General features: G+C 58.8%; 49 protein-coding genes (2 of these 49 only partly in view). 38 read left to right on the top strand and 11 right to left on the bottom strand.

The window, feature by feature from the left end; all coding sequences use genetic code 11:
- Window positions 1-184, bottom strand: the 5' end (the start) of a protein-coding gene (locus tag AF70_RS19595; RefSeq protein WP_028940787.1) for a HAMP domain-containing sensor histidine kinase. The gene continues 1,157 nt to the left of window position 1, outside the view; the window shows 184 of its 1,341 coding nt (coding positions 1-184); it begins with the start codon at window positions 182-184; its stop codon lies beyond the left edge, outside the window.
- Window positions 181-840: a response regulator transcription factor gene (locus tag AF70_RS19590; protein ID WP_018927959.1), complete on the bottom strand. Its 660-nt coding sequence runs from the start codon at window positions 838-840 to the stop codon at window positions 181-183. Before AF70_RS19590 ends, AF70_RS19595 begins: the two co-directional genes overlap by 4 nt.
- A 162-nt stretch (window positions 841-1,002) precedes the next feature.
- Here AF70_RS19590 and AF70_RS19585 point away from each other — a divergent pair, with 162 nt between their 5' ends.
- The 4 genes from AF70_RS19585 to AF70_RS19570 all read left to right on the top strand — a co-directional run bounded on the left by AF70_RS19585 (window position 1,003) and on the right by AF70_RS19570 (window position 6,057).
- Window positions 1,003-1,473, top strand: a complete 471-nt coding sequence (locus AF70_RS19585; RefSeq protein ID WP_019578656.1) for a DUF2271 domain-containing protein — start codon at window positions 1,003-1,005, stop codon at window positions 1,471-1,473.
- Window positions 1,474-1,497: 24 nt separating this feature from the next.
- Window positions 1,498-3,675 carry a PepSY domain-containing protein gene (locus AF70_RS19580; protein WP_028940788.1) on the top strand — a complete coding sequence of 726 codons (2,178 nt, stop codon included), beginning with the start codon at window positions 1,498-1,500 and terminating at the stop codon, window positions 3,673-3,675.
- Window positions 3,665-4,630, top strand: a complete 966-nt coding sequence (locus AF70_RS19575) for an FAD:protein FMN transferase (protein ID WP_028940789.1) — start codon at window positions 3,665-3,667, stop codon at window positions 4,628-4,630. The genes AF70_RS19580 and AF70_RS19575 overlap by 11 nt, the downstream gene beginning before the upstream one ends.
- A gap of 386 nt (window positions 4,631-5,016) precedes the next feature.
- Window positions 5,017-6,057, top strand: a complete 1,041-nt coding sequence (locus AF70_RS19570; protein ID WP_028940790.1) for an ABC transporter substrate-binding protein — start codon at window positions 5,017-5,019, stop codon at window positions 6,055-6,057.
- Window positions 6,058-6,239: 182 nt separating this feature from the next.
- Here the strand turns inward: AF70_RS19570 and AF70_RS19565 are convergent, their stop codons facing one another.
- Window positions 6,240-7,112 carry a DNA/RNA non-specific endonuclease gene (locus AF70_RS19565; RefSeq protein ID WP_028940791.1) on the bottom strand — a complete coding sequence of 291 codons (873 nt, stop codon included), beginning with the start codon at window positions 7,110-7,112 and terminating at the stop codon, window positions 6,240-6,242.
- 370 nt (window positions 7,113-7,482) lie between these two features.
- Here AF70_RS19565 and AF70_RS19560 point away from each other — a divergent pair, with 370 nt between their 5' ends.
- Window positions 7,483-8,103 carry a glutathione S-transferase family protein gene (locus tag AF70_RS19560; protein ID WP_028940792.1) on the top strand — a complete coding sequence of 207 codons (621 nt, stop codon included), beginning with the start codon at window positions 7,483-7,485 and terminating at the stop codon, window positions 8,101-8,103.
- A 117-nt stretch (window positions 8,104-8,220) separates the two neighbouring features.
- On the opposite strand, the gene AF70_RS19555 is transcribed toward AF70_RS19560, so the two are convergent.
- Window positions 8,221-8,817: a TetR/AcrR family transcriptional regulator gene (locus tag AF70_RS19555; protein ID WP_018927951.1), complete on the bottom strand. Its 597-nt coding sequence runs from the start codon at window positions 8,815-8,817 to the stop codon at window positions 8,221-8,223.
- Between the two features lie 527 nt (window positions 8,818-9,344).
- Between AF70_RS19555 and AF70_RS19550 the strand changes: the two genes are divergently transcribed.
- The 8 genes from AF70_RS19550 (at window position 9,345) to AF70_RS19515 (ending at window position 20,350) form a co-directional block, all read left to right on the top strand.
- Window positions 9,345-10,358, top strand: coding sequence for an SDR family oxidoreductase (locus AF70_RS19550; RefSeq protein WP_018927950.1), 1,014 nt, complete (start codon window positions 9,345-9,347; stop codon window positions 10,356-10,358).
- An 80-nt stretch (window positions 10,359-10,438) separates the two neighbouring features.
- Window positions 10,439-11,959 (top strand): class I adenylate-forming enzyme family protein, encoded by a 1,521-nt coding sequence (locus AF70_RS19545; protein WP_028940793.1) that lies wholly within the window; start codon window positions 10,439-10,441, stop codon window positions 11,957-11,959.
- Window positions 11,949-12,560, top strand: a complete 612-nt coding sequence (locus AF70_RS19540; RefSeq protein ID WP_019578645.1) for an HAD-IB family hydrolase — start codon at window positions 11,949-11,951, stop codon at window positions 12,558-12,560. Before AF70_RS19545 ends, AF70_RS19540 begins: the two co-directional genes overlap by 11 nt.
- A gap of 3 nt (window positions 12,561-12,563) precedes the next feature.
- On the top strand, window positions 12,564-14,327 hold the full coding sequence (locus tag AF70_RS19535) for an FAD-dependent monooxygenase (protein WP_019578644.1): 1,764 nt from the start codon (window positions 12,564-12,566) through the stop codon (window positions 14,325-14,327).
- 118 nt (window positions 14,328-14,445) lie between these two features.
- Window positions 14,446-15,531, top strand: coding sequence for an acyl carrier protein (locus AF70_RS19530; protein ID WP_028940794.1), 1,086 nt, complete (start codon window positions 14,446-14,448; stop codon window positions 15,529-15,531).
- Between the two features lie 83 nt (window positions 15,532-15,614).
- Window positions 15,615-19,025, top strand: a complete 3,411-nt coding sequence (locus AF70_RS19525; protein ID WP_028940795.1) for a beta-ketoacyl synthase N-terminal-like domain-containing protein — start codon at window positions 15,615-15,617, stop codon at window positions 19,023-19,025.
- Window positions 19,026-19,084: 59 nt separating this feature from the next.
- Window positions 19,085-19,561, top strand: a complete 477-nt coding sequence (locus AF70_RS29875; RefSeq protein ID WP_019578642.1) for a polyketide cyclase — start codon at window positions 19,085-19,087, stop codon at window positions 19,559-19,561.
- A 90-nt stretch (window positions 19,562-19,651) separates the two neighbouring features.
- The gene (locus AF70_RS19515; RefSeq protein ID WP_026331611.1) at window positions 19,652-20,350 is read left to right on the top strand and encodes an outer membrane protein; all 699 of its coding nucleotides are present in this window, start codon (window positions 19,652-19,654) and stop codon (window positions 20,348-20,350) included.
- A gap of 196 nt (window positions 20,351-20,546) precedes the next feature.
- On the opposite strand, the gene AF70_RS19510 is transcribed toward AF70_RS19515, so the two are convergent.
- Entirely contained in the window at window positions 20,547-21,323 is a 777-nt protein-coding gene (locus tag AF70_RS19510; protein WP_028940796.1) for an alpha/beta fold hydrolase, read from the bottom strand.
- 610 nt (window positions 21,324-21,933) lie between these two features.
- Here AF70_RS19510 and bcsQ point away from each other — a divergent pair.
- The 10 genes from bcsQ to AF70_RS19460 all read left to right on the top strand — a co-directional run bounded on the left by bcsQ (window position 21,934) and on the right by AF70_RS19460 (window position 39,240).
- Window positions 21,934-23,019: a cellulose biosynthesis protein BcsQ gene (bcsQ, locus tag AF70_RS19505; protein ID WP_028940798.1), complete on the top strand. Its 1,086-nt coding sequence runs from the start codon at window positions 21,934-21,936 to the stop codon at window positions 23,017-23,019.
- Entirely contained in the window at window positions 23,016-25,247 is a 2,232-nt protein-coding gene (gene bcsA, locus AF70_RS19500; protein WP_028940799.1) for a UDP-forming cellulose synthase catalytic subunit, read from the top strand. The genes bcsQ and bcsA overlap by 4 nt, the downstream gene beginning before the upstream one ends.
- Complete coding sequence (gene bcsB / locus AF70_RS19495) at window positions 25,244-27,547, top strand: cellulose biosynthesis cyclic di-GMP-binding regulatory protein BcsB (RefSeq protein WP_256677942.1); 2,304 nt, start codon at window positions 25,244-25,246, stop codon at window positions 27,545-27,547. Before bcsA ends, bcsB begins: the two co-directional genes overlap by 4 nt.
- Window positions 27,548-27,554: 7 nt before the next feature.
- Window positions 27,555-28,796 (top strand): cellulose synthase complex periplasmic endoglucanase BcsZ, encoded by a 1,242-nt coding sequence (gene bcsZ / locus AF70_RS19490; protein WP_032831144.1) that lies wholly within the window; start codon window positions 27,555-27,557, stop codon window positions 28,794-28,796.
- A complete protein-coding gene (locus AF70_RS19485) occupies window positions 28,772-32,632 on the top strand; it encodes a cellulose biosynthesis protein BcsC (protein WP_028940802.1) in 3,861 nt (1,286 codons plus the stop codon). The genes bcsZ and AF70_RS19485 overlap by 25 nt, the downstream gene beginning before the upstream one ends.
- A 17-nt stretch (window positions 32,633-32,649) precedes the next feature.
- Window positions 32,650-33,318, top strand: coding sequence for an SGNH/GDSL hydrolase family protein (locus AF70_RS19480; protein ID WP_026286561.1), 669 nt, complete (start codon window positions 32,650-32,652; stop codon window positions 33,316-33,318).
- Entirely contained in the window at window positions 33,315-33,989 is a 675-nt protein-coding gene (locus AF70_RS19475) for an alginate O-acetyltransferase AlgF (RefSeq protein ID WP_032831146.1), read from the top strand. The genes AF70_RS19480 and AF70_RS19475 overlap by 4 nt, the downstream gene beginning before the upstream one ends.
- An 18-nt stretch (window positions 33,990-34,007) precedes the next feature.
- Complete coding sequence (locus tag AF70_RS19470; RefSeq protein ID WP_028940804.1) at window positions 34,008-35,417, top strand: MBOAT family protein; 1,410 nt, start codon at window positions 34,008-34,010, stop codon at window positions 35,415-35,417.
- A complete protein-coding gene (locus AF70_RS19465) occupies window positions 35,417-36,571 on the top strand; it encodes a cell division protein FtsQ (protein ID WP_028940805.1) in 1,155 nt (384 codons plus the stop codon). The genes AF70_RS19470 and AF70_RS19465 overlap by 1 nt, the downstream gene beginning before the upstream one ends.
- A 245-nt stretch (window positions 36,572-36,816) precedes the next feature.
- Entirely contained in the window at window positions 36,817-39,240 is a 2,424-nt protein-coding gene (locus AF70_RS19460; protein WP_028940806.1) for a glucose/quinate/shikimate family membrane-bound PQQ-dependent dehydrogenase, read from the top strand.
- 60 nt (window positions 39,241-39,300) lie between these two features.
- Here the strand turns inward: AF70_RS19460 and pcaG are convergent, their stop codons facing one another.
- The 5 genes from pcaG to hpaA all read right to left on the bottom strand — a co-directional run bounded on the left by pcaG (window position 39,301) and on the right by hpaA (window position 43,328).
- On the bottom strand, window positions 39,301-39,906 hold the full coding sequence (gene pcaG / locus AF70_RS19455) for a protocatechuate 3,4-dioxygenase subunit alpha (RefSeq protein WP_028940807.1): 606 nt from the start codon (window positions 39,904-39,906) through the stop codon (window positions 39,301-39,303).
- Between the two features lie 11 nt (window positions 39,907-39,917).
- Entirely contained in the window at window positions 39,918-40,637 is a 720-nt protein-coding gene (gene pcaH / locus AF70_RS19450; RefSeq protein ID WP_028940808.1) for a protocatechuate 3,4-dioxygenase subunit beta, read from the bottom strand.
- A 103-nt stretch (window positions 40,638-40,740) separates the two neighbouring features.
- Window positions 40,741-41,670 carry a pca operon transcription factor PcaQ gene (pcaQ, locus tag AF70_RS19445; RefSeq protein ID WP_028940809.1) on the bottom strand — a complete coding sequence of 310 codons (930 nt, stop codon included), beginning with the start codon at window positions 41,668-41,670 and terminating at the stop codon, window positions 40,741-40,743.
- Window positions 41,671-41,815: 145 nt separating this feature from the next.
- Window positions 41,816-42,238, bottom strand: coding sequence for a homoprotocatechuate degradation operon regulator HpaR (hpaR, locus tag AF70_RS19440; RefSeq protein ID WP_026286558.1), 423 nt, complete (start codon window positions 42,236-42,238; stop codon window positions 41,816-41,818).
- A 187-nt stretch (window positions 42,239-42,425) separates the two neighbouring features.
- Window positions 42,426-43,328 (bottom strand): 4-hydroxyphenylacetate catabolism regulatory protein HpaA, encoded by a 903-nt coding sequence (gene hpaA, locus AF70_RS19435; RefSeq protein ID WP_028940810.1) that lies wholly within the window; start codon window positions 43,326-43,328, stop codon window positions 42,426-42,428.
- A gap of 190 nt (window positions 43,329-43,518) precedes the next feature.
- Here hpaA and AF70_RS19430 point away from each other — a divergent pair, with 190 nt between their 5' ends.
- The 9 genes from AF70_RS19430 to AF70_RS19390 all read left to right on the top strand — a co-directional run bounded on the left by AF70_RS19430 (window position 43,519) and on the right by AF70_RS19390 (window position 52,443).
- Window positions 43,519-44,175 carry a fumarylacetoacetate hydrolase family protein gene (locus tag AF70_RS19430; protein ID WP_028940811.1) on the top strand — a complete coding sequence of 219 codons (657 nt, stop codon included), beginning with the start codon at window positions 43,519-43,521 and terminating at the stop codon, window positions 44,173-44,175.
- 11 nt (window positions 44,176-44,186) lie between these two features.
- Window positions 44,187-44,957, top strand: coding sequence for a fumarylacetoacetate hydrolase family protein (locus tag AF70_RS19425; protein WP_018927923.1), 771 nt, complete (start codon window positions 44,187-44,189; stop codon window positions 44,955-44,957).
- A gap of 5 nt (window positions 44,958-44,962) precedes the next feature.
- Window positions 44,963-46,423 (top strand): 5-carboxymethyl-2-hydroxymuconate semialdehyde dehydrogenase, encoded by a 1,461-nt coding sequence (hpaE, locus tag AF70_RS19420; protein ID WP_028940812.1) that lies wholly within the window; start codon window positions 44,963-44,965, stop codon window positions 46,421-46,423.
- Between the two features lie 108 nt (window positions 46,424-46,531).
- A complete protein-coding gene (gene hpaD / locus AF70_RS19415; RefSeq protein ID WP_018927921.1) occupies window positions 46,532-47,389 on the top strand; it encodes a 3,4-dihydroxyphenylacetate 2,3-dioxygenase in 858 nt (285 codons plus the stop codon).
- 201 nt (window positions 47,390-47,590) lie between these two features.
- Window positions 47,591-47,983, top strand: a complete 393-nt coding sequence (locus AF70_RS19410; protein ID WP_018927920.1) for a 5-carboxymethyl-2-hydroxymuconate isomerase — start codon at window positions 47,591-47,593, stop codon at window positions 47,981-47,983.
- A 49-nt stretch (window positions 47,984-48,032) separates the two neighbouring features.
- Window positions 48,033-49,337 carry an MFS transporter gene (locus AF70_RS19405; protein ID WP_018927919.1) on the top strand — a complete coding sequence of 435 codons (1,305 nt, stop codon included), beginning with the start codon at window positions 48,033-48,035 and terminating at the stop codon, window positions 49,335-49,337.
- 12 nt (window positions 49,338-49,349) lie between these two features.
- A complete protein-coding gene (gene hpaH, locus AF70_RS19400) occupies window positions 49,350-50,153 on the top strand; it encodes a 2-oxo-hept-4-ene-1,7-dioate hydratase (RefSeq protein WP_028940813.1) in 804 nt (267 codons plus the stop codon).
- 18 nt (window positions 50,154-50,171) lie between these two features.
- Complete coding sequence (gene hpaI / locus AF70_RS19395) at window positions 50,172-50,972, top strand: 4-hydroxy-2-oxoheptanedioate aldolase (RefSeq protein WP_028940814.1); 801 nt, start codon at window positions 50,172-50,174, stop codon at window positions 50,970-50,972.
- A gap of 16 nt (window positions 50,973-50,988) precedes the next feature.
- Window positions 50,989-52,443, top strand: coding sequence for an NAD-dependent succinate-semialdehyde dehydrogenase (locus AF70_RS19390; protein ID WP_018927916.1), 1,455 nt, complete (start codon window positions 50,989-50,991; stop codon window positions 52,441-52,443).
- 155 nt (window positions 52,444-52,598) lie between these two features.
- Here AF70_RS19390 and hpaR (AF70_RS19385) read toward each other — a convergent pair whose 3' ends face one another.
- Window positions 52,599-53,021: a homoprotocatechuate degradation operon regulator HpaR gene (hpaR, locus tag AF70_RS19385; protein WP_026286557.1), complete on the bottom strand. Its 423-nt coding sequence runs from the start codon at window positions 53,019-53,021 to the stop codon at window positions 52,599-52,601.
- Window positions 53,022-53,253: 232 nt separating this feature from the next.
- Here hpaR (AF70_RS19385) and AF70_RS19380 point away from each other — a divergent pair, with 232 nt between their 5' ends.
- The 6 genes from AF70_RS19380 to AF70_RS19355 form a co-directional block, all read left to right on the top strand.
- On the top strand, window positions 53,254-54,552 hold the full coding sequence (locus AF70_RS19380) for an FAD-binding oxidoreductase (RefSeq protein ID WP_018927914.1): 1,299 nt from the start codon (window positions 53,254-53,256) through the stop codon (window positions 54,550-54,552).
- Window positions 54,553-54,605: 53 nt separating this feature from the next.
- Window positions 54,606-54,971: a cupin domain-containing protein gene (locus AF70_RS19375; RefSeq protein WP_018927913.1), complete on the top strand. Its 366-nt coding sequence runs from the start codon at window positions 54,606-54,608 to the stop codon at window positions 54,969-54,971.
- Window positions 54,972-55,023: 52 nt separating this feature from the next.
- Entirely contained in the window at window positions 55,024-55,689 is a 666-nt protein-coding gene (locus tag AF70_RS19370) for a LuxR C-terminal-related transcriptional regulator (protein ID WP_028940815.1), read from the top strand.
- Window positions 55,690-55,782: 93 nt separating this feature from the next.
- Window positions 55,783-56,604 (top strand): molybdenum cofactor biosynthesis F family protein, encoded by an 822-nt coding sequence (locus AF70_RS19365; RefSeq protein WP_028940816.1) that lies wholly within the window; start codon window positions 55,783-55,785, stop codon window positions 56,602-56,604.
- Window positions 56,597-57,397: an SDR family NAD(P)-dependent oxidoreductase gene (locus tag AF70_RS19360; RefSeq protein WP_018927910.1), complete on the top strand. Its 801-nt coding sequence runs from the start codon at window positions 56,597-56,599 to the stop codon at window positions 57,395-57,397. The genes AF70_RS19365 and AF70_RS19360 overlap by 8 nt, the downstream gene beginning before the upstream one ends.
- Window positions 57,390-57,671, top strand: partial view of an SDR family oxidoreductase gene (locus AF70_RS19355; RefSeq protein WP_028940817.1) — the start only. The gene runs 501 nt beyond the window's last position; the window shows 282 of its 783 coding nt (coding positions 1-282); its start codon is at window positions 57,390-57,392; the stop codon falls past the right edge of the window. Before AF70_RS19360 ends, AF70_RS19355 begins: the two co-directional genes overlap by 8 nt.

The following is a 57,671-nucleotide window of genomic DNA, read 5'->3' as shown; positions in this document are numbered from 1 at the left end:
TGCTGATTTCCAGTACGACCAGGGGCAGCATGCGTTGCGCCGTCTCTTCCAGCGCGCTGTCGAATGCCTCATTCAACTCATGTTGCACCACCAGCCATGCGCCGACGGTCGCCCCCAGCCAAAGCAAGGTCATGCCCAGGGTCAAGCCTAGGCCGAGACGTTTTTGCAGGCTGGACGACTTCATGCGGACGTCAACCGGTAGCCCATGCCGCGCACGGTTTCAATCAGGTCGCGCCCGAGTTTCTTACGCAATCGGCTGATATAGACCTCGATTGTGTTGCTCTCGATTTCGGCACCGAAAGCGTACAACCGTTCTTCGAGCTGCGCCTTGGACAGCAGTGCGCTGGGGCGCTGGACAAATGCCTCGAACAGCGCCCACTCCCGCGCCGTGAGGTCCACAGTCGCACCGGCCCGCTGCACCGTACGGGCACTCATATCGATCTGCAATTCGCCGAGTTTGATCTGCGGGTTGGGGTTGCCACTATAGCGGCGAGCCACTGCAGCCACACGGGCCGATAGTTCAAACAGGTCGAACGGTTTGACCAGATAATCATCGGCCCCGGCATTGAGGCCGGCGATACGATCGGATATCTGATCCTGGGCGGTCAGGATGATCACCGGCGTTGCATCCCCTGCGGAACGCTGCTGACGCAAAAAATCCAGCCCGCCACCGTCCGGCAACATCAGGTCAAGCAGGATCAGGTCGTAAGGGGTAGTGCGCACACTGTTGCGCGCATGCTCCAGGCGCTGCACCCAATCGACGGCGTGGCCGTCATCGGCGATCTGTTCGCGCACCGCCTCCCCCAACCCCGGTGCGTCCTCGACCAATAAAACCCGCATCTGGCACCTCCTTGATGGTTATCGTGCAGCACCTTAATCGTCTTACCTGACGTGAATCTGAAGATTCAGGTGAGTTCATCTATCGATGATTTTTACTGCGCTTCAGGTTGCTGTCAGCAAGCAAGTCCAGGATCTGGACCCAACGATCAAAAGGACAATCCCATGAAAAAAATTATCGCTGCATCCTGCCTCGCCGGCGCCGTTGCCCTGCCAGGGCTGGTCCAGGCCCGTGAAGTGACCTTGACCACTCAGCTCAAGGACTACAGCGGCAATGATGCGTATCTGGCGATCTACGTCACCAACGCCACTGGCCAATACCAGAAAACCCTCTGGGTGGCCGGCAAGAAGGCCAAGTATTACAAGCATCTGGCCGACTGGGCCCGTGGAAGCGGGATGAACCCGAGCGAGTTTGACGGGGTCAGCGGCGCCAGCGTCGGCAGTGGGCGCACCCTCAAAGTCAGTGTCGAACTGGCAGACACCCTGATCGATGCCGGCTATCAAATCCGCATCGACAGCGCCGTCGAGGACAAACGTGATGCCCGCGCCGATGTCAGCGTGCCCCTGACGTCCAAGGGCACAGGCAAGCCGGCGACCGGCAGCGCCTACGTCGAGTCCTTTACTTACGATCTGTAGCACTGGCCATTCTGGAGGCTGAACATGCTTCGCCAGTTCCATTCCCTGCCCGGCCTGATCGCCGCCCTGCTGGTCATGCTGTTGGCCATCAGCGGCGCGATTCTATCAGTCGACCCCGCCCTGGAACGCCTGCACACCACGTCCACCGCTGCCGGGCAAGTCAACGTCAGTCAACTCGCCGGGCGCATAGCCAGCCATTTCCAGGGCGTGGAACAGATCCAGCGCACAGCGTCCGGGACGGTCATTGTCTACTACAACCAGGACGGTCAGGCCGGGGCCGAAAAGGTCGATCCACTGACCGGTCAAGGCCTCACACCTTACGAGCCATCCGCCTTCTCGCGCTGGATGAAAGACCTGCACCGCTCGCTGTTCCTTGGCACACCTGGCCACGGGGTGTCTGGAGTCGGCGCGCTGTTGATGCTGATGCTGTCGGTGTCTGGTGCGCTGTTGCTGGCCCGGCGGCTGGGCGGCTGGCGCAACCTGTTGCAGCCATTGCGAGGTTCCTTCAGCCAGCGCTGGCATGCTGAAGTCGGACGCCTGGCATTGCTTGGGCTGCTGTCGGCACTGAGCGGGCTCTATATGTGCGCCACGACTTTCGGCTTTATCGCTGACGGCAGTCAGAATGAGCCCACCTTCCCCGCCCACGTCAGCGCCGGCCCGGCCTTGCCGGTGGCGAACCTGAAAGCCTTGCAGGCCACTGACCTGAATGACCTGCGCGAGCTGGTCTACCCGAACCCCAATAACCCGCAAGACGTGTTTTCCCTGCGCACGGCCCAGGGCGACGGTTACGTGGACCAGACCAGCGGCACTTTGCTGTCCTATCAAGCCCACGATTCGATGCGCAACGTCTACGAATTGATTTATCAATTGCACACCGGTGAAGGCCTCTGGTGGCTTGGTCTGCCGCTGGGGCTCTGTGCCCTCTGCGTGCCGTTGATGAGCGTGACCGGCATCCTGCTGTGGTGGCGCCGCCGCAAGGCCGCTCCGAACATCCGTGAAAACTGCACCGCGCAATCCGCCGACAGCGTGATTCTGGTCGGCAGTGAAAACAACAGCACCTGGGGCTTTGCCAACACCTTGCATGACGCCTTGCACCAGGCTGGACACCGGGTACATAGCGCGGCGATGAATCAATACACCAGCGAATACGGCAATGCCCAACGCATGTTCATCCTCACCGCGACCCACGGCGACGGCGATGCCCCGGCCTCGGCTTCGCAGTTCCTGGCACGGTTGACCAGGGTCGGCCTCAAACCCGGCCTGCCGTTTGCCGTGCTGGGCCTGGGTGATCGGCAGTTTGCGCAGTTCTGTCAGTACGCCCATCAGGTGCAGGACGCGATGTTACAGGCCGGTGGCTCACCGCTGCTGGAGCTGGAAACCGTCAACCGCCAGTCCGCACAGGAATTTGCTCGCTGGGGCCGCGCACTGGGAAAAGTACTGGGGCAGGACCTGACGCTGGTCCACACCCCAGAGCAGCCACGTACCCATCAACTGATTCTGATGGAGCGCATTGCCTACGGCGAACAGGTGAATGCGCCGACTCACGTACTACGCTTCAAGGCAACCAGCGAGCTGCCGGAGTTTCTGGCCGGTGACTTGGCAGGGATTCTGCCCCCTGGTAGCGCGATCCCGCGGTTCTACTCGCTGGCCAGCAGTTCGCAGGACGGTGTGCTGGAAATCTGCGTACGTAAACACGAAGGTGGTGTGTGCTCGCAATTCCTTCACAACCTGGACCTCGGTGCGTCGATCGAAGCTTTTATCCAGCCCAACCCACAATTTCGTCCGGCGTCGGGCGCGCATCCGGTGATCCTGATCGGCGCCGGAACCGGCATAGGTCCCTTGACCGGTTTTATTCGCAACAACAAGGCCCGACACCCCATGCACTTGTATTGGGGCGGGCGTAACCCGGCTTCGGATTTTCTCTATGAATCAGAGCTCAAACGTTACCTGGCGGACCAGCGCCTCACGGCATTGCGTGCCGCCTTCTCCCAGGTCATGGATGGCAGTTACGTGCAAGACCGGTTGATCAGCGATGCGCTGGTCTTGCGCCGGTTGATTGAGAAAGGCGCCCAAGTGTTGGTGTGTGGCGGTCGCGAGATGGCTAAGGGCGTGATGCAGGCCCTGGATGAAGTGCTGGCGCCGATCAACCTGAGTGTGCTGACCCTCAAGGCACAAGGACGCTACCGTGAAGATGTCTACTGACTTACAACGCTACAGCCTGAATGGCGAGACCATGGGCACCCGTTACACCGCCCTGTTCTATGCGCAAGCCGGGATCAATACCGACAACATCGACCATAGCCTGGCACGCGCCGTGGCCCGGGTGGACCAGCAAATGTCCACCTGGAAACCCGACTCCGATCTCAACCGCCTCAACGCCGCCCCCGAGCAGGAGTGGGTGCCGGTACCCAAGGAACTGGCCATGGTGCTGTCTGCCGCGCTGCGTGTCAGTCAGCAATCCGGCGGCGCCTTCGACATCGCAGTCGGCGATCTGGTGAATGCCTGGGGGTTCGGCCCCGGCGAACAGACCGTCACGGAGCAGATGCTCGACACGCTGCCGCCGCAAGCTCGCCTGTCCGCCAGTGCGGCGCTGAGCGTTGACCCGCAACGTAATCAAGTGCGCAAACGCGCGCCGCTGAACCTCGACCTGAACGGTATCGCCAAGGGTTTTGCTGTCGATGAGCTGGCCCGCTGTCTGGAGAGTTTTGGCATCACTCGTTATCTGGTCGGCATCGATGGCGAGATGCGCGCCCGCGGCGTCAAACCTGATGCTCAACCCTGGGTCGTAGCCATTGAAAAACCCTGCCGGGGTGTGCGCGAAGTCATGGGTGTGATGGAACTCAGCGACGCTGCCATCGCCACGTCCGGAGACTACCGACACTGGGTCGATGTGAGGGGGCAGTCCTATGCCCACACCATGAACCCGACCACCGGCGCACCACTGTGCAACGCACTCGCAGCCGTCACAGTGGTGGCGGCCTCATGCATACTCGCCGACGCCTGGGCCACGGCGCTGATGGTGCTGGGCGAAACCGAAGGCCCACGCCTGGCACAAGAGCGCGGGATGGACGCGTTGTTCGTGCTGCGCGACGGTGAACAGTTCAAAGAAATATCCATCGTCGGCGGCCAGTTGCAGGCGCAGATTGAAATGCGCTGAAGGACCATTCGAAATCAGTACGAATCAAACCGCCAGATGAAACATGACGCCCTGGGCGGCCACGCCCAGTTCGAGCCTTTATTGGTAACAGGTCGGTAGAAGACCCAGTGACCGGTTGATCCGCTTCATCTGAATACAACCCGGATCAGCATTGCACTGCTGAAGAGCTTTTTTATAGCTCCCAAGCATATTTTTAATAATTTTCCTCTTCCGATTGATGCCGCACTATCAAACCGCACTGAGCACCTCTGGTCCGGCTTTCCCGGATGAAAGCTTTTTTCATAACGATGCCGGCCCCAAGAGCCCGGCACGGTGGAACTTTATCGGCCTCTGGCCAGCACTGCCCGGCTTTACACCATTCTAAAAACCAGCTGTGGGAGCGTTCCATGTCTTTATCCTTACGTACCTGTGTTCCTATTTCTCTGGCCCTGTTGTGCACCGGCGTGCTCGCCGAGCCCCAGGCCCTGACCGTCATTTCGTTCGGCGGCGCCACCAAGCAGGCCCAGGACAAGGCCTATTTCCAGCCCTTCAATGCAAGCGGTGCGGGACATATCGTCGCCGGCGAATACAATGGCGAACTGTCGAAAATCAAGGCCATGGTCGATGTGGGCCATGCCACCTGGGATGTGGTCGAGGTGGAGAGTCCGGAACTGTTGCGTGGCTGTGATGCCGGCTTGTTCGAGCGACTGGACAAGGCCAGTTTTGGCGACCAGGCCCAGTTCGTACCGGGGACCTTGACCGAGTGTGGTGTGGCCACCTACGTCTGGTCGATGGTCATGGCCTTCAACAAGGACAAGCTGGCCAAGACCCCGACTTCCTGGGCGGACTTCTGGAACGTAACCGACTTTCCGGGCAAGCGCGGCCTGCGCAAAGGCGCCAAGTACACCCTGGAAATCGCTCTGCTGGCCGATGGCGTCAAGCCTGACCAGCTCTACAAAGTGCTGGGCACCCCCGAGGGCGTGAACCGAGCCTTCGCCAAGCTCGACAAGATCAAGTCGAGCATCCAGTGGTGGGAGGCCGGAGCCCAACCAGCGCAGTGGTTGATCGCCGGTGACGTGGTGATGAGTGCCGCCTACAACGGTCGTATCGCCTCGGCGCAAAAAGAAGGTATGAACCTGAGCATCGTCTGGCCCCAGAGCCTGTACGACCCGGAATACTGGGCCGTGGTCAAAGGGTCGCCGAACAAGGCGCTGGCCGAGCGTTTCATCGCGTTTGCCAGCCAGCCGCAAGCCCAAAAGGTTTTCTCGGAAAACATCCCTTACGGCCCCGTCCACCGCCAGGCCCTGGCGCTGCTGCCGGAGCCAGTACGCCAGCAATTGCCGACGGCCGAAGCCAACCTGGCCAAGGCCCGGTCGGTAGATGCGGAGTTCTGGGTGGACCACGGCGAGGAGTTGGAAGAACACTTCAACGCTTGGGCGGCGCGCTAGCCGCGACGCACTCTCTGTAGCAGCGGCCGAGCCTGCGAGGCTGCGTTCGGCTGCGAAGCAGTCGTGAATCCGGCTGACGCGGTCTGCCTGACGCACCGTAAGTTCTGGTTTTACGACCGCTGCGCAGCCGAACGCAGCCTCGCCCCGGCTCGACAGCTGCTACGGATTAATCCATCAAGCCATCAAGAGCGCCCCACGGAACCTGTGACCGGTAGATTTCCCAGCAAGTTGAGCCCGGTACTCTTCACGAAAGCGTCATAGTCCATCGGTTTCTCGATGCGAGTTTCAGCGTTGGGCAGTACGTAAGCCCAGGCACGCTTGGACGATGCGTCGTAAACCAGTTTGAACAGGCGGGTCGGCACCCAGACCTTGTTGTCGCCGACGGTGCCGTGGCCTGAATCAAAGAGCGGGCCGGTAAAGACAAAGACATTGCCATCGGCTCGTTTGGCAAACTTTCTGACATCGGACTCGACCTTACTCCAGATCTTCCGGTTGTTGGTTGGGTCTTGCGGCACCATGTTCGACAACGCAAAGGATTGGGCCATTGCATTGGGGTTCGGTGCATCGGCTGCCGGGGATTGATGGCCACGGTCCACGGCCGGATGTTGGCTACGGTAGTCGCTCAACTCTGCCCGCCCACTCTTGGGAATGCGTGGGTCCGGATAGAACTGGTTGGTGCGCTCCTCCCCTTTGGCATCCTGCAGCTGGGCGGCATTAAGGCGTTCGACCACTACCAGCGGTGTCTTGCTGGTTTGCGAGTACAGCACCGCGAAGTTGTCGGAACACAGGGCCAAGGGTTTCATTGTGGCAGGCACAGTGGCCATGCTGATCGGTTTCGCGGCCGGGAACAGATCTGTGCAGCTGTCAAACGATGCCTGTTTCTGTTTGTTTGAATAGAGCTCCAGCGCCGCGCTCTGGCTGATCGAGCCCGAGTGGGAGGTTTGTTGCTGATGCTGGGTGGGCGGCTTGATGAAATCCAGCAGACTGCGGGCTTGTGCCCCGGTCGAGAGCAAAACAAGGGCCGACAGCCCAACTGCAATTTTGCGTAGGTGCATGCTTTAAATCTTCGAATTGGATTGAGGGGTAAACGTACGGCGAGTCCCGATTTACGGAACCAGGTGAAGGCGGTTGCGGATTATATTGCGGTGAGCATGCTTTCACTGTCCTTGATCAAATTGCCGATGCGGATCCGGTCGGCGCCGGGCAGTACGACCGCTGACGGTCGCGCGGGGTTTATTGACCATCACAAGTCACATTAGTGCTGAGCAGCGTACACATTCTACTTGGCCATGCTCGTCGAATGGGCATACCTAAGCGGGCTGGTTAACTGGCGCGAAACGTTGTGCGTACTCCTTGTAGACAGGCGCGTATGCCGCTTTTCACTTAGCATCCAATAATCATCCATTCATTTTCAGGGAGTGTCTGATGAACCCGAAAATAGAGCTGTATGGCGCGCCTACTGGCAACAGTCTGAGGGCTGCAATAGCCTTGGAGGAAGCAGGTATCCCCTACACCGCACGAAGACTGAACTTGCAGGCAAATGAGCAACGCGACTTGTCGTACCTGGCGCTTAATCCGGCAGGAAAAGTCCCAACCCTGGTCGACCATTCATCGACACCCCCGCTGGTCATTAACCAATCGAACGCAATCATTCAGTTCGCTGATGCAAAAGCTCCGGGTCGGCTCGCACCAGCGCATCGTGGACCAAAACGCGACCGGGTGTTCGATCGTTATTTCTTTTTCGTAACGGACGTCATCGGGCCCAGTCATGCTGCATTTTCCCTGCGCCAGGCAGGATTTAATGATGCGGCCACAGTTATCGATCAACGCGTCATTGAACAACTCGTCTATTCAGAACGGTTTCTTACTGACGACTTTATGGCCGGAGATCAGTTCTCCATGGCGGACATCTCCGCTTTTACCATTGCGGCATCATTTCGTGATCGGCTGGATTGGGCAGTGCTTTCACGCTTATCACGCTGGTTCGACGCGATCGAAGCCAGGCCCGCCGTACAGCGAGGATTGAAAGTGTTCCAGAATCACTGAGCGCTACTGCGCAGACCTTATTGTGTGCGCTAAAGATGGGCATGGCAGCTCGCATCCTGCCCGAGGTCTGAGCCCCGGACATGCGAATATCGTATGTATCACAAGAATGGCAGCGTTCTATAAGGGCTCTGCTGTCTGGATAAGCGAGTTCAACACCAGTTTTATTTCAGAGGCCGGATCTTTATGCCCTTGCAGTATCAAACCTTCCGACAAAGCGGTGAAGGTCCTTGCAAGAGCGGCATTCGCCAAAGGAGGCTTCTTGCCTGCATGATTAAATATGATGGTAATCAACTTACCCAAGGCTTCACTATTTTCCTGATGCAGATCGTAGTAATGCGTTGAGAACTCTTCATCACGCAAGGCGATCAGTTGCAACTCAGCATCAAGAATCGCGCAACTGGTATTATTTTTAAGCGTGTCAATATAGGCATTCAATCCATGGGTCAGCTCTTCCGATGAATACCCTGAAGTCAGGGTGACACTCAATCGATCAATCTCAACCCCCTTGAATCTCTGAGTTAACTGCAGAAGCAAGTCCGACTTACTTGTAAAGTTTGAAAAGAAGGCCCCCTTCGAAAAACCGGCCTCCTCGGAAATAGCGTTGACACTGGTGGCGTGAAAACCTTTTCTCACCATAAGGTCAGTGGCGGTATCGAATAACTTATCCCTTGTTATTTGCTGACTTTCTTCTCGACCTAATCTCTTTTTAATCACGCCTTCGGCTCCTTTGGCCAAACAAATCTATTTGTAACTGGATGCAACGGATCTGCCACTCACTGCGCAAACCTGTTTTAACTATCATATCTTATACTAAGCCCTCTTAATCACTTTGCATTTAAACTTTTAAGGAGTGCCATGTAAATGCCATGTATTGGGCCCCGCACGTTCAGGCGCCTTGGTATCCAGCCTGACGCGCGCGCCCTGATGAATCGAGTCAACAAGGGTGTTTTTTGACTCCCCAGAAGGCAGGCGACGGACGGCAAAAATGTCTAGCGATGACCTCAATCCGCCCGATCCCGGTGAATGCCTGCTGTCGATAACGCTCTAAACCACAGGATTTTCGTGTTTCAGGTCGGGTTCAAGGACGTCGACCTTGTGGCGACTGTTAAATACCGCTTGATTTCCAGATACCGAATGGTTTTTACTTGCCGCCGTTGACGCCCCCCGCCTGATCAAAGCATCGAGCGCGGTGACATCAATCTCAATGCAGTAGCAGGTTACCCCACAGGAGCTGGATTTTAATGGAATATGCCTTTGTTACAGGCGCTACAGGCCTGCTCGGTAATAATGTGGTTCATGCGCTTTTAAAGCGAAACATCAAAGTAAAAGCGCTGGTCCGCTCCGTCGAAAAAGCCAAGAAGCAGTTCGGCAATCTGCCTGTCGAATTTGTCGAAGGCGACATGCTCAATGTCGACGCCTTCAGCCATGCCTTGCAAGGCTGTGATGCCTTGTTTCATACCGCCGCCTATTTCCGCGATAGTTACAAAGGCGGAAAGCACTGGCAGAAACTGTATGACACTAACGTGACCGGAACCGAGCGCCTGTTGCAGGCCGCTTATGCCGCAGGCATTCGTCGTGCAGTCCATACCTCCTCCATTGCCGTCTTGAAGGGCGATAAAGATCAGGTGATCGATGAAACAATGTCTCGCAGTGAATCGGAGGCTGACGATTACTACCTGAGTAAAATATTGTCTGAACAGAAAGTTCAGGAATTCCTGGCGCGGCATCCGGATATGTTCGTCGCCATGGTATTGCCTGGCTGGATGTTTGGCCCTGGGGACATCGGCCCGACCTCATCAGGACAGTTCCTGCTCGACTTTGTCGGACAGAAATTGCCCGGCGTACTGCCTGGAAGTTTTTCCGTTGTCGATGCCAGGGATGTAGCAGAGCATCAACTCGCGGCGATCACACGCGGCCGATCAGGAGAACGCTACCTGGCAGCCGGCAATCACATGGACATGAAAAGCATTTTCCAGGCGCTCTCCAGTGTCAGCGGCGTAAAAGCGCCGGAGCGCAAAGTGCCACTGTTCATGCTGCGTATAATTGCCTTGATCTATGAAGGTTATTACCGAATCACGAAAAAGCCGGTGCTCATCAGTACTTCCACTGTCAAACTCATGGAACAAGAGCAAGGGCGCACCCATTTCAGCCACAACAAAAGCCTAAAAGAATTGCAGTGCAAGTTCCGCCCCGTGACGGAAACATTGACCGATACCCTGGATTGGTATCGGAAAAATAACTACATTGATGCTTAATTGAAACAATTTATATATAGCCTGCCTCTGTAGTACTTTTTTGTCTGACCATAAATTCAAGGATTGAGAGAGGTTGGTAAATGAAAAGCCTTTCATCTAAAGAAGGTTTTCTGCATCGGTTCGTCGGTTTTTCAGAGTCGTTCCCTGAGCACATTGCCATCAGGAACCTGGACGCGGAAGAAGATACCGTCACTTACCGTGAGTTGCGTATAAAGGCTGAAGAGTGCAATGGCGCACTCTCAGCATTAAATGTATTGCCTGGCGACAAAGTAGCGCTCGTTCTACCCAATGGGGTGGAGTTCATCGCTTACTATTTGGCGATCATCGGTCGCGGTGCGGTTCCGGTCATTCTCAACTACAAACTGACGCCATTCGAAATGAACAGCGTCATCAGCATCGCCAGACCGACGCTGGTAGTGACCACCGAAACGCTGTTCGAGCAGCATAGCGAGACATTTCAGCCTGACTACGGCGTTAAGCACTCCTTGGTGTTGAACGCCGCAAGCGAGCCGTCATCGCCCCTGCCCGACAACGCAACGGCGGACTCTCGGCTTCCCCGACAGACCGAGCCCTTGTTACTGCCCGAAGGCAATCCGATTGTCTCGGTACAGTTCACCTACCGGGGCATCGGTAAACCGCTGGCCGTTTCTCACCGCTACCTTGATTTGACGCAATCGAGTGATGGCCTGCATGAGCAGTTTCATCTTCAAGGTGTCGGTTCCGTTCATCTGGTGACGCTGCCGCTGTATGCCATCTTCGGCCTGTCGGTGATGATGGTTTTCCCCTTGAGCGTGGGCGCCACACTGTTAATGACTAACACCCTGCTCAACAGGGATCTGGCAGAAGTCTTGTCCCAGCATAAGGTCACCTTTGCCTGCCTGGTACCCGACGTCATTCGCTACTTCAATACACGACTGACCAAACGCAAGGGCGCGCTGTTGCCGTTGCACCCTCACCTGATGATTTATTCGGGTGGCAGTCATTTACCCGCAGACGAAGCCGAGAAGCTGGGAAGGCTGCTGGGGTGCAATCCGGTGCTGCAAGGCTATGGATTGACCGAGAGCATGCCGGTGATTGTCCAGAGCTCGATTGGCAAGGTCCATCGCGGCGCCATGGGACAACCGATCAGAGGCGTAGAACTACGGGTCGTCGATGCCGAAGGGCGGGATGTCGCACCTGGACGCATTGGCGAACTGCTGATTCGCGGCTCGATGGTGATTGACGGCTATAACGATGCAGAGGACGCCAATGCCCGGTTCTTCCGTGATGGCTGGCTACACACGGGTGATCTGGTCTGGCGGGACGACGACGGGCATGTGTTCTTCTATTGCCAACGCCTGCGAATCTCGAAGATCAAAGCGCAAATGGTCGATCTGACTGAAATCGAATCCATTGCCCTGAAGCACCCGGATGTGGTGCGCGCGAAAGCTTACATCGTCCCGGACAACAAGGAAGTCAACGTACTGCACCTGTGCGTTGAAGGGGGCGGCGACCTGACCCAGAGCGCTGTCTCTACCCTGCTCTCGCGCTACCTCTCGGGCTTCAAGTTGCCCAAAACCATCGAGATCATCTCTCTCAAGGAAGAGATTCATGCAAGCTAATGGCACACAACCGGTACTGGCCGTGTTTGACTTTGACGGCACATTGACCGACAGACATACGTTCTGGCGCTACATGCGTTATATCGTGGGAACCCGAACGTTCTGGCTCAGGATCATTCCCCTGCTGCCCAAAATGCTCAGTGTAATCGTTGGCATCACGCCATTGATGCAAGCCCGACTGGCATTCATTGCCTGTTATCTGGGCGGTCTGTCCGTTGAGCAAGAACGCGAGCATGCCAAGTATTTCATCAGCGAGCTGCTACCGCTCTGGCTCAGGCCCGAGGCCCTGCGCCGGCTGCAATGGCATCAGTCCATGGGGCATGTCACTGCGCTGGTCAGCAACTCGCCGGAAAACTACCTGATTCCCTGGGGTCAGGCAGCGGGGTTTGACTATGTCTGCGGCACCCGCCTGGCGACTGCGAAGAACAAACTGACCGGCGGAATATCAGGTACCAACTGTGTTGAGAGAGAGAAAGTCACACGGCTCAAGGGCTGTCTGAGCAACCTTGATGACTTTTACATTTATGCCTACGGGGATTCATCCGGTGACGATGCCCTGCTCGGCATTGCCAACTCTCCCTTCTACAGAAACTGGTACTAACCGATGAACACTCTGAGCACTTTGGCCCCCAAACACTTCAGCCAACCCGGTAATACCCCGACAGTCATGATCGTAGGCGCCGGCCCGATTGGCCTGTCCCTGGCAATCATGCTGAAGAAGTGGGGCGTCTCTTTTCGCATTATTGAAAAGAATGCCGGTCCCTCGACCGCTACCAAAGCGATGGCCATCCATTCCAGAACCCTGGAAATTTTCCGAGATCTGGGAGTTGCCGATCAGGCCATCGGTGACGGATTCACTATCAACCAGTTTTCGGTGCAATCGAACGCCAAACGGGTGCTGAACTACAACTTCTCCTACCTGGACGCCACCTATCCCCTGCTCCTCAGCCTGCCACAGCCGCAGACAGAGAAGATTCTGCTTGAGCGACTGAACAAGTTGGGAGCAGATGTTGAATGGAATACCGAGCTGGTCGATATAGAAAACCAGCCGGGCTCGGTGCAGATGACGCTTCAGCATGCGGACGGCAGCGCCGAGTCCTTTTCCAGCCGCTGGGTGGTCGCGTGCGACGGTGCTCGCAGCAACATCAGAAAACGTCTTGATATGACCTTCGAAGGATCGTCCTACGACCGCTTCTTCATGCTCGCCGATGCCGATATCGAGTGGTCTGGAAGCAAGGACGAAGGCGCTTTCTTCCTGGGTGCACAGGACGGTTATGTCGCGGTCGCGCCGATCAGCGCTCAATCCCGTTATCGACTTTTCATCGAGATGCCCTACAACCTGCCACCAGAAGGTGAGCGCCCTTCCTTGAGCCTGGAGAACTTTCAGCGGTTGTGCGAAGGACGCGGGCAAAAGATGACGTTGTCCAATATTTCATCGACCACCATCGCCTCTTTCCAACATCGCCGCGTGCAGTCGTTGCAGCAAGGCTCTGTGTTTCTGGTAGGCGACTCGGCTCATATCGGCAGCCCGATCGGTGGCCAATGGATGAACCTGGGGGTTTCCGAGGCCTATAACCTGGCTTGGAAAATGGCCTATGTCGATCAGGGCCTGGCTGATCCATCGTTGCTGGAAAGCTACAACGAAGAGCGTTACCCGGTGGCCCTGGAAGTCGAGAACACGGCACATCGACTGACCGGACTGATTACCGTCAAGCATCGCGCCCTCGTTTGGCTGCGCGACAATGTTCTGCCACTGATAAGCAACCGGCGCAAGGTTCAGCGCAAACTGCCGTCGATGATTTCCGGTCATCAGTACCACTACGGCAAGAGTGATTACATCCAGGAATCGCTGACGAAAAAGCAGCGCATGAATTGGGATAAAAAAGGCAAGAAACCTGAATTCCAGACGTCGGTGCCTCGCGCCGGGCAACTGGCACCCGATGTCGAGTTGTGGCAACTGCAAGGTATGCCGCCAAAGCGCTTGATCGACTTGTTCCACGGAACGTTCACGCTGTTGATTTTCAGCGCAGCCGATCAGTTTTCCCCGTTGTTGCCGGGCTATTACTCGCTGGCCGAGTCGGTGGAGAAGGACTACCCGGGCATCAAGGCTTATTGTGTTATTGATGCCCTGAGCAGCGCCGAACTGCCTTCTTGGCACTCGACGTTGCTGGACCCCGATTGGCGTCTGCACAAGCGTTACCATGCCAAAGCGGGCACGTTGATGCTGATTCGTCCTGACGGCTACATCGCTTTCCAGGGAGCCGATGCAATAACGCTCTTCACTTATCTGAACGTAAGATCCGGGCTGCTCAAGGGAGCCAGAAAAACAACATCTTCCGAGATCGACGCAGTGGAACTCCAACTTTAAGTCGCTATATGGCTACTGCCAACTTGGTTCATTGATTCACACAAGGCCCAACCCTGGGCCAAGACTTGTTATTTCTTGTTTGTAGAAAATATATACCGACTTTGGTTAGGAGAACCTCATGCGCTTCCAACTCAACGATGTTGTGCAGGAATTCATCGTGTCCAATGGAAAAATAGCCAACAGCTATTTTTCTCTTTCAGAAAAAATCATTGATTCACTGTGCGAGTCCAATATCGCAAAAGAATCAATATTGATGCGTTTGCTGGAGCAGGCCGAATCCGTCACCGCGCATTACTTCAATGCTCACCAACAAGTCCTCGAGGGCGTTTATGCCAATGGGATTGAAGCCCCCGTCAATAAAAACCTTGCGGTGCTGGAGCCCGTACACTCGAACCCGGTAATACTGGAATCGACACCTGTAGTGGAACAAACGCCTGCACTCAACTACGGGCAATGGTTACGCGCCGAAATAAGTACGGTCACCGGATTCAAAAAGGAACAAATCGACTTCGATCAAAGTTTCGAAAGTCTGGGTATCGACTCTCTCGGCATGGTCGATATTTTCGAATCCCTGGCCCAGCACTTCCCGGAAAAGAAAGAGCTCACCTCGCAGCTCTTTGATGCCCCCACTCCTACCGCTTTGCTGGCGCGGCTTGAAGCCGATCCGCAGGCATCTGCCGTGGATGTCGAAGCATGGGTACTGGAACAACTGGCGAATATCACCGGTTTTACGGTTGACCAGATCGACCAAAAACAAAGCTATGAAAGCCTGGGGCTGGACTCCCTCGTGCAGCTGGACTTCCTGGAGTCGGTCGTCGCATTGTGGCCGCAACTCAAGGCCAACAGCACTGAGCTGGCCAACGCCAAGTATCCGCAGGCAACAATCGCCCTGATTAAAGCCGCCCTGGCCGCCCCCGAGTCAACATCAACACCCGCTACCGAAGTGCAAGCACCTGCCACAACGGACGCCCAAGGGCAGGCAAGCAACCTGCTTTTCAACTCCCTGTCACCCCTGATCCCGGACGCGCCACAGTCGATCGACATTGAGACGCCCTTTGCACAGTTGGGGCTCAATGGTTTTGCCCGAGAAGCACTCTGCCAATCAATGGCGCAACAGTGTTCTGCCAGCGAGTTTGCCGGTGAAGCACTGATGTCGCGTCGTACGCCGCAGGATGCCTTGTCGCTTCTGGCACGACTGAGCTGAAGCACTGAGCCGCTGTAAAAAATGGCATGGAATCCGGGTGATCGGACAGATCACCCAGCATTTTGGCAATCAGGAGACAGGGTATGAATGGCGCGGTAACAACAGAGGGCGACTTTTGCTTCAGCGCAATGGCCGGCGAGTTTCCCGGGGCACCGTCAACGGATGCGCTTTGGCACTTGCTGTCGGAAGGACAGATAGCGCCTATCAATTCGATGCTGACACGCTGGGAACTGGATAAGGCGTCAATCTATTCAGCAAAGACAGGTGAAAAGGATCGCGTTTACCTGGACAGTGCTTTTTGCCTGAAGGATGACGCTTCAATCCCTTCACGGCATGAAGGACGGCAGGTCGCCATCGGTAAGAAAGTACTGCAGACACTCCTCGCCCAGCTTGCCGGACAAGGCTCGACACTGATCAAGGAACGCACTGCATTGGTGGTCGCAACATCCTGGAGCGACGAGAGTTATTTCGTCACAGGCATGTCCGGAAAAACCGAAGCACCACAGGGCTACACGCCGGGTGAACAAGTGGCTGAACTGGCTGCGGCTTTTGCCTTCGGTGGCCCGGCGTTGTCCGTCGACACTGCCTGTAGTTCGTTTCCCTATGCAATCGACATGGCTCAGGCTCTGGTCAACAGCGGACAGGCGGATAACGCGATTGTCATGGCACTGAACACCGTGCTGCCACCGGCGCTGTTTCTGGGCTTCTCGCAGTTGACCGCCTTTTCCGCCCGGGCCCAAATGCAGGCGTTCGGTCAGGACGCTGACGGTATTGTGCCGGGCGAATGTGCAGTCGCCTTTTTGGTCGAACCGCTATCGCAGGCCCTGATTGCGCAGCGCCGCCCCCTGGGTGTTTTACGGGCATTGGGAATGTCCGCCGATGGCGCCGAAGGTTCGGTGTTTGCGCCTGGCAAACAGGCCCAGTACACGGCTTACCAGCGTGCCTATATCGGTCTGGATCCCAATGACGTGGACTACATCGAAACCCATGGCACCGGTACTCCGCTGGGTGATGCGACAGAGCTGGACTCGCTGAACAGCTTCTTCGCCCCCCATTGCACAGACGGCAAAAAAATCACCATCGGTTCGATCAAGTCCGTCATTGGCCACCCACTGGCCGCCGCTGGAGGCGCTTCGCTCGCCAAAGCGCTGATGATCTTGCGTCACAAAGGGATTCCACCTCAGCCCGACTACCGAACCAGCGCAAAAGTCGACGAGACCAGCCTGCGACTGGCCACAAAGCAGATACAGCCCCTCACGGACCGGCAATCGGCGATCCGTATAGGCATCTCGAGCTTTGGCTTTGGCGGCGCCAATGCGCATCTGGTGGTGGATGAATATATTCCCGATAACCGCCCTGCCGTCCCTCTAAGCGCCCCCGGCGTGTTGATGCTGGACCTCGCGATTGTCGAGGCTGAAGCAGCGATCGGCAGTCACGGTTCATTGCAGTCATTCAAGCAACAGCTCGATCGGCCGGCAGCGCCATCGGTCAGTTTCCCTTATGGGCGTTTCGTTGATTACTCCCCTGCCCCAGGTCAGCCGTTACTGGGCCAATTCCTGGCGCAGGATCGCGTCATTGATATCGACGGTTTCGGCATGGGCCCCAAACCTCTGGCCCATGTCGATCCGTTCAAGTTGTTGATCACCGATCGCGTCAATCATTTGCTGCGACGCCTGCCGGGTGTGGCCGGCTCACCCGGCACGGCGATGGTCATGTGCTGCAACATGGGTGGGGAACGCTTCAGCAATGCGTACAGCAGCGCTCACACCTTCTACTCCCAGGCTCAAGGCACGCCACCGGGCGTGGAAGTAGCGGACGTGGCAACCATGTTGCCGAACATGTTGTCTGGCTACCCGACGCAGATTTTTGACTTCAAGGGTTTCCATCAAACACTGGTCGGCACCCCGGGTCTGTTCTGGCAAACCTTGCTGGCATCGCAGCAATGGTTCAAGAACGGCATAACCACGCTGTTGCTCGGTGCAGGGCGCTTTATCAGCGGTGAAATCGAGATCGAACGTGCCCGGCATTCAGCGACGGTGCAAGGTGAAGGACTGGGGCTGATTGCGCTGCGTCCTTATCAACCAGAAGCCAGCGACAAACCTTTACTGGTGATCCGCGCAGCGGTCCTCGCCCATGCCGCGAACTCGCTGGAAGAGGCTTGCCAACTGCTGGGCAAAAAGCGCAGTCAATACCAGAACATTGAAGTCTGCGAGCTGCAACCTGATGCGACTCATGCCAGCGGATCCCTGCAAGAAATGACTGGCTTCCTGGCTGAAGCCAGTGGCGTCGAAACCCTGCTGGCGGTGATGTTGAGTGCATCGGCTCACACGGTGATCGAGGTTCGCGAAGCCGGCAAGGCAGTGATGTGGTTGTTTACTGAAAAGCTTCGGGAATGGAGCACGGTGGCCGAACCCGCTCCTGCCATCAAGCATCCCTTTACCCTGCGTTTTGCTCACTCGGCCCACCATGAACTGCAGCCGGTGATCCCGCCTGCCCGTCCTGTCAGCCTTGTCCGCGAACCACAAAACGACGGCGTCGATGTGTTGCAACTCAGCGACATGCTGACCAACACCCTGCTCTCAGGGCTGCGTGTCCGGGTTCGCGCCATGGAGAGTCTTTTCGCCCTGCACCGTGGCACTGAAGCCCAGCGCCCGGCGCACTGGCAACGTCGCCCGGAAAACGTCGTAATCACCAACGTCCAGCGCGGCCCCCAGTCACTGCGTGCCCAGCTCGTGGTGAATGAAGCGCACCCTTATTTCTTCGATCACCCTCTTGATCACATCCCCGGCATTTTATTGCTTGAGGGCGTGTTGCAATTGATTGAACTTGCCATGCCGCCACTGAGTGGACGGGTCGCCTATGTCAAAACCCTGAATATCAAGTTCCAGCAATACGTACAAAAGGAGGGTGTGATCGATCTGCATCTGGAACAGGGTAAAGACTCCCAGGTATTCAATGCCAAGGTCATGCAAGCCGGAAAGCTGATGTGCACCTGCGTCCTTGGGATGGCCTACAGCTCGGCGTTCGAGAAATCGCCCGCCGGCGAGTTCACGGCCACTCGCTGCCGCGACAAAGCCTTGCTGCACAAGGCCAGGGAAGAAAACGTCATCGTCAGTGACATGAGCGGCATCGCTCAGGGTTTGAGCGTGGACACGCTCAAACTGCCGGATGAGCACTTCTTCCAGGAGGGCGACCCCGAGCACTATTCGATGGTGTATTTCCTCGAAGTTGCCCGCCAGTGCTACATGCAGATTGCCCACAGCCATCTGCGGATTCCACTCAACACTCCGATGAACCTGCTGGCCTTGAGTTTCACCCTGGATCGGCCAATCCCCAGGAACAGTCCGCTGTCATTGGCACCGCAAGCGGGTTTTGACGCACAGCAGCCGTTCAAAACCAACCGCATCTATATCGACCTGTTCAACCGGGGCGAAAAAATCGGTCAAGCCAGCATTACAGCTCAAGTGCTGAGTCAATCCGCACCCGCTGCCTGAGGCACTCAATTGATCCCACTCTCCCGCATGACCGTGCCCCCAACAATCAAGGTGTCGCCGTGAACGATGTCAAAGTGCAAGTCATAGTCAAATCGCCGCGTGCTGAAATCTGGAATATCTGGAGCAATTTTTCAGAAGCGCCGCTATGGGATACCGACGTTCGCCAGTGTGAACTCAATGGCCCGTTTCAACCTGGAACGCGAGGCAAATGCGTCCTCAAAAATGGCCTGAACATGCCGCTGAAACTGGAAGCAGTGAAGCTGCATGAAAGCTATCGGAACACGGCAAGACTGCTTTGGATCGACCTTGAGTTCGATCACCAGATGCGCAGGCTTTCCCCGAATGAAACCCAGGTCATCCATAGCGCGAAGATCTCTGGCCCCTTGAGTTTTTTATACCGCGGGCTGCTACGCAAAATGCTCACCGCGGCAATGACCACCGCACTCCGCAACCTGTGCACGTTGGCTGAACAACGAGCGAATGCCATCAGTACCCCAGGGCTCGAAAAGCCTGGAAAGCATTTGCACCGTGTATGAAATATCCCGGGAGGGAGCGTGTTGAACGCTCGCNCCCNCCCCCCCCCCCCCCCCNCTTACTTATCGATAACGGCACACTTCGGACCGAGCATGAACCTATTTAAAAAACCTCAGTATCTCGTGATGGGCGTCATTGGCATGGGCCTTATTGCCCCTGAGTCCAGTTCCGCCGACACGCTCGGCCCCTATGTCAGTGTCATGGGTGGTCTGAACTGGGTGGCTGCGCAGGACCTTAACCAGAACAACCTCGACTTTGTCGAGATGGAATTCAACCAACCGTTACACTCCGGCTACGCCACCGGACTGGCACTGGGCTGGCGATTCCCCATCGGGCTCAGACCTGAAGTGGAACTCAGCTACCGCAAAAACACCCTGACCCAATTCAATAACCGGGTCTATGAAGGCGGCGGGAGCATCGACGGTAAAGGCGAAGAGGAAGCCACCAGCGTCATGGCCAACCTCTGGTATGACGTCTTGAACCTGCCAGCACCCTTCAGTCGGTTCACCCCTTACATCGGCGGCGGCCTGGGTTACACCACGCTGTCGGTCAGTGGCCTGGAAGCCGGCGGCGTCCAGTTCGGCGGCACTCATCGCGACACTGTATCGGCCTATCAACTCGGCGCCGGGGTAGGTTACGAACTCACCGAACAATGGTCCATGTCCCTGGATTATCGATACCTCAAGACTCGCGATGCGCACTTCGGTGACATTCAGGGCCTGCCCCAAGGCGATGTGCGTACTGACTACAGCGCCCAGTCATTAATGCTCGGCCTGCATTATTGGTTCTAAGGGTTAAACAGATCGGCGCCTTGCGAGGCGTCGCTACGGCAAGCCGGTGAAATGCTTCGGCGCAGAGGCTCACCGGCTGATCAACTTACTGACGACCACCCGTTCAAAAATCGATCAAGGCACAAATGAGTTCCTCACTTGATGCCTTGATTCGATACTTGACCCTCTGCCTACCTACACTTCACAAGCGCAGGAATCACATCGCCGCAGCCGCTTTTTCAATCAGCCGGGCTACCGGCTCCGGGTTTGAAACCATCACGACATGGGAAGCCCCTTTAACGACTTTCACCACCTTGGCCTCGGCTCGCTTGGCCATGAATTCCATGGCCTGCGGTGGAATGTTCTTGTCCTTGTCGCCATAGATGTACCAGGACGGAATGTGCTTCCAGGCGGGCGTACCTGACTGTTCGTTCAGCGCCGCTTCGGTGACCGGGCGCTGAGTCGCCGCCATCAATGCCGCCTGCGCGGCGGGGACGTCAGCGGCGAACTGATCGTGAAACTTGTCCTGCTTGATGTACAAATCCTTGCCGCCATCAGCCAGTGCGACAGGCGCTGCGAGGGTTGGGCCGAGGGTACTCCCCGGGAATTTTCCGGCTAGCCCGGCGACCGTTTCGCCCGCCTCGGGCGCGAAGGCGGCGACGTAAACAAGTGCCTTTACATTGGCATGGTCGTTGGCCGCTTCGCTGATGACGTTGCCACCGTAGGAGTGGCCGACCAGCACAACAGGCGACTTGATGCCATCGAGCAACGCAGAAACAGCAGCGCCATCGCTCTTCACACTGCGCAATGGATTGGCGGCGGCCACAACGGGGTAGCCATCTTTTTCGAGGATCTTCACCACGCCATTCCAACTCGAAGCATCGGCAAAGGCGCCGTGTACGAGGACGACAGTAGGCTTTTCAGTTTGCGCCGACGCGTTGGCGCCGATGATCAGGCTAACGGTGCAGGCCAGAGCGGCCATTACTTTTTTCATTGGAAACTCCTTGGGTGGTTGAACTATTGAGCGATGTCTCGATGGAGTTCATTTGACGCCGATCAGGTATCCCGGATGTGTCACCAACCGCCCATAAAAGAAACAGTCCGTATCGACATGCGGCCTGGATACACAGAGATACATTTGTGTCAGAAGTGGTGAAACTTGGCGAACATAAAAAAGAGACCGAAGTTTCTTTTTCTAATTCTCACAGGCTTCACCGTAAGCCAATAGAACAATAACTTTAGTGAAAAACGCGACTCACACTCCGCCCCATTGAAATCGAAGAGATTCCTTTTATCCCCGAAACAGGAATACTCGGAAATTACTCTTCCGATAAATGTATTTATTACCTGTTGCCGCACCACACCTCATTGGATAGTTATTATTTGGGCGCACTTTAACATTCGCACTCTCTACAAATATCACAACACACAAATAACACTTGGACAAACACCAACATGACTCGCTGACTTTTTATAACAATCATTGACACACCTACATGGAAACCCTAAATTAATGGCACTCTGCCAACGCCTAGACGACGCATCAACTTTGTTAAGTTAATGGAATGCTGAGTTTCTAAGTTATTTCATTCCTGGTACAACGCATGAAATATGTAGACGACATTACGAAACTCTTTACACGTTTTGGCGCCAATGCAGAGACTTACCAGGAAATACAACCGAACTATAAAGATTTCAAAGACGACCCGGTTATACCTGCGGTGGCTGAGCCAGAACCGCCGGTCGAGCCGGTGAAAAATACTGCCCCCTCGCCACCATCGCCCAAATCCCCTCCCCTGACCGAACCACCTGCGAGTTCCGCTACGGGTGACCGTCAGCGTTTGAGCGACCTGTTGCGTGAACTCAACCAGGTTCGCCGAGACGGTCTGCCAGAAACGATTCGCAAGCGGACCAAGGCGAAGGTCATTGCCATCGTTTCAGCGAATGGTGGGGTGGGTAAAAGCACCGTCACCGCTGGCCTCGCGAAAACACTGCGGCACCCTGGCGGGCGAGTCATCGCGATTGATCTGGACCCTCAGAACGCGCTGTCCAGCCACTTGGGTATCACCAGGCCGGCTCCCGGGCTGATCCAGCTCAAAGAACAGGACGCCGACTGGAGCGCTCATCGCCTGCCGGGCTTTAGCGACAGTGAGTGCCTGCCCTTCGGCACTGGCGAGCTGAACGAACGCCGCTTGCTCAGGCAGATGCTGCTTGAAGATGCTGACTGGTTGAATCAGCACCTTGCGTCGATGAACCTCAGCGAAAACGATACCGTGATCCTGGATACGCCTTCGGGTGCGACCGTCTATTCGCAACAGGCACTCGACGCCGCCGATCTGGTGCTGGTGATGACGGTGGCCGACGCGGCCTCCTACCTGGCACTGGACACCATGACCCAGTGGCTGGAAACCAGCCCGCGACGCGCACAGCGGCAGCGGTATGTGCTCAACCAACGGGATGACTCCCGTGCGTTCAGCAGGGACATGGGCGTGCTGTTTCAGCGACGGCTCGGCGCTAACCTGATCGGGACGATTCGCCTCGATCACCAGTTCAACGAGTCGCTGGCCTATGGTCGGGACCTGTTGCAGTACGCACCTGAGAGCATTGGCTGTCAGGACATTCTGTCGCTATCAGGCGCGGTCCATGCCCTGCTGTTCGCGGATGCTTCCAGCCAGCAGGGCACGCCATGACCGTCCAGCTGAATCAGCTACCTGCAAAGACCTGGTGGTTGCAGAAGCTGCTGGATAGCTTCCAGGATCGCTTTAGCCAATGGCCCCTGCGTTGGCGCCTGGGCCTGAAAATCTCAGGCGGGCTGATTGCAGCATTGTTGGTGCTGGGTATCCTCACTGCACCGCAGAATCTGTATTCCCAGGCCGCGTTTGCCACCGTCTGTTTTGCCGCCAGCCTGATCATCCGCAAGCAAACCGGGCGTCTGGCGATCCTGACCCTGATCACCCTCTCGCTGATCGCTTCGTTGCGTTACATGTACTGGCGCCTGTCCGATACCCTGGACTTCGACAACTGGCAGGATGCCGTATTTGGCTACGGGCTGGTGTTGGCCGAACTGTATGCCTTGCTCGTCCTGGTCTTCGGCTATGTACAGACCGCCTGGCCGTTGCAACGTAAACCGCAGTTTCTGCAGCAGCCACCCGCGCAATGGCCGACGGTGGATGTGTTCATTCCCACCTATAACGAAGCATTGGGTATCGTCAAACTGGTGGTACTCGCGGCTCAGGCCATTGACTGGCCCGAGGGCAAACTGCGGGTGCACGTGCTCGATGACGGACGGAGGGAGGAATTCAAGGCTTTCTGTCAGAAGATTGGTGTCAACTACATCACCCGCGACAACAATCAACATGCCAAGGCCGGCAACCTCAACGAGGCACTCAAAGTCACCGATGGCGAGTTCATTGCCGTATTCGACGCCGACCACGTGCCCACCCGCTCCTTCCTGCAAATCACCATGGGCTGGTTTTTAAAGGACCCGAATCTGGCGTTGCTGCAAACGCCGCACTTTTTCTACTCACCCGATCCGTTCGAAAAAAACCTCGATACCTTTCGCTCGGTACCCAATGAAGGTGAGCTGTTCTACGGCCTGGTGCAGGACGGCAACGACCTGTGGAACGCGGCATTTTTCTGTGGGTCCTGCGCGGTCATCCGGCGGACTCACTTGCTGGAAGTCGGCGGCATCGCCACCGAGACCGTGACCGAAGATGCGCACACGGCACTCAAGCTCAATCGCCGTGGTTTCAACACCGCGTATCTCGCCATTCCACAAGCGGCGGGACTGGCCACCGAAAGCCTTTCCCGACACATCAGCCAGCGCATACGCTGGGCGCGGGGCATGGTGCAGATTTTTCGGACCGACAATCCCTTGTTTGGCAAAGGACTGAACCTGGGGCAGCGCATCTGCTACCTCAACGCCATGATGCACTTTTTCTACAGCCTGCCCCGCCTGGTGTTCTTGACTGCACCATTGGCCTACCTGTTTTTCGACGCGCAGATTTTCCATGCCTCGGCGTTGATGGTCACGGTTTATGTACTGCCGCATATTTTCCATTCCAGCCTGACCAACTCCAGCATCCAGGGGCGCTTCCGCCATTCCTTCTGGAACGAAGTGTATGAGTCGGTGTTGGCCTGGCACATCATGCGCCCGGTACTCCTGGCCCTGATCAGCCCTTCGCTGGGCAAATTCAACGTAACCGACAAGGGCGGCACCGTCGAAAAGGACTATTTCAACTGGAAGCTCGCGCGGCCTTACATCGTCCTGCTGACCTTGAACATGATCGGTCTGGCGATCGGCGTGGTGAAACTGGTCGGGAGTGATTCGGCCGAAGTCACTACCCTGCTGATCAACCTGGTCTGGACCGTGTACAACATCATCATCGTCAGCACCGCCGTGGCGGTGGCCACTGAGTCCTCTCAGGTGCGCAACGAGCCCAGGGTGCCCGCGGATCTGCCCGTGCGCGTCTATCGCGAAGACGGCACATCGTTCGATTGCATAACCCGGGATTTCTCACAAAACGGCGTGGGCCTGGCACTGCCACCGCAAGTTCAGCTCAACGCCAAAGAGAAGCTGCGGCTGTGCATTCTGCGCACACCTCCCTCAAGCCTCTTTCCCGCAACAACGATCTTCAGCAACGACAACGTGGCAGGCGTGAAATTCGAGGGTTTGACCCTGCGCCAGCAAAGTGAACTGGTGCGACTGACCTTTTCACGGGCCGACACCTGGGCCAACACGTGGGGCAACGGCCGCCTCGACGCACCAATGTCAGCGTTGCGCGAGGTCAGCAGCATTGGCTTGCGCGCCATCCTGCGCTTGTTCGTTGCCACCCTAAAGGACAGCCAGGCGCTGCTGCGCAAACGCCCGGCCACTCCATCACCCATCGACCCCACCGCGGACACGCAACGATCTTGAAGCCTTCCACTCGCCGGACCTTTCCTCCTCGTCGCTCACTCATGCTGCTCGCCTGCTCACTAGTGGGCTGGAGCGACTGGGCGTTGAGTGCTACCACCCCAATCAGCGCCACAGAGCCGGCGGTGATGCCGGTCGCATCGTTGCCAGGGACCGATGCCCCGAGCAATAGCTATACCCGCACCCTCAAGGAGCTGGGCAAAAGCTATTCGATGAACCTTAAAGGCGTGGAGGCTACCGACAGTGTGAATTTCAATGTGCGCGCCGATGAAGTCGTCACGGCTGCGCAGGTCACGCTGCAGTACAGCTATTCACCGGCGCTGCTGGCCGATCTTTCGCAAATCAACGTGCTGATCAACGATCAAGTGGCCGCCAGCCTGCCCCTCCCGAAGGAAGAGGCCGGTAAATTGCAGACCCGGACCGTGCAGATTCCGCCGCAGACCATCACCGAATTCAACCGGCTCAGCCTGCAGTTCATCGGTCACTACACGATGCAATGTGAAGACCCTCTGCACTCCAGCCTGTGGGCCAAGATTGGCAACGAGAGCCAGCTGAGCCTCCAGGTGTCCTCGATTAAGCAGCCCAACGACCTGTCCGCTCTGCCTCTGCCCTTGTTCGATCGTCGAGACGCTTCGCCCCTGAAGCTGCCCTTCGTGTTCACTGCGCGCCCGGGCGGCCCTGAGCTTGAGGCCGCCGGTATCCTGTCGTCCTGGTTTGGCGCCCTGGCCAGCTACCGCGGCGCAACCTTCCCCGCCAGCCTCACCAGCCTGCCGGCCAAAGGCAACGCCGTGGTGTTTGTCAGCGGCAACGAATCAACGGCCTTGAGTGGCTTACCGATCAAAGAAGCCACGGGGCCGACATTGACACTCGTGAGCAACCCGAATGATGCTCAGGGCAAACTGTTGATCGTCTCCGGGCGCGATGGCGCCGACCTCAAGGTCGCCGCGACAGCACTGGCCCTCGGTGGCTCGGCTTTTTCCGGGCACAGCGTGGTGATCGACCGGATCGACTCGCTCAAGCCACGCCGACCGTACGACGCGCCTAACTGGCTGCCCTCCGACCGCCCGGTTCGCCTGGGTGAACTGGCGAACCCCGCAGAACTCAATGTGTCAGGTTACAACCCGGGACAAATGACGGTTGCGCTGCGCTTGCCACCCGACCTGTTTAACTGGCGTGAGCCCGGCGCACAACTTGACCTGAAATACCGCTATACGCCGCAGCCGGTCTCGACCAATTCCTCGTTGCTGGTCAACTTCAACGATACCTTCATCAAGTCGATCGATCTGCCTTCGATCGAGAAACTCGGCAACAGCGACAGCCTGCTGGCGATGCTCAAAACCGACGACAGCCTGGCCCGCACGTCGCGCATGCTATTGCCGCTCAATTCCGTAGCGCTGCAATCACGCCTGCAATTTCGCTTTATGTATGACTACATCAAACAGGGCGACTGCCGCGACATCATCATCGACAACATGCGCGGTGTGATCGACCCGGACTCGACCCTGGACCTCAGCCAATACGAACACTTCATGGCCATGCCCAACCTCGGGGTGTTCAAGGACAGCGGCTTCCCGTTCACCCGCATGGCCGACCTTTCTGAAACATCGGTGATCCTGCCCAACGAGCCAGGCCCGGCCGATCTGAGCGCCTATCTGACCGTGCTGGGCCGCTTCGGCGACTCCACCGGTTATCCGGCCACCGGCGTAAAGGTGGTCCACGCCGACCAGGTGGCCGAGCAACGCGACCGGGATTTGCTGGTGCTCGCCTCGGGCAACAATCAGCCGCTGCTGGAGCAATGGCAAAGCCTGCTGCCGGCCAAGGACGAAGCTGCTGCGCAGTACTTTGAACTGTCTGACCTGCCCTTGCGTCTGCGCAACTGGATCAGCCCGGATACGAAAACCAATCTGCGTGAAGCACGCAACAGCTTCAGGTTCAGTGCTGACGACGGCAGTGCTTATCTGACTGGATTCGAATCGCCGCTCAAGAGTGGGCGCAGTGTGGTGTTTATCGCCAGCGCAAGGCCCAACGGCTTGGCCGACGTGACCAACGCCCTGCTCAGCAGCGAAGAAAACGCCCACGAGTTGCAAGGCAGTCTGGTGGTGGTCAAGGGTAAGCATGTCAAATCGCTGGTCGCCGAACAGGACTACTACGTCGGGAGCCTGGGGCCATTGCGCTATCTGCAGTGGTACCTCTCGCAAAACGTATTGGCGCTCATGCTGTTCACGCTCCTCGGGGTCCTGTTGTTTGCTTCGATGACCTACCTGACCCTGCGCCTACGGGCCAAACGTCGTCTTGGTCAATAAGCCGCGCATGCCTGTGTCGTCCATGAGCAGCCCGAGAGTTTCACTTCGCCAATGCCTGCGCGATAACGCGCGCAGGTTGAGCGTTGTGCTTGCGCTCGCCCTGCCGGTGCCTGCGATAGCCGCTACAACTCCCTGTGAGTTGCCGGCCTGGCCACTGTGGCAAACCTATGCAACGCGCTTCGTCCAGGCCGACGGCCGGGTTCTGGAATCGAGCCTGGAGAACAATCACAGCACTTCTGAAGGGCAATCCTACGGCATGCTCTTCGCACTGATCGGCAACGATCAGCCACGCTTTGACAAACTCTGGCGCTGGACATCAGCCAACCTCGCAGGCTCCGCCACCGCCACTCGCCTGCCAGGCTGGTTATGGGGGCAAGGCACGGACGGTCAGTGGCGCCTGCAGGACGCCAATTCGGCTGCCGACGCCGACCTGTGGATCGCCTACGCCCTGCTCGAAGCCGCACGCCTGTGGCATCGGCCGGACTATCGCCAGGATGCCCTGCACCTGATGGCGACGATTGAAGCGCAATTGGTCGTCACGCTGCCCGGGCTGGGGCCGATGGTATTGCCTGGACCACAGGGCTTCGTCCTGCCGGATGCTCTCTGGCGCCTGAACCCCAGCTACCTGCCACTGCCACTGTTACGGCGGCTGGCCAAGGAAGCTCCCAACGGGCCCTGGCAAGCGATTGCCAACAACACCGCGACGATGATTGCCCAGTCAAGCCACCACGGTTTCGTCGCTGACTGGGTCGGTTATCAAGGCACTTCAGCGCAATCGGGTGTCTTCGTCAGCGACCCGATCAACGGCGACACGGGCAGCTACGATGCCATTCGCGCGTACCTCTGGCTGGGCATGAGTGACACCTCCGAACCGCTGGCAGCGCTCCTGCTCAAACGGCTGGACGGCATGGCCCGCAGCACTGTCGCGACGGGCTCCCCCCCGGAAACAGTCCGGACTCTCCACGGCAGTGTTCAGGGTCAGAGCCCGTTCGGATTCTGGGCTGCGCTGATTCCCTACCTTGAGGCCAAGGGGCATCCCCGGTTGGCCGATCAACAACGACAGCGCGTGGAGCTCGCCTTGCAAGAGGCGCTGGCCAGGCCTGATGCCGACGCCAGCCCCCCGCGTTACTACAACTTCATGCTTAGCCTGTTCGCGCTCGGCTGGGCAGATAAACATTACCGATTCCGGGAAGACGGAACGCTGAAACTCTCCTGGGAGACCGCATGCACGCGCACCACCGCACGCTAGTCATCGCCATCATGAGCGCATGGACGGCTGCTGCACACGCTCAAAGTCCGGCGCCACAGACATTACTCGTCGAGCAAGGGCATTACTGGCAGTCGCACAACAACCCTCAACGCGCTGCGGAAGTCTGGCAGAAAGTCCTGCTGCTGGACCCGGTCCAGGTTGACGCACTCTATGGCCTGGGCTTGATCGGCGTGCAACAGGGCAAGCCACAACAGGCGCAGCAATACCTCGCCCGCTTGCAAGCCATCCAGCCAACGCCTCGGCAGGCTCTGCAATTGGCGCAGGACATCGGCGTGGCCCAACCGCAGAACCAGCAGCGCCTGGAAGAGGCTCGGCGCCTCGTCGATGCCGGTGAGCGTGACAAGGCGACCGCCTTGTTTCGCTCGCTGTTCGATGGCCGCCCACCTCAAGGTACGATCGGCCGCGAGTATTACAACAACCTTGCCTTCAATCAGGCTGACTGGACTGAAGCACGCAGCGGATTCCAGCGCCTGCAACGCGAGATGCCCAACGACTCGATCGTCGCGCTGTTTTACGCCAAGCATCTGGTTCGCCGTGAAGACAGCCGTGCCGAGGGCATTCGTGCACTGGCCGCGCTGACCCAGCGTACCGACATTGCCGGTGATGCCGACGAAAGCTGGCGCCTGGCACTGACCTGGATCGGTCCGCCCAATCCGGCACAAGTACCGTTGTTCGAGGCGTACCTCAAGACGCATCCGGATGACGTGGAAATCCGCGCGCAGATGAACAAGGGCAAGCAACAGGCGGCAACGACGGCCAGCAAGGAATGGCAACCGCCCGCCGAAGTCGCGCGCGGTCTGAAGGCGCTCAAAGCAGGCGATCAGGCCACCGCCGAGCAGGCGTTTCAAGCACGCTTGAAAACCCAGCCCGATGACGCTGACGCGCTCGGCGGCCTTGGGGTTATTCGCCAGCAGCAACAGCGACTGGCCGAAGCGGAAAAGCTCCTGGGTCAGGCCACGCGACAACACAACGGCAGCCACTGGCAAGTGGCACTGAACGAAGTGCGCTACTGGTCTGCGTTGCAGCAAGCCCGCGATGCCCAGGCCAAAGGCCAGACAGCCCAGGCACAGGCCTTGGTGAACCAGGCGCTGCGGCAGAATCCAAACGGGGCGGATGCTCTCCTCGCCCTGGCGGATATTCAGGCCAGCGCGGGCCAGTTCGATGACGCGCAGCGCAATTATCGGCAGATTTTGAATCTGCGCCGCGACGACCCTCGAGCACAGGAAGGGCTGGTCAACGTGCTGCTCAAGAGCGGCAAGAACGATGAAGCCCTGCAACTGATCAACAGCCTGCCAGCCACCGGACAGGCAAAGACCGGCCAGTCCGCACGCCTGCAAGCCTTGCGCGCGACGCAACTGGCCGCCCTCGCCGAACAACGCAACGACCTGCCCGCTGCGCGCAACGCCTTGCAAGACGCGCTGCGCTACGAACCGGACAACGTCTGGACACGTTTCGCCCTGGCCCGCCTGAACCTGGCAATGGGCGAACCGCAAAAGGCTCGGGACCTGATCAACACCATGCTCCAGGCCCACCCCGACAATGCCGATGCGCTTTACGTCAGCGCCTTGCTGTCGGTCCAGATGGGTGAGTGGAAAGCTGCCCAGGCAACCTTGGGACGCTTGCGCCCCGACCAGCGCACCCCGGACATGGAAGCACTGGCCGCTGATGTCAACCTCAACCTGCAACTCAGCCAGGCGATCGGGTTGGGCAAGCGCGGACAGCGTCAGGAAGCCCTGACCTTGCTCGATCGTATTCAGCCGATGGCCAACAACAGCCCAGATCGCACGGCAAGCCTGGCCTCGGCCTACGTCGACATCGGCGAGCCGACCCGAGCGCTGGCCCTCATGCGCGGCCAGTTGCAACACACCCCTGCGCCCTCGGCGGACTTCATCCTGCAATACGCGGCGGTCCTGCTTGAGTCCGGAGAAGACGCGCAGGTCAACGAGATTCTGCGCGACCTTCAGAACAAACCCTTGAACGCGCCGACTCGCAAGCGTTTCGATGACCTGCTCCATCTCTATCGCATCCGCCAGGCTGACCATCTACGCGAACAAGGCAATCTGGCCAGCGCTTATGACACGCTGGCGCCCGCACTGGCGCAACGTCCCGGTGACAGCGCCGCCGTCGCGGCGCTGGCGCGAATGTATTCGGCCAACGGCGACACGGCAAAAGCCCTCGAACTCTACAAACCGCTATTACAACGTCAGCCAAACGACCCACAACTGCTGTTGGGTGCCGCCGATGCGGCGGTGTTGGCACATGACACAGGCTTTGCCGAACAGGCACTGCAACAGCTGCTCAAGACCGAATCCGGCAACCCTCAAACGCTGACCGAGGCCGCACGTCTCTACCAGAACATGGGCAAGACCGGCACGGCGACCGATCTGCTGCGCAAGGCAGTGGCCATCGAGCAGAGCGAGAAACGCAGAAACCAGAGCGGCCAACTGGCCGGTTCGACAGTGGCGCCCAACCCTTTTGCGGGGGTGTCGGGGCCACGTAGCGAGGTCAGTCGCGACGCCTTGCTGGCAGCGATCCCGCCACCGGCTCAGGAGATGCCGGGCGGCGTGAGGTCTAACAGCCCTTTTGGCATCGACGCCCTGCCAAGGCCCCAGCAGGCGAGCAATCCATTCGAGTCGCAGTTGCCGCGCGCAGCACTGGTGAGTGAAGACATCAGCCCCGCGCAACTGGCGCTGAATAAAATCCTTCAGCAGCGCAGTGCCTACGTCACCCAGGGCGTGAGCATTCGCAGCAACAACAGTGAGTCGGGGTTGAGCAAACTGACCGATATTGAAACGCCGCTGGAAATCAATATCCCGCTGGATGAAAGCCGCGTCGCCCTGCGCGTGACACCGGTCTCGCTGAACGCCGGCAGTGCCAGCGGCGAAGCACTGCAGCGCTTCGGTAGCGGTGCGCAGAGCGAAGGCGCCGACTCGCAAAAAGCCGAGGGTGTCGGTCTTTCCGTCGCTATTCAACGGCCCGCGGATGGGCTCAAGGCCGATCTCGGCACCACCCCGCTCGGTTTCAAATACACCACTGCCACGGGCGGCATCAGCGTTGATCGCCCCATAAGCGACTCTTCTAATGTCCGCTATGGGGTGAGCGTTTCCCGGCGTCCGGTGACTGACAGCGTCACCTCGTTTGCCGGCACCACGGACAAACGCAGCGGGCAGTCCTGGGGCGGTGTGACCGCCAACGGCGGGCGCGGCCAGTTGAGCTATGACGACAACGAAGTCGGCGCCTATGGCTACGCCTCCTGGCACCAGCTATTGGGCAACCATGTCGAATCCAACAGCCGCAGTGAACTGGGCAGCGGTGTCTACTGGTACCTGCAAAATGCAACGGACAGCAAGCTGACCGTCGGCCTGAGCATGACCGGCATCAGCTACGCGAACAATCAGGACTATTTCACCTATGGCCACGGCGGCTATTTCAGCCCGCAGACGTTCTTCGCCCTGGGCGTACCGGTGACCTGGGCACAACGCACCGGGCGCTTGACGTATCAAGTCAAGGGCTCGGTCGGCGTGCAGCATTTCGAGCAAGACAGTGTCGACTATTTCCCGACCGACAAAGCCCAGCAGGCGGCCTCGGGCCTGCGTTACGCCGGGCAAAACAAAACCGGGATCGGCTACAGCGTCGCCGCGGTCGCTGAATACAAGGTCGCTTCGAACTTCCTGCTGGGCGCCAATCTGGGCCTGGACAACGCCCACGACTACCAACAATTCAGCGGCGCCCTGTCTTTGCGTTACCTGTTCGAGGACATCAGCGGCCCCATGAGCTTGCCGGTCAGTCCGTACGCCTCACCTTATTCCAACTGATCATTCTGGAGTTTCCGATGCCCACTTCTGCCCTTGCCGGCCTGACGCTCCTTGTTCTTGGGGAGAGTCACATGAGCCTCGCGGACCACTTGCTGGAGCCGCTGCACGACAACCTGACTCGCCAAGGCGCCCTGGTTCACTCCATCGGTGCCTGTGGCGCCAGCGCCGGCGACTGGCTGATCAGTAAAAAGGTCGACTGCGGTGCCGAGCGCAAAGGCAACGACAAGATGGTGATCAAGGGCCGTGACGCCACCACCACACCGATCCAGGACCTGATCGCCGCCGACAAGCCCGACCTGGTGGTACTGGTCATCGGCGACACCATGGCGTCCTATGACAAGCCCGTGTTTCCAAAGGCCTGGGCATGGCAAAGCGTCACCGGCCTGGCCAAGGCCATCGCGGCCACCGGGACCCGTTGCGCCTGGGTAGGCCCGGCCTGGGGCAAAGCCGGTGGCATGTACCAGAAGAATGATGCCCGTACCCAGTTGATGTCGCAGTTTTTAGCCGCGAACGTGGCGCCTTGCACCTACATCGATTCGCTGACGTTCTCCAAACCCGGGCAGTGGATCACCACTGATGGGCAGCACTTTACCGTCGCCGGTTATCAAGCCTGGGGCACTGCAATTGGTGGTGCGTTGGCCAAGTTGCCCGCCGACACCGTCAGCAGCACAGGAGCCGGCAAATGACTCGATCCGCATGTGGCTGGGCGCTGTTCGCGCCCTTGTTGCTGAGCCTGAACGCCCAGGCCGCCGACATTGCCCTGTACCCGACGGGCCCGGATCAGGACTCGGCCTTCTTGCGCTTTATCAACGCCGCCGACCGCCCCTTGCAACTGCTGGCCGAAGGCTCGCGGGCCAGCCTCAGGCTCGAGGGTTCGAATGCCGTGTCCGACTACCTGCCCGTGCCCGCCAACCAGCCGATCAAGGGCACCCTGGAACGCAACGGCAAAAGCCAGCCGCTGGACATCCAGGTGGCAGCAGGCGAATTCGCCAGTGTGATCGCTTTGCCAGACAGCGCTAAAGGTATCCGCCAGGTCGTCATCCGTGAGCAACCCGACGATTTCAATAGCCTGAGAGCCTCGCTGGCGTTTATCAGCGCCGATCCAGCGTGCACCCAGGCCGGTTTGCGTGCTGCGGGGAAAAACACCGACCTGTTCAAGGAGGTGGCCGACGGCAGCGTGCAACGCCGAGCGATCAACCCGGTCAGCCTGTCGGTTCAATTGGTCTGCGCCCAAACCAACGTCGGTGCGCCACTTGACCTCGGCCAGCTCAAGGCCGGCGAACGCTACAGCGTTGTGCTGCTACCTGGTGCAAATGGCCCGCACCTGTTGCTCGCGACTGACGTCCTGGCCCACTGATCGGATCGCACCACCACCATGGTTTTTGCCTCTCTCGAGTTTCTGACGTTGTTCCTGCCGCTGTTCTTGTGCAGCTATGCAGTGTGCCCAGCCGCCTGGCGCAACGTCACGTTACTGATCGGCAGCTGGCTGTTCTATGGCTGGTTGAGCCCTCGGTTCCTCGCAGTGCATGTGGTGCTGACGATCACAGCGTGGGCTGGCGGCTTGCTGATTGACGCCTTGCGGGAAAAAGACAAGGGCCGCGTGCGGCTACTCGTGACATTGATCGTGCTCAACACGGCGGTGCTGTGCTGGTACAAGTACGCCAACATCGTCGCCGGTACGTTGATCGATGCCCTTGCCTGGTCTGGCGCCATGCCGCTGGACTGGCAGCGAGTCATCATGCCGGCCGGGCTATCGTTTATCGTCTTGCAGGCGATTTCCTATCTGGTGGATGTACACCGCCGTACCGTGCCGGCCGAACGCAGCTTCATTAATTACGCCACCTATATTTCGATGTTCGGCCATTCGGTCGCCGGTCCCATCATTCGCTATGACTGGGTTCGGCGTGAGCTGAATCAGCGTCACTTCAACTGGCAGAATTTCTCGCTGGGCGCACGCCGGTTCATGGTCGGGATGAGCATGAAGGTCCTGGTGGCCGACACCCTGTCGCCGGTGGTCGATGTGGCGTTCAATGTGCAGAACCCAAGTTTCTCTGACGCCTGGATCGGCTGCCTTGCCTACTCCTTGCAACTGTTCTTCGACTTCGCCGGCTACAGCGCCATGGCCATTGGCCTTGGATTGATGCTGGGCTTCCACTTTCCCGAGAACTTCAACCGTCCCTATCTGGCCAACAGCATCCAGGACTTCTGGCGCCGCTGGCATTTGTCGCTGTCCAGCTGGCTGCGTGACTATCTGTATATTTCGCTGGGTGGCAATCGCAACGGTACCTGGAAAACCTATCGCAACCTGTTCCTGATCATGGCCATCGCCGGCCTCTGGCACGGTGGCGATAGCTGGAATTATCTGCTGTGGGGCAGCGCCCATGGCATTGCGTTGTGTGTGAATCGTGTCTGGAACAGCTCTACCCTGCCCCCGTTACAGCCAGTGTTTTCCCATGGGCTGACCCTGCTGTTCGTCTGCCTGGCCTGGACACTGTTCCGCGCCCCCGACTTTCACAGCGCGCTGAGCCTGTATGCCGGACAGTTCGGGCTGCAAGGCATTGCCCTCGGTGACGAACTGTCCGCGACCCTACGCCCGGTACACGGCCTTGCGGGTTTGCTGGGGGTGTTCGGTGTCGTTGCACCGTTGTTGCACCCTTACTGTGAGAAACGACTGGGCGGCCTATTGCTCCACACCACCGCCCTTTGGCCCATCGCCGGTTTCATGCTGTCGTTCGCACTGATCGCCAGTCGCGAAACCGTACCCTTCCTGTACTTCCAATTCTGATGACAACCCTAAAGCCTCCCCCGCTCCCTACTCAGCCAGATGATTTGGCGATTCGCAGCAGTCGGTTGGCAGGCGTGGCGCTGCTGATATTCCTGTTCGTCGGACTGCTGTCCTCTGGCCGTCTGATCGTTTCAGGGCAGATCTCACTGTTACCCGGTGAAGTGCTGACCTCGCAGATTCTTGATGGCGATATCACTCATCGACTCGCCAAGGAACTGTCGAACGCTCACCTCCCCACGACCTTCGCCGAGCTGGAGCGCGGAGTCAGTTGGCTGCTCCTGAACGACACCGGGCCGAGGGTTCGCTCAGGCTGTCCTGGCTGGTTGTTTTTGGCCGATGAGCTCAAGGTTAATCATCAAGCGCAGCGCAATGCCGATGCAAAAGCCCAGGCCGTGATTGACCTGAAGCAGCAGCTCTCCCAGCGTGGTATCAGCCTGCTGGTGGTCATCGTTCCAGACAAGAGCCGCATCGCTTCCGAGCAGCGTTGCACACTGCACCGCCCAGCTGCTCTCGAAGGACGCATCCAGGCCTGGACCTCAAAGCTGGATGCGGGCGGCGTGTCGAATCTGGACCTCACCGCTGCGCTGACGCCACTGGGGGCCAGTGCCTGGTTGCGCACCGATACGCACTGGAGCGAATCCGGCGCGAAGGCGGCGGCCGATGCCATCACACAGCGCCTGAAGACCCTGGGCATCAGCGCCACGCCAAGCAGGTCGTTCAACGAGCATCATGCCCCGCTCGCGGTTCGACCTGGCGATCTGGTCCATCTGGCGGGCATCGACTGGCTGCCGCTCAAATGGCAACCCGCACCCGACATGGTCGCCCAAGCCAGCACCCACGAACTTCCCGCTGCGTCAGCCGCCAACCCTGACACTGAGGCAGACCTTTTTGGCGATGCCGACCTCCCCAACACCGCGCTCATCGGCACTTCATTCTCACGCAACTCCAACTTCGCAGGGTTTCTGCAGCAGGCACTGGGCGCCCCCGTGGGTAACTTCGCCAAAGACGGTGGAGCGTTCTCTGGCGCTGCAAACAGCTACCTCAGCAACCCGGCCTCCAAAGAAACGCCGCCAAAGCAAATCATCTGGGAAATCCCGGAGCGGGACCTGCAATCGGCGTACGTCGACCCCATTGCCTATCGCTCTTTGCGGTAGGCCAATCACACCTGGCTGAAGGCAATCTTCGCCAGCTCGCCCCGTGTGTTCAGGGGCATTTCTCTCGATTGTTACTATCTTCGCAACAGTGTTTCTCCTTTCCGGCAAATGACAATTTGTCGCAGGGCTCGCTTTTTTTGATATCTTTGCGCAATTAACCAAATAGTTAACAACTATTTTCAGACTTGCCTTCACTGCTCTTAACCCTCCCCACAAACGTTCATGCGTCAGTAGGATCATGCAACATGACTAAGTCTCGACCTTCGGCATCCGTCAGCCGCTGGCCCATCTGGGTCGTCGCCTTCGGTGTGCTGGTATTTGGATTATTCTTCGCAACCGGTGGTGGCTACCTCGCCACGCTGGGTGGCAACTGGTACTTCCTGCTCGCCGGTTTCGGTTTGATCGTCTCTGCCGTACTGCTCTTCAAGCAGCGTCTGCAGGGTGCCTGGCTGTTCGCGGCGGTGATGGTGCTGACCGTGATTTGGGCGCTGGCCGATGTCGGACTGAATTTCTGGCCACTGATCTCTCGCTTGTTCGCCCTGGGCGTGCTGAGCCTGTTGGTGGCATTGGTCTACCCCCATCTGCGCAAGGCCAATAGCCTGGCCAGCGGCCGCAGTGGCTACGCTCTGAGCGGTGTGCTGGCAGTCGCCATCGTTGCAGGTGGTGCCGGTATGTTCGTACCCCATGCCCCTGTTTCGCCGACCGGTGACGGCCCAGGGCTGACAAAGGTCGAACCTGCCAAGGCGCAGAAAAACTGGGAACACTACGGTAACGACGAAGGCGGCGGCCGCTTCGCCGCTCTGGACCAGATCAACCGTAGCAACGTCTCGAAGCTGGTGCCGGCATGGACCTACAATACCGGGGACATCGCGATCAGCGACGGCAATGGCGCCGAAGATCAGATGACACCGTTGCAGGTTGGCGACAAGGTGTTCATCTGCACCCCGCACAACAACCTCATCGCACTGGATGCCGACACCGGTAAACAGCTGTGGAAAAACGAGATCAACGCCAAGACCCGTGTTTGGCAGCGTTGCCGCGGTATCGCCTACTTCGACGCTACCGCTGCGCTCGCCCAGCCTGCTGACGGCAGCACACCTGTCAAACCCGTGTCGATACCGGCCGGCGCCAACTGCCAGCGCCGTCTGCTGACCAACACCATCGATGCGCGCCTGATCGCAGTGGACGCCGACACAGGGGAGTTTTGCCAGGGCTTCGGTAACAACGGCCAGGTTGATCTGAAAGCCGGTCTCGGCGACGTCCCTGACTCCTATTACCAGCTGTCATCGGCACCGCTGATGGCCGGGACCACCGTGGTTGTCGGCGGCCGTGTCGCCGACAACGTCCAGACCGACATGCCAGGTGGCGTGATCCGTGGTTTCGACGTCGTCACCGGCGAGATGCGCTGGGCATTCGACCCGGGCAACCCCGAAGACAAGCAGGCTCCGGCGGCCGGCAGCACCTACGTGCGCAGCACGCCCAACAGCTGGGCACCGATGTCCTACGACCCGGCGATGAACACCGTGTTCTTGCCGATGGGCAGTTCGTCCACCGACATCTACGGAGTGGAACGTACGGCACTGAACCACAAGTACGGTGCTTCCGTTCTTGCACTGAACGCAACAACCGGCGAAGAAAAGTGGGTCTACCAAACCGTCCACAACGACCTGTGGGACTTCGACCTGCCCATGCAGCCAAGCCTGATCGACTTCACCAAAGCCGACGGCAGCAAGGTGCCCGCCGTAGTGATCGGCACTAAAGCCGGCCAGATCTTCGTGCTTGACCGCGCCACCGGCAAACCGCTGACCAAGGTTGAAGAGGTTCCGGTCAAAACCTCGAACATCCCGAACGAACCTTACTCGCTGACTCAGCCGAAATCGGTGGGCATGCCAGCGATCGGCGCGCAAACGCTGACCGAGTCAGACATGTGGGGGGCAACGCCGTTCGATCAACTGCTCTGCCGTATCTCGTTCAAGAAAATGCGTTATGACGGGCTGTACACCGCACCCGGCACCGATATCTCGCTGAGCTTCCCGGGCTCGCTGGGAGGGATGAACTGGGGCGGTATCTCGACTGACCCGGTACACGGTTTTATCTTCGTCAACGACATGCGTCTGGGCCTGTGGATCCAGATGATTGCGGCGCAGAAAGATGCCAAAACCTCTTCCGGTGGTGAGGCACTGAACACCGGCATGGGCGCGGTACCGCTCAAAGGCACCCCGTATGCAGTGAACAAGAACCGCTTCCTGTCGGTTGCCGGCATCCCTTGCCAGGCACCGCCTTTTGGCACACTGACCGCGATCGACATGAAAACCCAGAAAGTCGCGTGGCAAGTGCCGGTCGGCACCGTCCAGGACACTGGCCCGTTGGGTATCAAGATGCATCTGCCGTTGCCGATCGGCATGCCGACGCTGGGTGGTACGCTCTCCACCCAGGGCGGCCTGGTGTTCATTGCCGGTACACAGGACTACTACCTGCGCGCCTTCAATTCCGCCAACGGAGAAGAGGCCTGGAAAGCCCGGCTACCCGTGGGCAGCCAGGGTGGCCCGATGACGTATGTGTCGCCGAAAACAGGCAAGCAGTACGTTGTCATCACCGCGGGTGGTGCGCGTCAGTCGCCCGATCGCGGCGATTATGTGATCGCTTACGCGCTGCCTGATAGCAAGTAAACCAGTAACACCTGAAAACCGCTGCCGCCGTGTGAGCGTGGCAGCGGTTTTTTGTTGCCTTTAAAAATCGAAGAACACCGTTTCACCCTCCCCCTGAATACGTATGTCGAAACGATAAGCCGCCTTGCCATCCACCTCGCAACGCTGCGCTATCAGCGTTTCGCGACGCTGCGGTTGCTCGATCAGATTAAGCACCGGGCACGTCGCGTTGGCTTGTGGCTCATCGGCAAAGTACAGCCGGGTTTGCAGGTGAATATTGATCCCGCGGGCAAACAGCGACACATTGATGTGCGGCGCCATCGGCACCCCGACGGCGTTCTTCACCACGCCAGGCTTGATGGTATTGAGTGTCCACTCGCCTGCATCGAAGGTGGTGGCGGTTCGGCCGAAACTGTTGAAGGTTTTTTCCGAGTCGAAGACCGGGTCGTAGACACCTTCATGGTTGGCCTGCCAAAACTCCAAAAACGAGTCTCGCACCAGGTGACCGTTGCCGTCATAGACATGACCGATCAGCAGAATCTGTTCGCCCTCGGCACCCGGCTTGGCCATCTGATTCCAGATTTCTTCCGACCGTGTCGGGTTGCCGGCAGCCGCCAGGGCCAGACCGATATGCACATAAGGGCCGGCCGTTTGCGAAGGGGTTTCGGGTAGCAGTTCGATAGGCATGGACGGACTCCTCAGCAGTTTTCGAAGTGGGTCTTGCGCTGGCCGCGCAGCACGATGTCGAAGCGATAGGCCAGGCAATCCATCGGATTGGCATTACCCATGTCGAGCCGGGCGATCAGGCTCTGTACCGCCTCTGGATTGGCGATCGACTTGACGATCGGGCACATCGGGATCAGTGGATCGCCTTCGAAATACAGCTGGGTGATCAGGCGCGTGGCGATCGATGGCCCGCTGATGGAGAAATGGATGTGCGCCGGGCGCCAGTCATTCGGACCGTTGCGCCAAGGATACGGACCGGGTTTCACGGTGCGAAAGCTGTAGTAGCCGTCACGGTCGGTCAGAGCCCGGCCGACACCGCCGAAATTCGGGTCCAGTGGTGCCAGGTAGCGATCATTTTTGTGCCGGTAGCGACCACCGGCGTTGGCCTGCCACATCTCCACCAGGGTATGCGGGATGGGCTTGCCATATTGATCACAGACCCGGCCGGAAACGATGATCCTCTCGCCCACCGGCAGCCCACCATTATTGAAGTTGAGTAGCAGGTCGTTATCGAACTGCCCCATCTTCAGGTGAGAGAAATCCGGGCCGCTGGTTTCGCTGGCCGACTGGGGGATGCTCACCAAGGCTTGGCGTGGAGAACGGGCGACAGAGGTTTTGTAATCAGGGGTCAGGGCTTTTGGGTGCCAATTACGGTCACGAATAACGAAACGACTGCTGTCTGCATCAGACATGTCGATCTCCTGTTGCTTGATTTATGGAGCACTGCCCGCGCAGTTTCAAACAACAGAAGGCTGGGGAATATTGAAAAGCCACCCTCAAAACATAACCAAATGGTTATGGATAACACCCTTCGCGATACGCCTGCCCTACCTCGCGCAGTACCTCGACGCACCACTGGGCCGCCAGTGACAACGGCAAGCTGGCGTTACTGGAAATCCCCACCGAACCACCCGGTTCGCGCTGCCCCAGATTGATCTCAAGCAGTTCGCCGCTTGCCAGATCCAGGCGCACGGCATCCAGTGGCGCGATCCAGATCGCCTCGCTGGACAACACATAACGACGGCTCAGGGTCACGGACAAGGTTTCCAGACGCTGCCGCGACTGGCTGATGCCGCATTGCACGAACAGGCTGTCGGCATATTTGCGAATCGTCGTCCCTGCCAGCGGCAGCACCAGCGGGAAATCTTCCAGGGCGCTACGCTCCAGTGGCTCGGCCAGCAAGGGATGACCGGGACGCACCACCAACGTCATGGATTCACTGTACAGATGCTCGAAGGTCAGCCCCTGAATCTCCGGGCTATCGGTCATACGGCCGACCACCAGGTCCACATCGCCCACCCGCAACTGCGACAACAGATAAGCGCTTGGCCCGGTCACCACACTCACCACCAGCGCCGAATGGCGCTCGTGCAAGCGCCGTACAACCTCAGGCACCAGCAAGCTTTCCACCGTCGACAACACGCCGAGTCGAACTTTGCCCGCCGCATATTCGCCACCGCGCAAGGTGTTCATCCCATCACGCAGCGCCTGCACCGAAGGCCCGGCATAACGCAAAAAAGCAACCCCGGCTTCGGTCAGGTTCACACCACTTTTACTGCGTATAAACAGACTTGCCTCCAGCAGCTCCTCCAGCTCCTTGAGCGTCTTCGACATCGCTGGCTGACTCACCGCCAACACATCCGCCGCCCGCGCCAGACTGCCCTGACGAGCCATTTCGAGAAAGCACACGAGGTGACGGAATTTGATGCGGGTGTCGATGTTCACTACGGAGCCCCGTGAGGTTGCCTCATTGGTATCGAAACGTTTGCAGGCAATCTTAGCGTGCGCTCAATTTCCTGGTGATCGGATGGTGGCAATGGACTTTTTTGACTTGCTCGGAGGGGATGTCAAATACCGGACATTGCGTCAATCAGGGCTTGATGTTCTTCAATTTATTGAGCAGTTCCAGCAACTGCTCAAGCGACTCCGCGCCGAACTGCTCCTGAATCTTCAAGTAGTTGCTTTCCATCCCCGCACTCATGTCGACGAAACACTGCTGCCCCTGCTCGGTCAGGGCGATGAATACCCGGCGCTGATCTTCGGACGACTTCCTGCGCCGGACGATACCGTCGCGCTCCAGCCGGGACAGCACGCCGGTCATGCTCGGTTTGAGGATGCATGCCAGATTGGCCAGTTGATGGCTTTCCAGTTCGCCGTGCTGACGCAAGATACGGATCACCCGCCATTGCTGTTCAGTCAGATCATGTTCGTTGAGCAACGGCCGGAAAAATGCCATGGCTGCTTCGCGGGCCTGCAACAAGGTGAGCGTAAGGGACGGTCTGGGGGTCGGCATGGTTCACGCAGTAAAAGAGGTCGAAGCTTCGAAGCTTAGAGTCGCTATCGTACGCATGCAACACGGCAGCGCTGACCCGCTGTGAAAAGTGCAATCGGTTCCCTGTAAAAGCCATTTTTCCGAGTGCCGGCGGCGGCCATGATTGCTTCACGAACAGCCGACGACTATTGAGAAGAATATGGCTGCCTCACCGCAAACCCGATTGTCGCTGGCGATATTCCCCTGGAGTCATCTGCGCATAACGCTGAAAGAACCGACTGAAATAGGCCGGGTCCTTGAAGCCCAGCTGGTAGCAGATTTCATTGGCCGAACTGCCAGTAAACAGCAACAGGCGCTTGGCCTCCTGCATCATTCGCTCGAGGATCAGCCGCTTCGATGGCAAATTGGCAATCCGCCGACACACGTCGTTGAGCCGTGCCTCGGTAACGCCAATACCGTCGGCATAGCGCGACAGTGGCCAGTGCTGCAGGTAGTGATCTTCGATCAACTCGTTGAAGCGGTGGAAGATCCGCAAGTCTTCATGGCGCGCCGGGCGGGCTTCCAGAGAGTTGGCGCACAGCCTGAGCAGACTGATCATGATCAATCGCGTCAGGTTATCCAAAGCCGAACCCCGCCCCGGTTTGTCGGCGTTGATCTCGTTGCAGAGTTCCTCGAACAGAAACTCGAGTCTCCTGACCTCGGGCTGGAACTGTGGTGCCAGCCCCGTCAATGCTACGCAAGCCGCCGGCAATTGCGAGCCCGGCGCCAGACTCGGATCGGCATCGATCAACTGCCAGACCAGTTGCTGGCGCACCGTCAGCACATGCCCGTCGGCGTCCGCTTCGGTGACGAAGGAATGAGCCACCGTCGGTGGCGTGAGGAAAAACATCGGTCCCGACTCGAGGTATTGCTGGTCATCCAGATAGACCCGCACCGCACCGCTCTTCACGTAATGCACCTGGAAGAACCGGTCGTGTCGGTGCACGGGCATATTGCGGCCGAAGAACTCAGCCAGATTGCCGAGTTTGTCGTAGTGCACTTCGGCATCGCTGTAACGCTGGTCGTAGACCTGACCGATGTTGATATTGGGGATCGGCTGACGATCGATCATCGCTCGGTTCTCTTTCTTGTTTGCGTGTTGGCAGTGCAAGGACTTTCATCCTGCGCCGGTTTGCGGCGGCTAACCACTGCCAGCGCATTTTGCCACGCTTGACGATTGTTAACATATTAATTATAACGTTAACAGGTTAACGAATATTTCGCGAAGCAGTCACTGCTCCGCCATTGCCAGGAGAAAAAGCATGAGCCGTGCCCTGCATGATGTTGCGAACGGCACCCTGTTCGGCGTTGCGCTGAACTATCAAGGGTTGCTGAACCAACGTATCGCCGAATTCGGGCAAGCGCCTTACCAGAAACCGCCGGTTAAACCGGTGCTGTTCATCAAGACGCCCAACACCCGCAATGGCCATGACCGCGCGGTGATTCATCCGCAAGGTGAACGCCTGCAACCGGGGCCTGCACTGGGTGTGGTGATCGGTAAGAGCGCCAGCCGGGTCAGCATCGAGAATGCGCTGGAACATGTGGCCGGCTACACCATCGTCAATGAGTTCAGCCTGCCGGAAGACAGCTACTACCGCCCGGCGGTGAAAGCCAAGTGTCGTGACGGCTTCTGCTCGCTGGGCCCGGAATTGGTGGGCCGTGACCAGCTCGCCGATCCGCATCAGTTGAGTCTGAAACTGTTCGTCAACGGTGAACTGCGCCAGGAAAACTCCACGGCCAACTTTGTCCGCAGCATTCCCCAGTTGATCGCCGAAATCAGCGAATTCATGACCCTCCACGAAGGCGATGTGCTGATCACAGGCACCCCTGAAGGCCGTGTCGATGTCCAGCCCGGTGACACCGTCGAAGTCGAAATCAGCGGCCTGGGCCGCCTCGTCAACCACATCGTGGCCGAGTAACAGGAGCTTCCATGAAACACGCCCGTATCCGCTTTGAAGGTGAAGTCCACCTCGTCCATGTCGAAGAGCACAACGCCGTGCGCCTGGCCGACGGCCGCCTGCTGGCCGAAGAACAAGTGCAATGGCTGCCACCGGCCACCGGCAGCATGTTCGCCCTGGGCCTGAACTACGCCGACCACGCCGCCGAGTTGGCCTTCAAGCCGCCCACCGAGCCCCTGGCGTTCATCAAGTCCCCGGGCACCTACACCGGCCATAACCAGGCTACATGGCGCCCGGACAACGTCGCCTATATGCACTACGAGTGCGAACTGGTCGCCGTCATCGGCAAGCCCGCGCGTAACGTCAAGCGTGAAGACGCCCTCCAGTACCTGGCCGGCTACACGGTGTGCAACGACTACGCGATCCGTGACTACCTGGAAAATTACTACCGGCCCAACCTGCGGGTGAAGAACCGCGATGCCACGACGCCGGTCGGTCCGTGGATCGTCGACGTCGCCGACGTGCCGGACCCGAGCAACCTGAAACTGCGCACCTGGATCAACGGTGAGTTACGTCAGGAAGGCTCGACCTCCGACATGATTTTCGACATCCCTTACCTGATCGAATACCTGTCCAGCTTCATGACCTTGCAGCCCGGCGACATGATCGCTACGGGCACGCCGGAAGGTCTGGCCGATGTGGTTCCCGGCGATGAAGTGATTGTGGAAGTGGAAGGCGTGGGTCGCCTGGTTAATCGAATTGTTAGCGAAGCGGAATTTTTCTCCGCCCGTAAAGAGGCTTGAGCAGCATGATCAAACACTGGATCAACGGCCGTGAGGTCGAAAGCAAAGACGTTTTCGTCAACTACAACCCGGCCACCGGCGAAGCCATCGGTGAAGTCGCCAGCGGCGGCGCCGAAGAAGTCGCTCAGGCCGTAGCCGCGGCCAAGGAAGCCTTCCCCAAGTGGGCTAATACGCCAGCCAAGGAACGTGCCCGACTGATGCGCAAGCTCGGTGAGCTGATCGAGCAGAATGTCCCGCGTCTGGCCGATTTGGAAACGCTGGACACGGGCCTGCCGATCCATCAGACCAAAAATGTGTTGATCCCCCGCGCTTCGCACAACTTCGATTTCTTCGCCGAAGTCTGCACCCGCATGGACGGTCACTCTTACCCCGTCGACGACCAGATGCTCAACTACACCCTGTATCAGCCGGTGGGTGTTTGCGGTCTGGTGTCACCGTGGAACGTGCCGTTCATGACTGCCACCTGGAAAACCGCGCCGTGCCTGGCACTGGGCAATACTGCGGTGCTGAAGATGTCCGAGCTGTCCCCACTGACGGCCAACGAACTCGGTCGTCTGGCTGTTGAGGCCGGCATTCCCAATGGCGTGCTCAACGTCATCCAGGGTTACGGCGCCACCGCCGGTGACGCGCTGGTTCGGCACCCGGATGTGCGCGCAATTTCGTTCACCGGAGGTACCGCCACCGGCAAGAAAATCATGCAGACCGCCGGCCTCAAAAAATACTCCATGGAACTCGGCGGCAAGTCACCGGTGCTGATCTTTGAAGATGCGGACCTGGAGCGCGCCCTCGACGCCGCACTGTTCACCATCTTCTCGCTGAACGGCGAACGCTGCACCGCTGGTAGCCGGATCTTCATTCAGGAAAGCGTTTACCCTCAGTTCGTCGCCGAGTTTGCTGCCCGCGCCAAACGCTTGATCGTCGGCGATCCACAGGACCCGAAGACTCAGGTCGGCTCGATGATCACTCAGGCCCACTACGACAAGGTCACTGGCTACATCAAGATCGGCATAGAGGAAGGCGCCACCCTCCTCGCCGGTGGTCTGGAACGTCCGGCCAACTTGCCGGCGCACCTGAGTAAAGGCCAGTTCATTCAGCCGACGGTGTTCGCCGACGTGAACAACAAGATGCGTATCGCCCAGGAAGAGATCTTCGGTCCGGTGGTGTGCCTGATTCCGTTCAAGGACGAAGCCGAGGCCCTGCAACTGGCCAACGATACCGAGTATGGCCTGGCGTCTTACATCTGGACCCAGGACATCGGCAAGGCCCATCGCCTGGCCTACGGCATCGAAGCCGGCATGGTGTTCATCAACAGTCAGAACGTGCGGGACTTGCGTCAGCCGTTCGGTGGTGTGAAAGGTTCCGGTACCGGACGCGAAGGCGGCCAGTACAGCTTTGAGGTGTTCGCCGAAATCAAGAACATCTGCATTTCCATGGGCAGTCATCACATCCCGCGTTGGGGTCTCTGAACAAGCGATGGTCGCTGCTGAAGGCAGCGATGGGCCGCGCATCGGCTCATCGCAGCCTTCACTGGCCACCAGATTGAATCGAATAACAACAATTTCAGGAGAATCATCATGGGCGAAGTCGTCCTGGCCGCGAAAATCTGCCATGTACCCTCGATGTACCTGTCGGAACTGCCCGGCAAGCATCACGGTTGTCGCGAGGCGGCAATTGCCGGACACAAGGAAATCGGCCGTCGCGCCCGCGAGCTCGGTGCCGACACCGCCGTGGTGTTCGACGTGCACTGGTTGGTCAACAGCGGCTATCACGTCAACTGCGGCGAGCATTTCAAGGGCATCTACACCAGCAACGAACTGCCGCACTTCATCAAGAACATGGAGTACGAGTACCCGGGTTGCCCAGCGTTGGGCGAGCTGATCGCCACCGAGGCCAATCAGGCCGGGGTGCGCACCATGGCCCACAACATCCCGAGCCTGGAGTTGGAATACGGCACTCTGGTACCTATGCGCTACATGCACATGGGCGTCCCGGACGAGCAGAAGTTTGACGTGATCTCCATCGCCGCCTGGTGCGCCTGGCATCGCCTGGAAGACAGCTTCGCCTTCGGCGCTGCCGTGCGCCGGGCCATCGATAGGAGCGACCGCAAGGTGCTGGTGCTGGCCTCCGGCTCGCTGTCCCACCGTTTCTCCGACGACCGTGAAGCCGAAGCCAACATTCACAACTGGACCCGTGAATTCGACAAGCAGATGGACCTGCACGTGGTCGAGATGTGGAAGCAAGGTCGCTTCAAGGAGTTCTGCGCAATGCTCCCGGACTACGCCGAGCACTGCTTCGGCGAAGGCAAGATGCACGACACCGCCATGCTCCTCGGACTGCTTGGCGGGCCCGAGTACAACAAACCGGTGGAAGTACTGACCGAGCCCTTCGGCAGTTCAGGCACTGGCCAGATCAACGCCATTTTCCCTCTCTGAGGTACCAGACAGGAACTGGCGTAGCAGCTGTCGAGCGGAGCGAGGCGGCGTCCGAGGACGTAGTCCTCGTAAAACCGGTGCTCTCGATTTACCTGAAACACAGAGGTGTATGGGGTTACGACTGCTTCGCAGCCGGACGCTGCCTCGCTCCGCTCAACAGTTGCTACGCGATGCGAAACATCAACGTTACGGGAGACTCACATGCCTCATTTCATTGCTGAATACACCGACAACATCGAACAACAAGCCGACTTGCCCAGCCTGTTCGAAAAAGTCCACGCCTCCCTCGGCGACAGCGGCGTGTTCCCCCTGGGCGGCATCCGCAGTCGTGGAGTGCGCCTGGACACCTGGCGCATGGCTGATGGCAAGCACGATTACGCCTTCGTCCATATGACCCTCAAGGTCGGTCACGGACGAGATCTGCCGACCCGGCAGACAGTCGCACAAACACTGTTCAACGTAATCACCGAGCACTTCGCCGAGCTGCAGTCGCAACGCTTGCTGGCGCTGTCGTTCGAGATGATCGAACTGCACCCGGAACTGAACTTCAAGCAGAACAACGTCCATGCCTTCTTGAAGAACCAGGCGGGCTGATTCACGCCCTCCTTCCGCCAACGGCCACTCAAACAAAAAGTACAACATCATGAGCACAGCCAATACCGCTGACAGCATCACCCTTGCCGAGCACGATCGAACCCACAGCACCGTTACCTGGCGCCTGATGCCATTGCTGTTGATCTGTTACCTGTTCGCCCATCTGGACCGGATCAACATCGGCTTCGCCAAGATGCAGATGAGTACCGACCTGCACTTCAGCGACACCGTCTACGGCTTCGGAGCCGGACTGTTCTTCATTGCCTACGCGCTGTTCGGGGTACCGAGCAACATGGCCCTTGACCGGGTCGGACCACGGCGTTGGATCGCCAGCCTGATGGTGGTCTGGGGCGTACTTTCTGCCAGCATGTTGTGGGTCGAAAGCTCCAGCGGTTTCTATGTCCTGCGCTTTTTGCTGGGCGTAGCCGAAGCCGGCTTCTTTCCCGGGATCCTGGTGTTCCTCAATCGCTGGTACCCGGCCCGGCGCCGGGCTCAAGTCACCGCGCTGTTTGCCATTGCCGTGCCGATGGCCGGAGTCATCGGCGGACCGCTGTCCGGGGCGATTCTGGAAAACCTCCATGACTTCGGTGGACTGCGCGGCTGGCAGTGGATGTTCCTGATCGAAGGGGCGCCGGTGGTCTTGCTGGGCCTGGTGGTGCTCAAGTGTTTGCCGGATAACTTCGAAGTCGTGAAGTGGCTGAACCCGGCGCAGAAACAGCAACTGCGCGCGCAACTGAGCAGCGAAGAACAGCGTAAATCCATCACCTCCTTCGGTGGGATTGTGCGCGACCCACAGGTCTGGCTGCTGGTGGCGATCTATTTTGCGGTGATGCTGGCGGTCAACACCCTGGCCTTCTGGATGCCAACACTGATCCACGGCGCGGGAATTGGCAGCGACGGCAAGGTAGGCCTGCTCAGTGCAGTGCCCTATCTGGCCGGGTGTTTCTTCATGATCGGCTGCGGACGCTCGTCGGACCGTAACCGCGAACGCCGCTGGCACCTGTGTGTGCCGCTACTGATGGCCGCCGCCGGTATCGCAGTGGCGGGCCTGGCGCCGGGCAACCCGCTGTTGGTGATGGGCGGGTTGACCGTCGCTGGCATGGGTGCCAGCGCCGCGTTGCCGATGTTCTGGCAACTGCCTCCGGCCTTTCTCTCCAACTGCACACAAGCCGCCGGCATTGCCCTGATCAGCTCGTTCGGCAGCATCGCCTCGTTCCTCGCGCCTTACCTGATCGGCTGGATGCGCGACACCACTCAGAGCGCCAGCCTGGCCCTGTATGTCCTGGCGCTGTTAATCGCTCTCGGCGGCTTCCTGGTGCTGCGCACCAATGCGGCCATCGTCAATCCACAATAAGAGATCTTCGTCATGCTCGATCAACAGCAAATCCTTCACGCCGCCGCACAACTGGATCGGGCTGAACGCTCCAGGGAGCAGGTCCGGCAATTTTCCCTCGATCACCCGGCTATCACCATCGAAGACGCGTATGCCATCCAGCGCGCCTGGGTCGCCCAGAAAATCAAGGACGGGCGCAAACTGGTCGGGCACAAGATCGGTCTGACCTCGCGGGCCATGCAAGTGTCCTCGAACATCACCGAGCCGGACTTTGGTGCCTTGCTCGATGACATGTTCTTCGACGAGGGCACGGACATTCCGTTCGAGCGCTTCATCGTGCCGCGGGTGGAAGTGGAGCTGGCGTTCATCCTTGGCAAGCCGCTCAAAGGTCCGAACTGCACGATCTTCGACGTGCTCGACGCCACTGAATGGGTGATCCCGGCGCTGGAAATCATCGATGCGCGAATTCAGCAAATCGACCCGCAGACCAAGGCGACACGCAAGGTGTTCGACACCATTTCCGACAACGCCGCCAACGCTGGCGTGGTCATGGGCGGTCGTGCCGTGCGGCCGACCGAGATCGACCTGCGCAAGGTGCCTGCGGTGCTCTACCGCAACGGCGTGATCGAGGAGTCCGGGGTGTCGGCCGCCGTGCTCAATCATCCGGCCAAAGGCGTGGCCTGGCTGGCGAACAAACTGGCCGCCTACGACGTCACCCTGGAAGCGGGCCAAATCATTCTCGGCGGCTCCTTCACCCGCCCGGTGGCGGCCGACCCCGGTGATACCTTCCATGTCGATTACGACATGCTGGGTTCCATCTCCTGCCGCTTTGTTTGATCCCTGGAGGACTGTTCCATGGACATGCCCATCAACCGTTTCAAACAACGCCTCAAAAGCGGCGAAGCTCAGATAGGCCTCTGGCTCGGTCTGGCCGACGCCTACTGTGCCGAGCTGGCAGCCAATGCCGGTTTCGATTGGCTGCTGATCGACGGCGAACATGCACCCAATGATCTTCGCGGGTTGCTCGGCCAGCTTCAGGCAGTGGCGCCCTACCCCAGTCATCCGGTGATACGCCCGGTGATCGGCGATATCGCGCTGATCAAGCAGGTGTTGGATATCGGCGCCCAGACCCTGCTGGTGCCGATGGTTGAAAGTGCCGAACAGGCACGGGAACTGGTGCGTGCGATTCACTATCCGCCCCAGGGCATACGCGGTGTCGGCAGTGCGCTGGCCCGTGCGTCACGCTGGAACAGCATTCCCGGTTATCTCGACAAAGCGGATGAACAAATGTGCCTGCTGGTACAGATCGAGAACCGCGAAGGCCTGGTCAACCTGGATGCCATTGCGGCGGTCGAGGGCGTGGACGGGGTGTTTATCGGCCCGGCGGATTTGAGCGCGTCCATGGGCCATCGCGGCAATCCGGGGCATCCCGAGGTGCAGACGGCCATCGAGGACGCCATCGTGCGGATTCAGAAGGCCGGCAAGGCCGCAGGCATTCTCAGCGCCGACGAGACACTCGCCCGGCGCTATATCGAGTTGGGCGCGGCATTCGTTGCCGTGGGTGTCGACACCACCGTGCTGATGCGTGGCCTGCAAACCCTCGCCGGCAAATTCAAAGATGCTCCGGTGCCCACCAGCTCCGGCGGCGTGTACTGATTTTTCGAGAAGCCCGATGAAACTTAACGATTTGAAACTGCTGCGCGAGCAGGCTTACATCAATGGCCAATGGGTCGACGCCGATGACGGTTCACGCTTCGCGGTGACCAACCCGGCGGATGGCGAAGTCATCGCCCAAATCAGCTCCCTCGGCCAAGCCGAAACCGCCCGCGCCATCGCCGCGGCCCAGGCCGCCCTGCCCGCCTGGCGCGGCAAAACCGCCAAGGATCGCAGCAAGGTATTGCGCACATGGTTCGAGCTGATCATGGCCCATCAGGAAGACCTGGCCCGCCTGCTCAGTTGGGAACAAGGCAAACCGCTGGCCGAGAGTCGTGGCGAAGTTGCCTATGGCGCGAGCTTTATCGAGTGGTTCGCCGAAGAGGCCAAGCGGGTCTACGGCGATGTGATTCCTCATGACAAGCAAGGTCGGCGGCTGGTAGTGATCAAGCAAGCCATCGGGGTGGTGGCGGCCATCACACCGTGGAATTTTCCCAATGCAATGATCACCCGCAAGGTTGGTCCAGCGCTGGCCGCCGGTTGCACCGTGGTGCTTAAACCGGCTTCAGAAACCCCATTGTCGGCTTTGGCCCTGGCTGAACTCGGCGAACGCGCCGGCATTCCGGCGGGCGTGCTGAACGTCGTCACCGGCACCCGCTCTCGAGAAATCGGTGCGGAGCTGACGGGTAACCCGGCAGTGCAAAAACTCTCGTTCACCGGCTCCACCGGCATCGGCAAATTGCTGATGGCCCAGTGTGCGCAAACCATCAAGAAAGTCAGCCTGGAACTGGGCGGTAACGCGCCCTTTATCGTCTTCGAAGACGCCGACCTGGATGCCGCCGTGGAAGGTGCGATCGGCTCGAAATTCCGCAACAGCGGCCAGACCTGTGTCTGTACCAACCGCTTGCTGGTACAAAACAGTGTCTATGACGAGTTCGCCCGCCGCCTGGTGCTGGCAGTCGACGCCCTGAAGGTCGCCCGGGCCGAGACCGAAGGCGCGCAACAAGGGCCGTTGATCAACGCCAAGGCGGTGGCCAAGGTCGAGGAACACATCAACGACGCACTCGCCCAGGGCGCGAGGCTGCTGGCCGGCGGCAAACCCCACGCACTGGGCGGCAACTTCTTCGAACCCACGGTGCTCGGCGACGTCACCCCGGCCATGCTGGTGGCCCGGGATGAGACCTTCGGCCCGCTGGCACCGCTGTTCCGTTTCGACACCGAAGCCGAGGCCGTCGCCATGGCGAACGATACCGAGTTCGGTTTGGCGTCCTATGTCTACACCCGCGACCTGGGCCGGGCCTGGCGCGTCAGCGAGGCGCTGGAGTACGGCATGGTCGGAGTCAACGAAGGACTGATCTCCACCGAAGTGGCGCCGTTCGGCGGGATAAAGCAGTCAGGGTTGGGCCGCGAAGGTTCCAAGTATGGGATCGATGATTACATCGAGCAGAAGTACATGTGCCTGAGTATCAAATAGTCCGGCTGACCTCCGATTTGGGGAGCTGCAAGGAGCAAGGTCCTGCGCGGACCTTGTGGGAGCCTGGCTTGCCCGCGATGAACGATAGCGCAGTGGGCTGGATACACCGCGGCATCTGCTTTGCGAACAAGCCCGGCTCCTGCAGGTTCAGGCTTTCAACGCTTGATGGTCTTCAATTCATCGAGCAACCCAAGCAACGTCTGCAACTTCTCCTCTCCCAACTGTGCCTGCAACCGTTGGTAGTTCTCTTCCATGCACTGGCTCATGGACTCAAAGCACGCCTCGCCCTTTTCGGCCAGGGTCACCAGCACCCGTCGCTGGTCCTGCTCGGCCTTGCGCCGATGGACCATGCCGGCCGCCTCCATGCGCACCAGCACACCGGTCATGCTCGGTTTGAGGATGCACGCCAGTTCCGCCAGCCGGTAGATTTCCAGCTCGCCGTGCTGACTGAGAATGCGGATAACCCGCCACTGTTGTTCAGTCAACCCGTGCTGGTTGAGCGAGGGACGAAAAAAACTCATGGCTGCTTCACGTGCTTGCAGCAGGGTCAAGGTCAGGGATTGCCGGGGTTTGAGCATCGGAGTCAGGATCACGGTTGATTTAGTTAATAATTTAACGAAACTCTATCATCCTGTCCTCCCGAACGCGCCATAACTTCTTATCGCAAAGGCCTTCTGGCGCGCTGAATCAAAAATCCCGGCATAGAGAATCAAGACATCCACCGAGCCAAGGCTCTTAATAGGAGTCATCCGGTACAGAGCTAATCAAAGGCCCTGCGTTGAGTTTTTCTTCACTTTTTCAGGCTGCGCCATGATCAATATCGAAACGCCCACCTATTACACGGCCACCAAAAAATACAATCTCAGCTTCCCGACCCTGGAACAGGATGTGGAAGCCGACGTTGTGGTCATTGGCGGTGGTTTCTCCGGCATCAATACCGCGCTTGAGCTCGCCGAAAAAGGCATCACCAACATCGTTGTACTGGAGGCGCGTTACCTGGGTTTCGGTGGCACCGGGCGCAATGGAGGGCAGATCATGGCCGGCATCGGTCACGACCTGGAGAAGATCAAGAAGGACGTGGGTGAGGACGGTCTGCGCCAGGTCTTCGAGATCAGCGACCTGGGCGCGGACATCATCAAGGACCGCATCGCCAAGTACAACATCGATGCCGACTTCTGCCACGGCTACGGCTACATGGGCTTCAACGCTCGCCAGGAAAAGACCCTGCGCGCCTGGGAAAAAGACTTCAAATCGATCAACAGCAAACACGAGATTCGCTTTCTCGGTGGTTCGGACGTCAAGCAAATCATCGGCTCCGATGCCTACAGCAGCGCATTGCTGCACATGGGCGGCGGTCACGTCCATTCGTTGAACCTGCTACTCGGTGAAGCCAAGGCACTGGTTGGGCACGGCGTGCGGATTTTCGAGAACAGTCCAGCGCTGGAAGTCAGCTATGGCGAGCGCATCACCGTGCGCACCGGCCGTGGTTCAGTAAAGGCCAGCAAGCTTCTGTGGGCCTGCGACAGTTTCCTCAACAAGCTGGAACCTGAGCTGCACCGCTCGACCATAAACACTTACGCTTTCCAGATGATGACCGAGCCACTGTCGGACGAGTTGATCAACCGCATCAGCCCGATTCGCGGCGCCTACAGCGACATTCGTCCGGTGATCGACTACTACCGCGTCACCAACGAAAACCGTCTGTTGTTCGGTGCGGCCACACCGCTGGTCGAGCACATTCCCCTGGACCTGAAAGCCTGGAACCGCAACCTGATGCTGAAGATTTTCCCGTACCTCAAGGACGTGAAAATCGATCTGGCCTGGGGCGGTCCGATGGCCTGCAGCCCGAATCTGTTCCCGCAGATCGGCACCCTGCCCGGTCGCAGCAACGCCTTCTTCGTTCAGGGCTATTCGGGCTTCGGCGTCACCCCCAGCCACATCATCTGCAAGGTGCTGGCCGAAGGCATGAGTGAAGGCTCGGCGCGCTATGACCTGGTCAGCTCGATCCACCGCCCTACCATCCTTGGCAAAGATGCGTTTCGCCCACTGTTGCTGACCGCCGGCAAGTCCTGGCACCAGCTGTCAGGTTATTGGAACGGGCGTCGGTAACTGCCAAGGCGCTCTTCCCTTTTCTGTTTTTTTACTCATCAGGAGCAACTGCCATGACCCTTACCACCCTCAAGAAAGACATCCAGCTGTCCGAACTGGACGCCTGGGGCTCCGTTGCCGACCTCGGCTCGGAAATCCTCGAAGGCGAAGTCAAAGCCTTCGGCAAAATGACTTTCGGCGCACCGACCGACCCGGTCAGCAGTGCCTATTTCGGCACCACCCAGGGCAAGTTCCGCATGGTCTATCCGTTCGCCGAACAAGCTACGGTGGTTACCGGCGAAGTGGTCCTGACCAACGAATCCACCGGCCAGAGTGCTCGCTACAAGGCCGGCGACAGCTGGTTCGTGACCAAAGGCACTCCCGTGCTGTGGGAAGTGGTCAGCGAAAGTTTCGTCAAACACTACTTCGCTGTCGCTTGACCGATTCGGGTTGCCGGCGAACAGCCGGTAGCCCCTTGGCGAGGTACCGAACATGAATGCCCTCCCCACCCAGGAAATCGCCGGCCATTGCCTGCAAGCTTTCACTCAACTTGTACCTGCCAGTCAGGCGGCGTTCTACTGTGTCGACCGGCAACTGCAAGCCCGTGACTTCCGGCTGCATTGCATGAGCGATGAGATGCATCGCGACTATCTGGACAACTACCGTCGGTTCGACCCTTTGCAACCGCGAAATTGCCTGTCCAGCGGGCGAGCCGTGGTGCCTCTGGGTTTTGCCATGGCCCGACAGCCGACACGGGACAGTCGGCTCTATCGGGACTTTCTGCAGCGCTATGGCATTGTCGATGTGGTGGAAATCCTCGCCCATCGCGCCGGCCAGCCTCAGGCCGCGATCTCGATGTTACGCACCGCCGAACAAGGCGCCTTCACCACCGACCAACTGGCCCAGCTCAATGCCTTGCAGTCCCTGCTGCAACTCGCCGTCGCGAACATACAGCCCTGCGAAGATCCGCTGACCGGCCTGACGCCCAAGGAGCGGCAGATCGCGTTGTTACTGCGCCAGGGCGCCAGCAACAAGCAACTGGCCCTGGAACTGAAAGTCGGTCTGCCGACCATCAAGACCCACCTGATCAACCTGTTTCGCAAGACCGGCGTCAGCAGCCGCACCGAGCTGGTCGGAACCCTGTTTCTCCAGCTCTGATTTTTTAGCCCGGCTCAACCATCCGGTTGATAGGCGAGCTTGTTTGCGAACCGCATGCTCCAGATTGTTATTTCACTCAACTGGAGCATTGCAATGACAACATCATCCGACTGGATCACCGTTGGCGCCCTGGCCGACGGCTTCGCCCCTGAAGCCTTCATCCTGCCGAACCTGGCCGACCTGAACGGCAAGGCCTTCACGCTGAACTTCGCCAATGGCTGGCAGATCGAACATCGTTTCGACACCGAAGCCCTATCCTGGACCGCTGCCGATGGGCACTCCACAGGCACTGCAAACTATCGAGCCACCTCAGTGCGTCCAGGTCTGTACCTGGTGGACTTCATCAAGCACGAAGGTGGTCAAGCCTGGTCGATCAGCCTGGTGCTCGACACCGTTAGCGCTGCATTCACCGCCGTGATCGGCCGCATGCCGACCCAGGATCAAACCCGTGAAGGCCTCTACAGCCGTGCGCTGGCGGGCAAGCACCTGACCTCGGTCGAAGTCGAGTTTTTGCATGGCAGCCTTGATCGTCCGTGGCAGGAAGGCCAATGCCCTCACGCACCGACCAGCGAACTGACCGGCCTGCGCAACCTGTATCGCTACAGCCCAAGTGAAGTCTACGAACACATCTACCTCAACGATCAGTTCTATTCCTGGCAGTGCCTCAAGGGCGTCGAGCAAGGCCTGTGCGACACCGACCGCTGCCACTACTACAAGATCGCCGATCAGCTGTACCTGTTCGTCTGGCGCGAGAAGATCATCCCGACCCTCGGCCTGGTGCTGATCGACCTGCAACAGCACCGCAGCGACGGCAAGATCTTCGGTTATGCCGGGTCGTCCTTCGATGAACTGTCAAACTTTCCGATCAGCTCTTACTGCCAGGTTCTCAACCGGACGGAGTATCCCAATGCCTGAGCCACGTACCGTTGCAATCACCGGTGCCGGGACGGGCATCGGTGCTGCCTGTGCCCGGCTGTACGCAGCCGAAGGCGCCAATCTGGTGTTGATCGGCCGCCGCCGCGAGCCCCTGGAGCAAATTGCCCGGGAAACCGGCGGGCTGGTTTTGGTCGGCGATGCCGCCTGCCCGGACACCTGGGAAGGATTCGTGGCGCAGATTCGTCAGCGCTACGGGCGCCTTGATGTACTGCTGGCCTGTGCCGGCGGCCTTGGCCTGGGCAGCGCCACCGACACCAGCCCGCAGACCTGGGAAGCGGCGTTGCGCAGCAACCTGGACAGTGCCTTCTACAGTGCCCGGGCCTGCCTGCCTCTGCTGCTGGAGAGTACCGGCAACATCGTGCTGATCGGGTCCATTGCCTCACTGGCGGCGGGCCCCGAAGTCTGCGGCTACACCACCGCCAAGCATGCGCTGCTCGGCCTCAATCGTTCGCTGGCCAGAGATTACGGCCCGCGCGGTGTACGAGTGAACGCCGTCTGCCCCGGCTGGGTGCGCACGCCCATGGCCGATCAGGAGATGCAGCCGCTGATGGACTTTTATGACGAAACGCTGCAGCAAGCCTATGACCGGGTCTGCGCCGACGTGCCGTTGCGACGACCGGCCAGCGCCGAGGAAATTGCCAGGGTTTGCCGCTTCCTGGCCTCTAGCGAGGCGTCGATTATCACGGGCGCAACCGTGGTGGCCGACGGCGGCTCGAGCATCGTCGATGTGCCGACCCTGGCCTACACCCACATGGAGCAAACTCATGTCTGAAGGCTGCGCTTTCAAAGATCTTGATTTCAGCGGAAAAACCGTCCTGGTAACCGGCGGAGCACAAGGCATTGGGCGGGCGATCGTCGAAGCTTTCGCCGTGCGAGGTGCTCATGTGGTAATCGCCGACCTTCAACTGCCGCTGGCCCAGTCGCTGGCTGTCGAATTGTCCGCGCAATCGTGTCAGGTTGAAGCCGTGTGCGTCGACCTGGCCGAATCCAGGGCGGTGTTCGAACTGATTCAGGCGCTTGAACAGCGTTTGGGGCAACTGGACGTT

The organism is Pseudomonas sp. KD5, assembly GCF_012932895.1.
Classification (GTDB): domain Bacteria; phylum Pseudomonadota; class Gammaproteobacteria; order Pseudomonadales; family Pseudomonadaceae; genus Aquipseudomonas.
This window is presented reverse-complemented; position numbering and strand designations above follow the sequence as displayed.

Coding starts and splice junctions, on each gene's coding strand:
- AF70_RS19530 (WP_028940794.1), top strand. CDS start 14,446: ATGCGCTTCCAACTCAACGATGTTGTGCAGGAATTCATCGTGTCCAAT.
- AF70_RS19580 (WP_028940788.1), top strand. CDS start 1,498: ATGCTTCGCCAGTTCCATTCCCTGCCCGGCCTGATCGCCGCCCTGCTG.
- AF70_RS19405 (WP_018927919.1), top strand. CDS start 48,033: ATGAGCACAGCCAATACCGCTGACAGCATCACCCTTGCCGAGCACGAT.
- hpaA (WP_028940810.1), bottom strand. CDS start 43,328: ATGATCGATCGTCAGCCGATCCCCAATATCAACATCGGTCAGGTCTAC.
- AF70_RS19430 (WP_028940811.1), top strand. CDS start 43,519: ATGAGCCGTGCCCTGCATGATGTTGCGAACGGCACCCTGTTCGGCGTT.
- pcaG (WP_028940807.1), bottom strand. CDS start 39,906: ATGCCTATCGAACTGCTACCCGAAACCCCTTCGCAAACGGCCGGCCCT.
- AF70_RS19525 (WP_028940795.1), top strand. CDS start 15,615: ATGAATGGCGCGGTAACAACAGAGGGCGACTTTTGCTTCAGCGCAATG.
- hpaD (WP_018927921.1), top strand. CDS start 46,532: ATGGGCGAAGTCGTCCTGGCCGCGAAAATCTGCCATGTACCCTCGATG.
- AF70_RS19375 (WP_018927913.1), top strand. CDS start 54,606: ATGACCCTTACCACCCTCAAGAAAGACATCCAGCTGTCCGAACTGGAC.
- AF70_RS19390 (WP_018927916.1), top strand. CDS start 50,989: ATGAAACTTAACGATTTGAAACTGCTGCGCGAGCAGGCTTACATCAAT.
- AF70_RS19475 (WP_032831146.1), top strand. CDS start 33,315: ATGACTCGATCCGCATGTGGCTGGGCGCTGTTCGCGCCCTTGTTGCTG.
- pcaH (WP_028940808.1), bottom strand. CDS start 40,637: ATGTCTGATGCAGACAGCAGTCGTTTCGTTATTCGTGACCGTAATTGG.
- AF70_RS19545 (WP_028940793.1), top strand. CDS start 10,439: ATGAAAAGCCTTTCATCTAAAGAAGGTTTTCTGCATCGGTTCGTCGGT.
- AF70_RS19460 (WP_028940806.1), top strand. CDS start 36,817: ATGACTAAGTCTCGACCTTCGGCATCCGTCAGCCGCTGGCCCATCTGG.
- hpaE (WP_028940812.1), top strand. CDS start 44,963: ATGATCAAACACTGGATCAACGGCCGTGAGGTCGAAAGCAAAGACGTT.
- AF70_RS19535 (WP_019578644.1), top strand. CDS start 12,564: ATGAACACTCTGAGCACTTTGGCCCCCAAACACTTCAGCCAACCCGGT.
- hpaR (WP_026286558.1), bottom strand. CDS start 42,238: ATGCCGACCCCCAGACCGTCCCTTACGCTCACCTTGTTGCAGGCCCGC.
- AF70_RS19365 (WP_028940816.1), top strand. CDS start 55,783: ATGACAACATCATCCGACTGGATCACCGTTGGCGCCCTGGCCGACGGC.
- AF70_RS19585 (WP_019578656.1), top strand. CDS start 1,003: ATGAAAAAAATTATCGCTGCATCCTGCCTCGCCGGCGCCGTTGCCCTG.
- hpaI (WP_028940814.1), top strand. CDS start 50,172: ATGGACATGCCCATCAACCGTTTCAAACAACGCCTCAAAAGCGGCGAA.
- AF70_RS19560 (WP_028940792.1), top strand. CDS start 7,483: ATGAACCCGAAAATAGAGCTGTATGGCGCGCCTACTGGCAACAGTCTG.
- AF70_RS19565 (WP_028940791.1), bottom strand. CDS start 7,112: ATGCACCTACGCAAAATTGCAGTTGGGCTGTCGGCCCTTGTTTTGCTC.
- AF70_RS19550 (WP_018927950.1), top strand. CDS start 9,345: ATGGAATATGCCTTTGTTACAGGCGCTACAGGCCTGCTCGGTAATAAT.
- bcsA (WP_028940799.1), top strand. CDS start 23,016: ATGACCGTCCAGCTGAATCAGCTACCTGCAAAGACCTGGTGGTTGCAG.
- AF70_RS19425 (WP_018927923.1), top strand. CDS start 44,187: ATGAAACACGCCCGTATCCGCTTTGAAGGTGAAGTCCACCTCGTCCAT.
- AF70_RS19485 (WP_028940802.1), top strand. CDS start 28,772: ATGCACGCGCACCACCGCACGCTAGTCATCGCCATCATGAGCGCATGG.
- AF70_RS19570 (WP_028940790.1), top strand. CDS start 5,017: ATGTCTTTATCCTTACGTACCTGTGTTCCTATTTCTCTGGCCCTGTTG.
- AF70_RS19370 (WP_028940815.1), top strand. CDS start 55,024: ATGAATGCCCTCCCCACCCAGGAAATCGCCGGCCATTGCCTGCAAGCT.
- hpaR (WP_026286557.1), bottom strand. CDS start 53,021: ATGCTCAAACCCCGGCAATCCCTGACCTTGACCCTGCTGCAAGCACGT.
- AF70_RS19470 (WP_028940804.1), top strand. CDS start 34,008: ATGGTTTTTGCCTCTCTCGAGTTTCTGACGTTGTTCCTGCCGCTGTTC.
- AF70_RS19480 (WP_026286561.1), top strand. CDS start 32,650: ATGCCCACTTCTGCCCTTGCCGGCCTGACGCTCCTTGTTCTTGGGGAG.
- bcsZ (WP_032831144.1), top strand. CDS start 27,555: ATGCCTGTGTCGTCCATGAGCAGCCCGAGAGTTTCACTTCGCCAATGC.
- hpaH (WP_028940813.1), top strand. CDS start 49,350: ATGCTCGATCAACAGCAAATCCTTCACGCCGCCGCACAACTGGATCGG.
- bcsQ (WP_028940798.1), top strand. CDS start 21,934: ATGAAATATGTAGACGACATTACGAAACTCTTTACACGTTTTGGCGCC.
- AF70_RS19590 (WP_018927959.1), bottom strand. CDS start 840: ATGCGGGTTTTATTGGTCGAGGACGCACCGGGGTTGGGGGAGGCGGTG.
- AF70_RS19380 (WP_018927914.1), top strand. CDS start 53,254: ATGATCAATATCGAAACGCCCACCTATTACACGGCCACCAAAAAATAC.
- AF70_RS19360 (WP_018927910.1), top strand. CDS start 56,597: ATGCCTGAGCCACGTACCGTTGCAATCACCGGTGCCGGGACGGGCATC.
- AF70_RS19515 (WP_026331611.1), top strand. CDS start 19,652: ATGAACCTATTTAAAAAACCTCAGTATCTCGTGATGGGCGTCATTGGC.
- AF70_RS19410 (WP_018927920.1), top strand. CDS start 47,591: ATGCCTCATTTCATTGCTGAATACACCGACAACATCGAACAACAAGCC.
- AF70_RS19575 (WP_028940789.1), top strand. CDS start 3,665: ATGTCTACTGACTTACAACGCTACAGCCTGAATGGCGAGACCATGGGC.
- AF70_RS19540 (WP_019578645.1), top strand. CDS start 11,949: ATGCAAGCTAATGGCACACAACCGGTACTGGCCGTGTTTGACTTTGAC.
- AF70_RS19510 (WP_028940796.1), bottom strand. CDS start 21,323: ATGAAAAAAGTAATGGCCGCTCTGGCCTGCACCGTTAGCCTGATCATC.
- AF70_RS19465 (WP_028940805.1), top strand. CDS start 35,417: ATGACAACCCTAAAGCCTCCCCCGCTCCCTACTCAGCCAGATGATTTG.